The 56955-nt window shown below is 48.1% G+C and carries 55 protein-coding genes and 1 riboswitch (1 of these 56 running past the window's edge); of the genes, 44 read left to right on the top strand and 11 right to left on the bottom strand.

Features of this window, described 5'->3' with window-relative positions:
• The 6 genes from Q7Q81_RS01390 to pdxT all read left to right on the top strand — a co-directional run.
• On the top strand, positions 1–615 hold the 3' portion of the coding sequence (locus Q7Q81_RS01390; RefSeq protein ID WP_304096731.1) for a YybS family protein. 357 nt of this gene lie to the left of the window's left edge; 615 of the gene's 972 nt are visible here — the last part of the coding sequence; the start codon falls outside the window, past its left edge; its stop codon occupies positions 613–615.
• A 59-nt stretch (positions 616–674) separates the two neighbouring features.
• Positions 675–2723, top strand: coding sequence for a DHH family phosphoesterase (locus Q7Q81_RS01385; RefSeq protein WP_304273088.1), 2049 nt, complete (start codon positions 675–677; stop codon positions 2721–2723).
• Positions 2695–3141: a 50S ribosomal protein L9 gene (gene rplI / locus Q7Q81_RS01380; RefSeq protein WP_021719166.1), complete on the top strand. Its 447-nt coding sequence runs from the start codon at positions 2695–2697 to the stop codon at positions 3139–3141. Before Q7Q81_RS01385 ends, rplI begins: the two co-directional genes overlap by 29 nt.
• 327 nt (positions 3142–3468) lie before the next feature.
• On the top strand, positions 3469–4233 hold the full coding sequence (locus Q7Q81_RS01375) for a sulfite exporter TauE/SafE family protein (protein WP_304273085.1): 765 nt from the start codon (positions 3469–3471) through the stop codon (positions 4231–4233).
• Between the two features lie 393 nt (positions 4234–4626).
• Positions 4627–5499 carry a pyridoxal 5'-phosphate synthase lyase subunit PdxS gene (pdxS, locus tag Q7Q81_RS01370; protein ID WP_304273082.1) on the top strand — a complete coding sequence of 291 codons (873 nt, stop codon included), beginning with the start codon at positions 4627–4629 and terminating at the stop codon, positions 5497–5499.
• Positions 5499–6074, top strand: a complete 576-nt coding sequence (pdxT, locus tag Q7Q81_RS01365) for a pyridoxal 5'-phosphate synthase glutaminase subunit PdxT (protein WP_304273079.1) — start codon at positions 5499–5501, stop codon at positions 6072–6074. Before pdxS ends, pdxT begins: the two co-directional genes overlap by 1 nt.
• Here pdxT and Q7Q81_RS01360 read toward each other — a convergent pair whose 3' ends face one another.
• Positions 6075–7490, bottom strand: coding sequence for a PLP-dependent aminotransferase family protein (locus Q7Q81_RS01360; protein ID WP_304273077.1), 1416 nt, complete (start codon positions 7488–7490; stop codon positions 6075–6077).
• Positions 7491–7756: 266 nt separating this feature from the next.
• Between Q7Q81_RS01360 and Q7Q81_RS01355 the strand changes: the two genes are divergently transcribed.
• Positions 7757–9223 (top strand): bifunctional metallophosphatase/5'-nucleotidase, encoded by a 1467-nt coding sequence (locus tag Q7Q81_RS01355; RefSeq protein WP_304273075.1) that lies wholly within the window; start codon positions 7757–7759, stop codon positions 9221–9223.
• Positions 9224–9351: 128 nt separating this feature from the next.
• On the opposite strand, the gene Q7Q81_RS01350 is transcribed toward Q7Q81_RS01355, so the two are convergent.
• From Q7Q81_RS01350 to Q7Q81_RS01340, 3 genes are all read right to left on the bottom strand, one after another.
• Positions 9352–10515, bottom strand: coding sequence for a M20 family metallopeptidase (locus Q7Q81_RS01350; RefSeq protein ID WP_304273073.1), 1164 nt, complete (start codon positions 10513–10515; stop codon positions 9352–9354).
• Between the two features lie 167 nt (positions 10516–10682).
• On the bottom strand, positions 10683–11978 hold the full coding sequence (locus Q7Q81_RS01345) for a hypothetical protein (protein WP_304273070.1): 1296 nt from the start codon (positions 11976–11978) through the stop codon (positions 10683–10685).
• Positions 11979–12066: 88 nt separating this feature from the next.
• A complete protein-coding gene (locus Q7Q81_RS01340) occupies positions 12067–12921 on the bottom strand; it encodes a patatin-like phospholipase family protein (RefSeq protein ID WP_304273067.1) in 855 nt (284 codons plus the stop codon).
• Between the two features lie 434 nt (positions 12922–13355).
• Positions 13356–13501, top strand: a riboswitch (cobalamin riboswitch).
• A gap of 180 nt (positions 13502–13681) precedes the next feature.
• Here Q7Q81_RS01340 and Q7Q81_RS01335 point away from each other — a divergent pair.
• The 17 genes from Q7Q81_RS01335 to Q7Q81_RS01255 all read left to right on the top strand — a co-directional run bounded on the left by Q7Q81_RS01335 (position 13682) and on the right by Q7Q81_RS01255 (position 26514).
• Positions 13682–13810, top strand: a complete 129-nt coding sequence (locus Q7Q81_RS01335; protein ID WP_256437809.1) for a hypothetical protein — start codon at positions 13682–13684, stop codon at positions 13808–13810.
• 2 nt (positions 13811–13812) lie between these two features.
• Positions 13813–15024, top strand: coding sequence for a Na+-transporting malonate decarboxylase, carboxybiotin decarboxylase subunit (gene madB, locus Q7Q81_RS01330; RefSeq protein ID WP_304273064.1), 1212 nt, complete (start codon positions 13813–13815; stop codon positions 15022–15024).
• Between the two features lie 18 nt (positions 15025–15042).
• Complete coding sequence (locus Q7Q81_RS01325; RefSeq protein WP_304273063.1) at positions 15043–15786, top strand: biotin--[acetyl-CoA-carboxylase] ligase; 744 nt, start codon at positions 15043–15045, stop codon at positions 15784–15786.
• Positions 15787–15829: 43 nt separating this feature from the next.
• The gene (locus tag Q7Q81_RS01320; RefSeq protein WP_304242599.1) at positions 15830–16279 is read left to right on the top strand and encodes a HutP family protein; all 450 of its coding nucleotides are present in this window, start codon (positions 15830–15832) and stop codon (positions 16277–16279) included.
• A gap of 157 nt (positions 16280–16436) precedes the next feature.
• The gene (gene mdcA / locus Q7Q81_RS01315; RefSeq protein ID WP_293693739.1) at positions 16437–18110 is read left to right on the top strand and encodes a malonate decarboxylase subunit alpha; all 1674 of its coding nucleotides are present in this window, start codon (positions 16437–16439) and stop codon (positions 18108–18110) included.
• 15 nt (positions 18111–18125) lie between these two features.
• Positions 18126–18452: a malonate decarboxylase acyl carrier protein gene (gene mdcC / locus Q7Q81_RS01310; RefSeq protein WP_276635227.1), complete on the top strand. Its 327-nt coding sequence runs from the start codon at positions 18126–18128 to the stop codon at positions 18450–18452.
• Between the two features lies 1 nt (position 18453).
• The gene (locus Q7Q81_RS01305) at positions 18454–19413 is read left to right on the top strand and encodes a biotin-independent malonate decarboxylase subunit beta (RefSeq protein WP_304273060.1); all 960 of its coding nucleotides are present in this window, start codon (positions 18454–18456) and stop codon (positions 19411–19413) included.
• A gap of 28 nt (positions 19414–19441) precedes the next feature.
• On the top strand, positions 19442–20323 hold the full coding sequence (gene mdcE / locus Q7Q81_RS01300) for a biotin-independent malonate decarboxylase subunit gamma (protein ID WP_368500312.1): 882 nt from the start codon (positions 19442–19444) through the stop codon (positions 20321–20323).
• A gap of 24 nt (positions 20324–20347) precedes the next feature.
• Complete coding sequence (locus tag Q7Q81_RS01295; protein WP_304273057.1) at positions 20348–21451, top strand: acyl carrier protein; 1104 nt, start codon at positions 20348–20350, stop codon at positions 21449–21451.
• Complete coding sequence (gene mdcG, locus Q7Q81_RS01290; RefSeq protein WP_304273054.1) at positions 21433–22140, top strand: malonate decarboxylase holo-[acyl-carrier-protein] synthase; 708 nt, start codon at positions 21433–21435, stop codon at positions 22138–22140. Before Q7Q81_RS01295 ends, mdcG begins: the two co-directional genes overlap by 19 nt.
• 81 nt (positions 22141–22221) lie before the next feature.
• Positions 22222–22431 carry an acetyl-CoA carboxylase biotin carboxyl carrier protein subunit gene (locus Q7Q81_RS01285; protein ID WP_210685164.1) on the top strand — a complete coding sequence of 70 codons (210 nt, stop codon included), beginning with the start codon at positions 22222–22224 and terminating at the stop codon, positions 22429–22431.
• 92 nt (positions 22432–22523) lie between these two features.
• Positions 22524–22733 (top strand): acetyl-CoA carboxylase biotin carboxyl carrier protein subunit, encoded by a 210-nt coding sequence (locus Q7Q81_RS01280; RefSeq protein WP_210685164.1) that lies wholly within the window; start codon positions 22524–22526, stop codon positions 22731–22733.
• 89 nt (positions 22734–22822) lie between these two features.
• A complete protein-coding gene (gene madL / locus Q7Q81_RS01275; protein WP_276635244.1) occupies positions 22823–23191 on the top strand; it encodes a malonate transporter subunit MadL in 369 nt (122 codons plus the stop codon).
• A 1-nt stretch (position 23192) separates the two neighbouring features.
• The gene (gene madM / locus Q7Q81_RS01270; RefSeq protein ID WP_304273051.1) at positions 23193–23960 is read left to right on the top strand and encodes a malonate transporter subunit MadM; all 768 of its coding nucleotides are present in this window, start codon (positions 23193–23195) and stop codon (positions 23958–23960) included.
• A gap of 106 nt (positions 23961–24066) precedes the next feature.
• Positions 24067–24966, top strand: a complete 900-nt coding sequence (locus Q7Q81_RS01265) for a triphosphoribosyl-dephospho-CoA synthase (protein ID WP_304273049.1) — start codon at positions 24067–24069, stop codon at positions 24964–24966.
• Between the two features lie 132 nt (positions 24967–25098).
• Complete coding sequence (locus Q7Q81_RS01260; protein ID WP_304092909.1) at positions 25099–26055, top strand: AEC family transporter; 957 nt, start codon at positions 25099–25101, stop codon at positions 26053–26055.
• 33 nt (positions 26056–26088) lie between these two features.
• Positions 26089–26514, top strand: coding sequence for a PaaI family thioesterase (locus Q7Q81_RS01255; protein ID WP_210685160.1), 426 nt, complete (start codon positions 26089–26091; stop codon positions 26512–26514).
• Positions 26515–26593: 79 nt separating this feature from the next.
• On the opposite strand, the gene Q7Q81_RS01250 is transcribed toward Q7Q81_RS01255, so the two are convergent.
• The gene (locus Q7Q81_RS01250; protein ID WP_040564521.1) at positions 26594–26812 is read right to left on the bottom strand and encodes a hypothetical protein; all 219 of its coding nucleotides are present in this window, start codon (positions 26810–26812) and stop codon (positions 26594–26596) included.
• A gap of 53 nt (positions 26813–26865) precedes the next feature.
• Positions 26866–27822, bottom strand: coding sequence for a tRNA glutamyl-Q(34) synthetase GluQRS (gene gluQRS, locus Q7Q81_RS01245; RefSeq protein WP_304273046.1), 957 nt, complete (start codon positions 27820–27822; stop codon positions 26866–26868).
• A 212-nt stretch (positions 27823–28034) separates the two neighbouring features.
• On the opposite strand from gluQRS, the gene Q7Q81_RS01240 reads away from it, so the two are divergent.
• The 10 genes from Q7Q81_RS01240 to Q7Q81_RS01195 all read left to right on the top strand — a co-directional run bounded on the left by Q7Q81_RS01240 (position 28035) and on the right by Q7Q81_RS01195 (position 37861).
• Entirely contained in the window at positions 28035–28595 is a 561-nt protein-coding gene (locus Q7Q81_RS01240) for a hypothetical protein (RefSeq protein ID WP_304273043.1), read from the top strand.
• A 125-nt stretch (positions 28596–28720) separates the two neighbouring features.
• Complete coding sequence (trmB, locus tag Q7Q81_RS01235; protein ID WP_009144566.1) at positions 28721–29359, top strand: tRNA (guanosine(46)-N7)-methyltransferase TrmB; 639 nt, start codon at positions 28721–28723, stop codon at positions 29357–29359.
• A gap of 13 nt (positions 29360–29372) precedes the next feature.
• On the top strand, positions 29373–30551 hold the full coding sequence (locus Q7Q81_RS01230) for an FtsW/RodA/SpoVE family cell cycle protein (protein WP_304273041.1): 1179 nt from the start codon (positions 29373–29375) through the stop codon (positions 30549–30551).
• On the top strand, positions 30548–32581 hold the full coding sequence (locus Q7Q81_RS01225) for a penicillin-binding transpeptidase domain-containing protein (protein ID WP_304273038.1): 2034 nt from the start codon (positions 30548–30550) through the stop codon (positions 32579–32581). The genes Q7Q81_RS01230 and Q7Q81_RS01225 overlap by 4 nt, the downstream gene beginning before the upstream one ends.
• 117 nt (positions 32582–32698) lie before the next feature.
• Positions 32699–34369, top strand: coding sequence for a formate--tetrahydrofolate ligase (locus Q7Q81_RS01220; protein WP_304273035.1), 1671 nt, complete (start codon positions 32699–32701; stop codon positions 34367–34369).
• Between the two features lie 115 nt (positions 34370–34484).
• Positions 34485–35315: a bifunctional 5,10-methylenetetrahydrofolate dehydrogenase/5,10-methenyltetrahydrofolate cyclohydrolase gene (locus Q7Q81_RS01215; RefSeq protein ID WP_304273033.1), complete on the top strand. Its 831-nt coding sequence runs from the start codon at positions 34485–34487 to the stop codon at positions 35313–35315.
• A 36-nt stretch (positions 35316–35351) separates the two neighbouring features.
• A complete protein-coding gene (locus tag Q7Q81_RS01210; RefSeq protein ID WP_293693766.1) occupies positions 35352–35780 on the top strand; it encodes a VanZ family protein in 429 nt (142 codons plus the stop codon).
• A gap of 254 nt (positions 35781–36034) precedes the next feature.
• Positions 36035–37054, top strand: coding sequence for a biotin synthase BioB (gene bioB / locus Q7Q81_RS01205; protein WP_293806487.1), 1020 nt, complete (start codon positions 36035–36037; stop codon positions 37052–37054).
• Between the two features lie 247 nt (positions 37055–37301).
• The gene (locus Q7Q81_RS01200) at positions 37302–37646 is read left to right on the top strand and encodes a BrnT family toxin (RefSeq protein ID WP_293823962.1); all 345 of its coding nucleotides are present in this window, start codon (positions 37302–37304) and stop codon (positions 37644–37646) included.
• An 8-nt stretch (positions 37647–37654) separates the two neighbouring features.
• The gene (locus tag Q7Q81_RS01195) at positions 37655–37861 is read left to right on the top strand and encodes a CopG family antitoxin (RefSeq protein WP_293823963.1); all 207 of its coding nucleotides are present in this window, start codon (positions 37655–37657) and stop codon (positions 37859–37861) included.
• Between the two features lie 365 nt (positions 37862–38226).
• Here the strand turns inward: Q7Q81_RS01195 and Q7Q81_RS01190 are convergent, their stop codons facing one another.
• Both Q7Q81_RS01190 and Q7Q81_RS01185 read right to left on the bottom strand, forming a co-directional pair.
• Complete coding sequence (locus Q7Q81_RS01190) at positions 38227–39000, bottom strand: DpnI domain-containing protein (protein ID WP_304273030.1); 774 nt, start codon at positions 38998–39000, stop codon at positions 38227–38229.
• 33 nt (positions 39001–39033) lie between these two features.
• Positions 39034–39408: a helix-turn-helix domain-containing protein gene (locus Q7Q81_RS01185; protein WP_303711822.1), complete on the bottom strand. Its 375-nt coding sequence runs from the start codon at positions 39406–39408 to the stop codon at positions 39034–39036.
• Between the two features lie 109 nt (positions 39409–39517).
• Between Q7Q81_RS01185 and Q7Q81_RS11025 the strand changes: the two genes are divergently transcribed.
• The 5 genes from Q7Q81_RS11025 to crcB all read left to right on the top strand — a co-directional run bounded on the left by Q7Q81_RS11025 (position 39518) and on the right by crcB (position 44098).
• Positions 39518–39715, top strand: coding sequence for a helix-turn-helix domain-containing protein (locus Q7Q81_RS11025; protein WP_367401145.1), 198 nt, complete (start codon positions 39518–39520; stop codon positions 39713–39715).
• A 47-nt stretch (positions 39716–39762) separates the two neighbouring features.
• Complete coding sequence (locus tag Q7Q81_RS01180; protein WP_293391215.1) at positions 39763–40572, top strand: DNA-methyltransferase; 810 nt, start codon at positions 39763–39765, stop codon at positions 40570–40572.
• A 265-nt stretch (positions 40573–40837) separates the two neighbouring features.
• Positions 40838–43339: a hybrid sensor histidine kinase/response regulator gene (locus Q7Q81_RS01175; RefSeq protein ID WP_304273027.1), complete on the top strand. Its 2502-nt coding sequence runs from the start codon at positions 40838–40840 to the stop codon at positions 43337–43339.
• 22 nt (positions 43340–43361) lie between these two features.
• Positions 43362–43727, top strand: coding sequence for an Hpt domain-containing protein (locus tag Q7Q81_RS01170; RefSeq protein WP_293806498.1), 366 nt, complete (start codon positions 43362–43364; stop codon positions 43725–43727).
• Entirely contained in the window at positions 43724–44098 is a 375-nt protein-coding gene (gene crcB, locus Q7Q81_RS01165; protein ID WP_304273022.1) for a fluoride efflux transporter CrcB, read from the top strand. Before Q7Q81_RS01170 ends, crcB begins: the two co-directional genes overlap by 4 nt.
• A gap of 99 nt (positions 44099–44197) precedes the next feature.
• Here the strand turns inward: crcB and Q7Q81_RS01160 are convergent, their stop codons facing one another.
• The gene (locus tag Q7Q81_RS01160; protein ID WP_304273019.1) at positions 44198–45067 is read right to left on the bottom strand and encodes a DMT family transporter; all 870 of its coding nucleotides are present in this window, start codon (positions 45065–45067) and stop codon (positions 44198–44200) included.
• Positions 45064–45867 carry a tRNA lysidine(34) synthetase gene (locus tag Q7Q81_RS01155; protein WP_304273017.1) on the bottom strand — a complete coding sequence of 268 codons (804 nt, stop codon included), beginning with the start codon at positions 45865–45867 and terminating at the stop codon, positions 45064–45066. The genes Q7Q81_RS01160 and Q7Q81_RS01155 overlap by 4 nt, the downstream gene beginning before the upstream one ends.
• Positions 45868–46065: 198 nt before the next feature.
• Between Q7Q81_RS01155 and pcrA the strand changes: the two genes are divergently transcribed.
• Together pcrA and ligA are read left to right on the top strand one after the other, a co-directional pair.
• The gene (pcrA, locus tag Q7Q81_RS01150; protein ID WP_304273014.1) at positions 46066–48291 is read left to right on the top strand and encodes a DNA helicase PcrA; all 2226 of its coding nucleotides are present in this window, start codon (positions 46066–46068) and stop codon (positions 48289–48291) included.
• 39 nt (positions 48292–48330) lie between these two features.
• Positions 48331–50370, top strand: a complete 2040-nt coding sequence (gene ligA / locus Q7Q81_RS01145; RefSeq protein WP_304273012.1) for an NAD-dependent DNA ligase LigA — start codon at positions 48331–48333, stop codon at positions 50368–50370.
• A gap of 45 nt (positions 50371–50415) precedes the next feature.
• Here the strand turns inward: ligA and Q7Q81_RS01140 are convergent, their stop codons facing one another.
• On the bottom strand, positions 50416–51975 hold the full coding sequence (locus Q7Q81_RS01140) for an alanine/glycine:cation symporter family protein (protein ID WP_304273009.1): 1560 nt from the start codon (positions 51973–51975) through the stop codon (positions 50416–50418).
• A 292-nt stretch (positions 51976–52267) separates the two neighbouring features.
• On the opposite strand from Q7Q81_RS01140, the gene Q7Q81_RS01135 reads away from it, so the two are divergent.
• The 3 genes from Q7Q81_RS01135 to Q7Q81_RS01125 all read left to right on the top strand — a co-directional run bounded on the left by Q7Q81_RS01135 (position 52268) and on the right by Q7Q81_RS01125 (position 56742).
• On the top strand, positions 52268–53674 hold the full coding sequence (locus tag Q7Q81_RS01135; protein WP_368502097.1) for an FAD-binding oxidoreductase: 1407 nt from the start codon (positions 52268–52270) through the stop codon (positions 53672–53674).
• Between the two features lie 196 nt (positions 53675–53870).
• The gene (locus Q7Q81_RS01130; RefSeq protein ID WP_304273004.1) at positions 53871–55271 is read left to right on the top strand and encodes an FAD-binding oxidoreductase; all 1401 of its coding nucleotides are present in this window, start codon (positions 53871–53873) and stop codon (positions 55269–55271) included.
• A gap of 73 nt (positions 55272–55344) precedes the next feature.
• On the top strand, positions 55345–56742 hold the full coding sequence (locus Q7Q81_RS01125; protein WP_210685135.1) for an FAD-binding oxidoreductase: 1398 nt from the start codon (positions 55345–55347) through the stop codon (positions 56740–56742).
• Positions 56743–56955 lie beyond the last annotated feature (213 nt).

Raw genomic sequence — 56955 nt, 5'->3', positions numbered from 1 at the left:
CTGAGCTTCTGGGTACTGGGTATTGACCCGATTGAGATGATGTTCAGCTCCTTCCACCAAAGCTTGGAGCAGCTGACGGTTTATTACCGCGAGCATGGCATGAGTGAGGCCGATATCAAAAAGACTGTCGACGGTTATGCCGAAATGCTGCGCATGATGCGCATTATTATGCCGGGTGCTTTTCTGATGTGTGCGCCGCTGATGGCCTTTGTGAACTATATGGCTGCCAAAAAGATTCTGACGAAGCTGGGTGAAAGCTTTGAAGCCTTTCCTCCGTTTACGATGCTGCAGGTTCCCGGCTGGATTTTGTGGCCTTATGCTGCGTCTTTGTTTGCGGTAACCTATTATTATCAGCATGATCAGGCAAGCTGGATGTATACACTGTCTGTCAATGTGCAGACGGTCTGCAGCTTTGTGCTGGTGTTGCAGGGCATCGTGCTGCTGTACTGGTTTGTAGAAACAAAGCACAAGCCGCGTTGGTGGGCCAATATCGGTATAGCGCTGCTCTTTATAGTGCCTATCTTTACCCAGATTATGGTTTATGTAGGTGCCTTTGATATTGTTATGGACTTCAGGAAAATCCGTCCTGCAAGCAGATTCAGAAAACAAAGGTAAAGTTCGGCAGCTGTGCCGGATTTGAGGTGAAAATGATGTTCAGTAGGTTTAACCGGAATATGAATTCCAAAGCGGATACTAATATTTATTTGCTGATAATTGTGCTGCTGGCAATATTAGTCTGCTATCTGCAGCCCAAGCTGATTTTTCCTGCACTGATTCTTTTTGGTGTTATATACTATTTCAGCCGCCAAAATCTTATTAACAGGGAAATCTTCTTCAGCAGTTATCTGGATAATATTATCCGCAATATTGAACGTACCAACCATTTTGCGGTGCGCAAGCTGGATGTAGGCATTGCAGTTTTTTCCAAAGATGGCAAGCTGCAATGGAAAAATGAATTATTTGCCGCCTGGACAGGCAAAAGTAATCTGGAGGGCAAAAAGCCTGAGGAAATTCTACCGTTGGCGCAGAATGCTTTTGAGCTGATGAGTGTGCGTGACGGAGAGCAGGTTATTCAGATTGAGGACCACTATTATCGTATGCGCTATTACAGCGTAGAAACGCAGGAGCGTCACAGCAAAAAGGAAAATACCTCCAGCGGCCTGATGCTGTATCTGACGGATATCACGGATTATGAGCTTTTGCGCCAGAAATACAGCAATGATAAGCTGTGCCTGGCCTATGTGCGCTTTGATAACTACGAAGAGGTTATGCGCGGTCTGAGCGAAACCAATATGGCCAATTTGAATGGCGAAATCAACGAGCTGCTGACCAAGTGGGCTGCCTCCAAGCAGGGCTTTATCTGCCGTATGAACAAGGAAAGCAGTCTGATGGGTTTTTCAATGTCTGCCGTAATGGATATGATGGAAGATAAGTTCATGATTCTGGATAAGGTGCGCGAAATCCGCAGCGGCAATAAAATACCGCCGACTGTAAGTATAGGTGTAGCCTGTGACGGCGTTACGCTGGAGGAGCTTATCGGCAATGCCAATAAGAGCCTGTATCTGGCATTAGGACGCGGCGGTGACCAGGCTGTTGTTATGAAGGATAAGAATACACAATTTTTTGGCGGCACGAGCAGTGTCGGTGCCAAAAGTACGCGTGTGCGTGCCCGCATCGTAGCGCAGACGATTCATGAGCAGATGCTGCAGGCCGACCGTATCTTTGTTATGGGACACGTCAATGAGGATTACGATGCCATCGGCGCTACCATTGGTATGGCTAAGCTGAGCCTGTCGCTGGGCAAGGAAACCTATATTGTCAGCAGCGAGCATAATGCCTATTATAAGCGTATTACAGAGGTGCTGGATAATGAGAACATCATTCTTTCGGATAATGAAACAAAGTATATAGATATAATGCGGAGCGGTGCCGATGCTTTACCGCTGGTTACCAATAAGAGTCTTTTGGTTATCGTCGATCATCACCGCGAGGTGCTTTCTGCCAGTAAGGCTGTACTGCAGGCTTGCCGAAACCGCATTATCATCGACCATCACCGTCGTGCCGAGGATATTATCGGTGATACAACACTGCTGTATCTGGAGCCTTCCAGCTCGTCTACCAGTGAGCTGGTAACGGAGCTGATTGGTTATTTTGATGACAGACTGGATATTACTCCGGCGGAGGCAACTGCCTTGTATGCAGGCATTGTCCTGGATACGAAAAACTTTAATGTGCAGACAGGCGAGCGAACTTTTGAGGCTGCCGCTCTGCTGCGCCGTTGCGGTGCTAACCCGAATCTGATACGCCAACTGTTTAAGGATGATCTGAGCTTTGTACAGCAGAAGGCTAAGCTGATAGCCGGAGCTAAAATGCCGATACCGGGCTTATCTGTTGCAGTTATGCGTAATGCCGACAATGATACTATGTCTTCCGTGCTTGCCGCGCAGACAGCGGATACTCTGATTACTATTGAGAGTGTAGCTGTAGGCATGGCAATTGTTGAATATAAAGATGGCTCCCTGAGCATAAGTGCCCGCAGTGACGGCAGCGTCAATGTGCAGGTAATTATGGAAGAGCTGGGCGGCGGCGGTCATCAGACGGTGGCCGGTGTGCAGCTGGCAAATAAACGTGCCAGGGATGTAGAAGCGCAGATTATCGCGCTGACTAAAAAACAGTTAGAGGAGTGTCAAACAGATGAAAGTAATTCTTTTACAAGATGTTAAAAGCTTAGGCAAAAAAGGTGAAATCGTAGAAACAGCCGAAGGCTATGGCCGCAACTACCTGCTGCCGCGTAAATTGGCTAAGGAAGCTACCGCTGCTAACCTCAACCAGGCTAAACAGGACCAGGCAACCGCTAAGCATCGTGCAGCTCAGGCTAAGGATGAGGCTGTTGTTTTGGGGGCACAGGTAGAAAAGGTTGTAGTAACCATGAAGGTACGCGTGGGTGAAAACGGTAAAATGTTTGGCTCCGTAACCTCCAAGGATGTTGCCGAAGCTTTGATTAAGCAAACCGGTCTGAACATTGACCGTCGTAAAATCGAGCTGAAATCCGCAGTTAAGGGCTTAGGCGAATACACCGCCGTTGCTAAGCTGCATACCGACGTAACCGCTACCTTCAAGGTTATGGTAGTTGCCGAATAATTTCAGAACGAAGCTGATGCATGTGGCAGTCGCCGGTGGCGGCTGCCGCTTTTTCTTGTGAGCTCTGTTACCTTCCACTCTTGACGGCTGCAAGGGTATGATGCTGCCATGTCTGGCGGTAGCTGGGAAAAATTAACTTTTCCTAAGTAATTTATATCACAGGTACTTCCTTTTTTGATTATTTAGGTGTAAAATATTTGCTGTTACGCAATTGTTTTTGAATACTTGCGGAATATATGAGAATACAGGTCAAAAGATGATTTTGACCGACGAGAGATAAAAAAAACTAAGCTAATCTGCAATGAGAATTATGAGAGAATGAGAGGGATGCAGATGGAAGTAGCAGGCTTTTTGGCCTTAGGTATTTTAGTTGGCTTATTGGGGGCGCTTTTAGGCATTGGCGGCGGTATGGTGATTGTACCGCTTCTGGTGTTTGCTTGGGATTATGAGCCGCAGCTGGCCATCGGTACTTCGGTGCTGGTGGTACTGATGAATGCTGTTTCGGGGACCTGGGTGTATGTCAGGCAGAAGAAGGCTTGCGTAGATGCAGCCTTGAAATTTGCCGTGGCTACCGTTCCCGGTGCATTTTTAGGCAGCTATGCCGCAGAATATCTGCAGGGCAGGCTTTTTTATCTGGTGTTCGGCGCTTTTTTTGTGCTGGCAGCGGTGAATATGTATCGCAAGGCTAATAAGGAGGCGGCGGGTAAGACGGCCGGCGAGGTGCCGGAAGTCTATAACTGGAAGCTGGGCGTTCTTTGCAGCGTCGGTGTGGGCTTTTTAGCCAGCATTTTGGGCATAGGCGGCGGTATTGTTCACGTTCCCTTTATGGTTTATGTACTGAATTTCCCGGTGCACGTGGCCATTGCTACTTCTACCTGCATTTTGGCAGTTTCCTCGCTTGCAGGCTTAGTGTCGCATGCTATGCTGGGGCATATTGTGTGGACCAGCGGCTTGGCGATTGGTGCGGGTGCCTTTGTCGGTGCTCAGGGCGGTGTAGCCTTGGCGCAAAGGCTGCAGTCCGGCATTTTGATGAAGCTGGCGAGCGTACTGGTGCTGATTACCGGCATTAAATTTTTGATGAATGCTCTATAAAGAGCAGGATTTTTATAGTTAAATATATTGCAGTAATAAGAGTTCAGTTTTGCATAAAAATGTGAGACCAGATGCAAAAGTAATGACATCCGGAAGTTGAAAAATGCTATTGCCGTTGTTATGAAGAAGGCAGATATGTAAATGCAGTATTGAGCTTGCTGAAGATACGCAAAAGCAGTCGCCATCATCGTTGATGATAGAGCGACTGCTTTTTTTGCTGTCTGTTGTAACGCTTCAGGCGTTGCTTAGCATTATGTTTGTGTAAGCTGTGAAAAAACCTATATTAAAACTGAACATAGCAAATTGACGAGAAATGAATATACTAATAAGCTCAGATGCAGGTATAATACTACACATAACCTATTATTTGCATATATATTGGAGGTATTTACAATGAACGAACGTTATAAATTAAATGCACAGCTGGCACAGATGTTAAAGGGCGGCGTAATTATGGATGTTACGACACCGGAGCAGGCGCGTATTGCGGAGGCAGCAGGTGCCTGTGCTGTTATGGCGCTGGAAAAGATTCCTGCTGATATCCGTGCAGCAGGCGGCGTAGCACGCATGAGCGACCCGAAGCTGATTAAGGAAATTCAAAACGCTGTTTCTATTCCTGTTATGGCAAAGGTTCGCATCGGTCATTTTGTAGAAGCGCAGATTCTGGAGGCTCTGGAGATTGACTATATCGACGAGAGCGAAGTGCTTTCTCCGGCTGATGATGTTTACCATATCGATAAAACTAAGTTTAACGTACCGTTTGTCTGCGGTGCCAAGGATTTGGGCGAAGCATTGCGCCGTATCAACGAGGGTGCATCCATGATCCGTACCAAGGGTGAGCCCGGTACCGGTGACGTTGTACAGGCAGTACGTCATATGCGCAAAATGAATCAGCAAATTGCGCAAATCGCTGCGATGGAAGAAAACGAACTGTTCAACGCTGCCAAAGAGCTGCAGGTACCGTATGATCTGGTAGTTTATGTACACGAGCATAAACGTTTGCCGGTAGTAAATTTTGCAGCAGGCGGTGTAGCAACTCCGGCTGATGCAGCTTTGATGATGCAGCTGGGTGCCGAGGGCGTATTCGTAGGCTCCGGTATTTTCAAATCCGGCGACCCGGCAAAACGTGCACAGGCTATTGTTAAAGCAGTAACCAACTTCAACGATGCTAAGATGCTGGCAGAGCTGTCCGAGGATTTGGGCGAAGCTATGGTAGGCATTAACGAGCATGAAATTCAGCTGCTGATGGCGGAGCGTGGTAAATAATGAGAATCGGCGTTTTAGCACTGCAGGGTGCATTTATTGAGCACGTGCAGGCCTTGTGTCAGCTGGGCGCGGAAGCTGTAGAGCTGCGTCAGCTGCCGGATTTGGAGCAGCCCCTGGACGGCATCGTCCTGCCGGGCGGCGAAAGTACGGTGCAGGGCAAGCTGCTGCATGAGCTTGGTATGTTTGCACCGCTGCAGAAAAAAATAGCGCAGGGCTTGCCGGTACTGGCAACCTGCGCAGGTATGATTCTGTTGGCGAAAAAGCTGACGAACGACAGCAAGGTACATTTGGCAACCATGCCGATTACTGTTAAGCGTAATGCCTACGGCAGGCAGCTGGGCAGCTTTTTTACCGAGGCTGAATTCGGCAAGCTGGGTAAAGTGCCGATGACCTTCATCCGTGCGCCGTATATTGACAGCGTGGGTGAAGGAGTAGAGGTGCTTGCTACCATAGATGAGCACATTGTAGCGGCACAATACGGCAAACAGCTGGCTTTGGCCTTTCATCCGGAGCTTGACGTTGCTAAAAGCACAGCAATCCACGAATATTTTGTCAGCCTGTGCGCTGAAAAATAATTACAGCTTCAGGTAAGGCTTCAGCACGGTAAACAGTGTGTCTAAGGCCGGATACAGTTTATCATCCGCTAGGCCGGTGTAATTCATCAGCAGGGTGTGCGAGCTGTCACCGACCTTTTCATGATAATAGTCCGAAAGAAATTTAATCTGAATGCCATTGGCGGCTGCAGCTTGCACAAGTCGGGAATCCTTGGCATCGGTAGCAAGATGCAGCAGAAAATGCAGACCGCTGTCCTCGCCTTCTACCGTAAGAGCGGGAGCAACGTCGGACTGCGTGAGATACTGCAGCAGGCGGTCGCGCTTGCTGCGGTAGTAGGTGCGCATTCTGTTGATGTGGCGTTCAAAATAACCGTCCTCGATAAATTTAGCGAGCGTAAACTGCTCAAAATTAGATACAGTACAGGAATAAAAGCCAAGCTTGTCATAAAACAGCGATGCCAGGTGCGGTGGCAGCAGCATGTAGCTGATACGGAAGGTTGGTGCCAGTGTTTTGGAAAAGGTGTTGATATAGATAACCTTTTCCTCGGTATCAATGCTCTGCAATGGCGGAATAGGCTTGCCGAACAGGCGGAATTCGCAGTCGTAATCATCTTCGATGATATAACGGCTGCTTTTTTTTGCTGCCCAGCGCAGCAATTCGTAGCGACGGCTGACGGGCATAACAATGCCGGTAGGGAACTGGTGCGAGGGGCTGATGTGCAGAATATCGGCACCGCTGTTTTCCAGAACGTCGGCGCGGATGCCCTGGGCATCCATGGGCAGATAACGGCAGAAAACATCGTTGGCCTGATAAGCTGCTGCCAGCTGTGGATAACCGGGGTTTTCCAACGCATAAACGTGGCTACGTCCCAAAAGCTGCACGATGAGGTTATACAGTGTCTGTGTGCCTGCGCCGATGATAATCTGCTCGGGGGCAATGTTCAGGCCGCGGAACTGGTAGAGATGACGGGCGAGCGCCTGACGCAGCGGCAAAACGCCGCCGGCGCTGGTATCGCTGATGAGAGCGTGCTCGTCTGCTGTGGTGAGCGTATTGCGCAAAAGGCGCGCCCAGATATTATAGGGAAAGGTGTCCGGCGGGACGCTGCTTTTGGCGAAGCTGACGCTTTGCTCCGTTGCTTGTGTTTTGAGTGACGGAGCTGCTTTGCGTTCTGCTTTTACCGGCAGAGGCTGCTGCTCAATGCGCGCTACGTAGTAACCGCGCTTGGGCTGCGAATAGATATAGCCTTCGACAACGAGCTGGGCGTAGGCATTTTCCACGGTGATGAGGCTGATGCCTAAATTTTTGGCCAGCATGCGCTTGGAGGGCAGCTTTTCCTCGGCGTGAAGTACGCCGACGGTGATATCATTTTTGATGCATTTGTAGAGGTGAGCATACATGCTCTCACCCTGTAAATTGGCAAAGCTGTAGGTTAGCATAGCTTGTAATCCTTTCTTAAGTAGCAAGCTCAGGTATAAGTTTTGACTATATCGAAAATCTGCATAAGAGAATAATTGATAAGTTCAGATGAAAATATGATACTATGTATCGGCCAAAAAGTAAAGCAGGCGAAAAAATAGCCGAAAATAATAAAAAACAGCCTCTTCCTACCCGAAAACCGCTTTTTGGGTAGGGGAAAATTGCCGGGTTTACCTTATAATAAAATTACCCAAAATACAGTAACTGCAGGAAATGAGGTGCTACTATGAAAAATTTAAAAAAGCTGACACTGTTACATTCCAATGACCTGCATGGTGATTTCTTGGCTGAAAGAATTGATAATAAGCTTGTCGGCGGCGTATCCATGCTTTCCGGCTACATCAATAAGGTAAGGGAAGAAGAAGAGAATGTTATCTACTGCATCGCCGGGGATATGTTCCGTGGCTCCGTAATTGATGCGGAATACAAGGGCGTATCGACCATTGAGATTATGAATCTGCTGGGACCGGACGTTGTGACCATTGGTAACCATGAGGTAGATTACGGTCTGTCGCATCTGCTGTTTATCGAAAAATGCGCTAACTTCCCGATTATCAATGCGAACTTTCACATCTGCACGAATAATAAGCGTCTTTTCCAGCCGTTTTATATCGCGCATATCGATGGAATGAAGATTCTTTTCATCGGCATAATTACCGAGGACGTACTGGCGCAGACGAAGATGGATAAGGTAATCGGTTCCTTTGTAGATATCTGCGAGGCGGCAGAGGAAATCGGCCGTATTTGTAATACCTACAATCCAATCGATATCGATTTTACGATTATTCTTACGCATATCGGCTTCGAAGAGGATAAAAAGCTGGCGGCAATGCTTGATCCAGCTTGGGGCGTTGATGTTATTATCGGCGGTCATTCGCATACCTTTTTGGAGCATCCGGTAAAGGTTAATGATATTCTTATTGTACAGGCCGGAACAGGCACGGACCAGATCGGTCGTTTTGATATCATGGTAGATACCGACCTGAATGCGGTGGATACCTATACCTGGTCGACTGTGCCTATTGATGAAACCCATTGCCCGCGTGATGAGAGCCTGGAAAACTTCATTATGCATTACAAGGATTTGACAGATAAAAAGTACGGCAGACTGGTTACCCGCTTTGCCCGCAAGCTGGAGCATCCTTCCAGAATTCAGGAAACTCCTCTTGGCAGTTTGGTAGCGGATGCGCTGCAGGAGAGCTTGGGCATTGATGTTATGCTGATGGGCTCCGGTGCTATCCGCAGCTATAATCTGGGACCGGTAGTGTTATACAGCGATTTTACCGAATGCTTCCCCTATGATGAAGCTGTATATATGCTGCCGGTTACCGGCGAGCAGCTGACGCGCATGATTAAGCGCTTCCTGCGCGAGGAGGCCTTTACTGGCGAGCATACGGAATTTTATCAGCTGTCGCAGGGAATGCATGTAGTATGGAGCCGCAGCGGCCAATGCTTCAAGGAGCTGACATTTGAGGGCAAGCCCTTGGGAGCGCAGCAGATTTACAAGATTGGTGTTTGCAAATATCATTACAGCAGCCTGAAGCCGTTTTTGGATATTACGCCGGAGGAGGCTGAAGCCAACGGCAGAGTACGCGTGCTGGCGACCTCGTATCGCGATGTGATTGAGGAATACTTTATGACGCATCAGCATCTCAAACGTGAAATTGAGGGACGTCTGGTTATTGAGGATTAAAGGTAATATAATAAGCATAAAAAAGTATCGTCCCGGCAAAAATGCCGGGACGATACTTTTTAGGGGTATGTAGGAAGAATATGATATGTAAGATGCTAATAAGGCATCTGCAAGCTTAATTATTTACCTCAGATATTAAGCATGATAGTGGCAAACAGTTTACATCTGCTGAAGAGAGTATCTACAACAGCAAATTCTTCTGCCGTATGGTTGCGTGCGCCCTGTACGCCGAGAGCGCAGATTGTAGGAACGCCTGCAGCCGTAGCATAGGCACTGTCGCTGCCGCCGCCGACTGCTTTGGCTGTAGGTTTCGGTAAATTGCATTCTGCTGCTGCTTCCTGTACTAATTTAAGCAAAGCAGCGGTACCTGGAACCTCATCCATGGATTGGAATTCCGTAGCAGTCTTGAGAACAGTTTTGGTATCGGGAACGTATTGCTTAGCCGCAATAGCCTGTAATTTGGGTAAAAATTCTTCCAGTAAAGCATAGTCGGTATAGCGTGTATCGCAGGTTAATTTTGCGTAGTCCGGAACGGCGTTGCTGACTGTACCGCCTTCAAATAAACCTACGTTGAAGTTAATACCCTTGTCGAAATCGGTTAAGGCTTCGATATCAAGGCCCTTATGCATTAATTCAATGATGGCGCTGCGGCCGTTTTGCGGGTCATTGCCTACGTGCGCACCGCGGCCATAGGCTTCCATGGTAAATTCGTATCTGCCCTTGCGTCTGGTGACAACGCCCTGATCCAAGAAACCGGTTTCAAAGTTAAATGCAGCCAACGCACCCTTGCTTTCCGCCAAAATTGTTTCGGAAGCATTGCTTAAGTAATGAGCTACTTCTTCGTCGCCTGCGAGGATTACTTTAATACCATGCTTGGTATAATTATTTGCCAAAAGCACTTTTAAAGCTGTCAGCATAATAACAATACCGCCCTTCATATCAAGGCAGCCGGGGCCGTAGGCTTTTCCGTCAACAATTTTAAACGGACGCTCTGCTACGGTGCCGTCCTTGAATACGGTGTCCATGTGACCTAATAAAACGATAAAATCTTTACCGGTATCGCCAATTTTGCCGACAAGTGTGTTGCCTGCTTTTTCGAATTCAATCTGAGTTGTAGTAAAGCCAAGAGATTTTAAAACAGCTTCGATTTTTTGTGCGATGAAGTCAACGCCTGCTTTGTTGCCGGAACCGCAATCAACGTTAACTAATTCCTGCCAAAGCTGTAGCATGTTTTCCTTTTCGGCGTCTATCTGCTGCCAAATTTTGTTTTTGTCTAATAATGTATCTGACATTGTTTTTGCCCCCTCAAAATAATAAAAGACTAATAAAGGCTAAGACCTTTATTAAAGAATACATCTTTTCGCCTAGTGTGTCAATAGGAGATATATGTGTATGTAATTTAAAAATAAAAAGGCTGAGGTTACAGTTTGGTGCTGAACCTCAGTCTTTGGAGGAGTATTTATAATTTTATTTTGTATATTTTGCGTGGGCGTCCTTTTGTTTCAGACATTTCCGAGCGGATTTCTTCGGCATAACCATGCTCCGTAAGGCAGGTGAGAATGCGACGGGCGCTGCGTGGCAGGATTTGCAGTATTGTGGCAAGCTCCTGCGCATTAAGCTCATCGCGTCCGTAAATTTTTAATGCATGGCAAATTTTGCTTAAGGTGGCTTGGCTGAGAGATGTCTTTTTGCTTACTGCTTCCAGCTGTGCGGAGGCATACTGATAATCTATCTGTTGTGTGCTTCCTAAAGGACCGCTGATTGTTTTGTCGTCAAGTACGACATACCAGCTGCCTTTCTGGTCGGCGCAAGCATGCTTTAAAGCAATAACGGCATTATATTCTGCTTCGCGGGCACTGTTGCCTATGCCGATGCCGCAGGCACGCAGGCTTTTGTTTAAATCGCGCAGAATCGGCAGTTCGGGCAGGCTGGTGAAGCTGTTGGTGAGCTGCTCTAAGCTGCCGCGCGTGGTGAAAATATAAAAATTACCTTCGTTGGCGGGCTTCAATGAGCCGCTGATGTTTTTGGTGTAGCTGATGAGCTTTTGCGAGATAGCGATTTCCCGGCTGTATAAGTCATCTACGGAATAAAAATTATCTTTATCTCCCAGCAGATTAAAGCTGAATACTTGCACGGCAATTTGGCCTTCCCGGAGTTTTTTTATACGGAATTGCGTTAAAATTACGTTTAAAATATTGCGTACAGTGACACGCACCGGCATAATACAGAAGGCCGGAATGCCTTCTGACTCCAATAGGCTTTTCACATAGCAGCTTTTGGTGACAGCAGCTTTAGTGATGCCTTTTTTAAAGAGCTCACGATGAAAAGCAGCATATCCGTTGAGCGATAAGGCACCATGTTCATCGGATAAATGATTAATAACGTTATAGTTTATCTGCATATCATCCAGAGCGCGGGTAATGTCATAATAGGGGATTGTATCTATACTTAATTCATCTATTTTAAAGCCTTGGTAAATAGCAGTGCAGAGTGTTTTATAAAAGCTGGCACCACGGTAAGGAATGTAGTAGACGGGCTTTTGTGCTTTGCCCCAGTTTTTTATATGCAAATAATTTATCTGGTCAAAGACGAGCCAGGAGTCAACTTCCTGCTGGTGGTTATCGATAATATTCAGTGTATGTGTTCCGTCGGCATCAATGAACGTAGCAATTTCGTAGTCATTATATTCTTCTATAACTTCCCGAAAGATATCTATGTTCTCTGCTTCGCCGATAACGCCTAACCTTATTTTCATGTGAACCTCCAAGGAATAAGGAGTGGATTGTTTGTTATTCCTTATTATAGAATATATTATACACTGAAAATAGTTTTGATAAAAGGATTTATTGCTGCTCTAATTCTTTTATCCTATCGATTGCAGCAAGTCCGCAGCCGATGCCGTGGTCATGCAGTGCCAGCAGCTTGTGCGGCTTGATATCGAATTTATCAATCGTAAGCGGAATCTGCGGGCGGATGATGACAGCCTTGCCATCACGTTCCATTTTTTCGACAGCCTCCAGCTGCTCGTTGTAGAGCTTAGGACGCTGCTCCATAATTTCCCACAGCTTGGGATATTTTTTGTATACTGATTTAAGCAGGAATTTGGGCACGCCCTTTTTCTTGCGGTAGCCTTCGTTGCGTGTGAGTACTACAATCAGCTTTTCGTAGCCTGCGTCGAGTGCTTTTTGGTAGGGAATGGGTGCCAGCAGTGCACCGTCGAGCAGCGCACGGCCTTCATGCTTGACTACAGGGGCAACGAAGGGCATGGAGGAAGAAGCGCGCACAGGAATAAAGTCCTGACCCATTGCTTCCTGATCGTACCAGACGCTTTCGCCGTTAACGATATCGGTAGCTGCTACCTGCAGTACGCCGGGATAGGTACGGTAGGCTGCATAGTCAAAAGGGAGCAGCTGCTTGGGAAGCTCCTTGAAGATAAAGTCAAAGCCGAAGATGCTGCCGCTTTTAATCCAGTTGCGCACGCTGAAGTAACGCTTATCGGTGACGTAGTGTTCGATAATCTGACGTGTGCGCAGCGGCTGGGCAGACATATATGATAAAATATTGCAGGCTCCGGCAGATACGGCGGTGATGTAGGGAAAGGTGAGCTGATGCGCCAAAAAGGCTTCAAACACACCGGCGGAAAACATTCCCCGCATACCGCCGCCCTCCAGAACGAGAGCTGTTTTTTGTAAATGCATAGTAAAGTCCTCCTAATTGCTATTATACACTAGTGGTGGAGAAATACCAATATAAGGTGTAGCGGATGATAACAGAAAAACTATCCTGATATACAGAAGAATTTAGCCTTATCAGGCACTGATGAAGCTGTTAAAGACGCATGAAATAAAACCTTGTTGAATTTGAAATGAATAAAAGATAGCCTGCCAAACACGAGTAAGTGTCATTAAAGTAACTTTAGGAATAATTTTTTTGTGAAATTGTTGACAAATACGTGAAAGTGATATAAAATATAGGCATCGAGAGACTATGAGAGAAAAAACAATTTCGTGTATATGTCCATAAAAACGAATAATGGAGACTGAGTGATTATGAGAAATTTCATTCAGTCTCTTTTTGCTTTTTTAAGGGTAAACATGAAATTAGTCAAATGAGATAGTATTTTGAGAGAACAACTAAAAAAACTGATTGAGGTGCCTGCCTGGTGCAGGGTAAATTAGGGAAAGCAGTGAAAATCTGCTACGGTCACGCCACTGTGATGCTTCTTGAAGCAAGCTTTAAGGAGTTAAGTCAGATCGCAGCCTTGATTATGTTATATATTTCTGCGAGAGACGGAGTGTATACGAGAGATCTGTGCCCAGATTTATTGTATCCTTTTCCGCCGCAAGCAGAAAAGGATATTTTTATTTGCCGTGATGTCCGGAAATTACTGCAGTAAAGATATTCGCAATTATAAAAATTATTAAATTTTCTTATAGGATGAAAGGAGACTAATTAATTATGAGCGTTGAACTTTATGCGTTGTTTTCTTACGCATTTACCGCAGCAATTGCTCTGGTTATGATTGGTGCTGTAGTACTGCTCAACAAGATTATGGGCGGTAGTAATGATGAAGGAGGTATGGAATAACAATGGACGGAAATATCGTTGCACAATTATTCCCTGGCATCGCATCTTTGATGGTTCAAGATACAACCATTGCTATTGCCAGAATCGCACTTATTGCATTTGGTTTTATTTTAGCTTACTTAGGTTTTAAACGTACCCTCGAGCCGTTGATTATGGTTCCGATGGGCGTTGGTATGATTTGTATTAACTGCGGCGTGCTGTTCTTGGATGGCGGCAAGCTGGGTACCCTGTTCCTGGATCCGTTGATTTCCGATCCTGCACAATTGGTTGATATCATGCAGATTAACTTCCTGCAGCCGATTTACAACCTGACCTTCAGCAACAGCTTGGTTGCTTGCGTAGTATTCATGGGCGTTGGCGCAATGTGCGAAATCGGCTTTATCCTGGGCAATCCCTGGACTTCCATTATTATCGCAATCTTCGCTGAATGCGGTACCTTCGTAACTTTGGTTTTGGGCGTACATCTTGGCCTGACACCTCCGGAAGCTGCAGCAGTTGCTTCTATCGGCGGTGCTGACGGACCGATGGTTCTGTTCACATCCCTGATGCTTGCTCCGCACCTGTTCGTTCCGATTTCCGTAATCGCTTACCTGTATCTGTCTCTGACTTATGCCGGCTATCCTTGGCTGCTGAAAATGCTGGTTCCGAAAGCTCTGCGCGGCAAAGACATTATGTTCTATGCTCCGGAAGTTCCGAAATCCAAAAAATTCATCTTCATTCTGGTATGCTGCGCACTGCTCTGCCTGCTGCTGCCGATGGCTGCTCCGCTGATTATGTCCTTCTTCCTGGGCATGGCTATTAAAGAAGCAGAAATCGTACCTTACCAGGATTTGATTGAAAACACACTGCTGTACACCGGTACTCTCATGCTCGGCCTGCTGCTTGGCACCCTGTGTGAAGCTTCCACTCTGCTGAATCCGAAAGTTGCTCCGTTGATTGTTCTGGGCATTCTTGCTCTGGCAGTTTCCGGTGCAGTTGGTATCCTGGGCGGTTACGTTGTTTACTGGTTCAAGAAAGGCGACTTCAACCCGGTTGTTGGTATTGCCGGCGTATCCTGCGTACCGACCACTGCTAAAATTGCTCAGCATGCTGCTGAGGATGAAGATCCGTTTGCAATCGTTCTGCCTGTTGCTATGGGCGCTAACATCGGCGGCGTTATCGTATCCGCTATCGCTTGCGGCGTATTCATCGCAACCATTGGCATGGTTAAATAATTAACCTGATAAATTATTATGAAAATACAGCTTCGAGAATTTGATGTATTGAAATCAACAAATGAAACTGCTGTAGCTATGGCCCGAGAGGGCGCTCCCGAAGGAACCGTTATTGTTGCTGCCAGGCAGGATGGCGGACACGGCCGTATGCAACGTGTCTGGAGTTCGCCGCTTGGCGGCCTATGGTTTACCGTTATCCTTCGACCGCAAATCGATCCCCAATTTGCTGCTCAAATTACCTTGCTTGCAGGCGTAGCTGTGGCTAAGGCCGTACGCAGACTGTATGATACGGAAAGCGTGAAAATAAAGTGGCCTAATGACCTGCTGTTAGACGGTAAAAAAATCTGCGGCATTCTTTCTGAGCTACAGCTTGATGAAAACGGCGTAGTAGATTATGCTATAGTTGGTATTGGTGTAAACGTGGCGCTGTCAGCTGCAGACTTCCCTGCGGAAGTTGCTGCAACTGCAGCTTCCCTCAATGCCAGCCTGCATAAGGACTTTACCTGCGATCAGGTGCTGGCTGCTATTATGGAAGATTTTGGTATCTTGTATGACAAGTGGCTGCGGCAGGGCGCAGATGTCGTGATGAGAGAATGGCAAAAGCTTAATTGCACAGTCGGCAGACACGTGCTGGTGAAAGATAACGATCAGGTTATTTTTGCCGGTACTGTAATAGCCGTAGATGAAGAAGGTGCAATTATAGTGCGCAATGAGCAAGGGATAGTTCAAAGCTTTAACTTTGGTGAAATAAGTATCCGCTAAATGCTTCATAGATTTTTATTTGAGAAGAGAAGGAGTGATTGGGATGATGGCTAGTACTGCTCCAGGTTTCCTGGAAAATAGTATTGCGAGCCCCGGAATTGCAGCAATGATGTTGGCTTTGACTCAGACTATTTATGATGAGGACCTGGCCAAGCAGCTGGTGGCGAAGAAAGGGCTAAAAGCTGTAGTCACCGAGGTGGGAGGCAAAACAAATTTTTATGATTTCAATGAGAGAATTAACCGGGCTGTTATTGGGGCTTGTTTAAATTCAGGACTTATTGAAAAAAAGAGCAATGATATTCATGCAGTTATTCATGCTACAGAAGAGGCTAAAAGAGGGTTGTTAGTGAGTGTTAGCACAAGTGCAAGCCTGGCAATGAAAATTGCTGTAGTAAGAAACGAGCATTGGATAGCAGTTGCCCTGTTTGGAAAATCTGCACTGCATTACATGACTAATCATGAACGTGCAGGGTTAGGTGTAATGCATATATAGGTGCATATATTATCGGACTGAATCACAATTAAAATTTCATATTGGTGATAGAGAGAGCGAGAGCAGACAGCCGGTTTAAGCGGCTGTTACCCCTACTCTCTTTTTTTGTCCGATTTTTTATATGAAGCTTTTCTTAATTCAGAAAGGAGAGACCGTAATGGAGTTCAAAAAAGTTACCCGTGAGTGGGACACTCTGAAAAAGGACGCAATGGAGCGCGCAAAAAATGCTGCTCCGCTGGTCAAGGAAGGGAAAATCGTTGATGCTAAAGATACAGTTGCTTTGCTGGAAGCTGTAATCAAACCTTACGACAAAGTTAACATCGAAGGCAACAACCAAAAGCAAGCTGACTTCCTGGCTAAATGCCTGTGCCAAGTTGATCCCGCTAAGATTCATGATCTGCACATGGTTCAATCCGTGTTGACTCTTCCTGAACATCTGGATGTATTCGAAAAAGGTATTGCTAAAAAGCTGGATATGTCTTTCTCCGGTCCGCAGGCTGGCCGTATTGCCCAATTCCTGCAGGAAGGCAAACTGGAGTTAGGTGCTATTCACACTTATCTGGAATTATATGGCCGTTATTTCCTGGACCTGACCCCGCGTGTTGCTCTCGTTGCAGCTACTATGGCTGACAGAGAAGGCAATCTGTTCACCGGCTTCAGCACCGAGGATACTCCGGCTATCGTTGAAGCAACTAAATTCCGTCAAGGCATTGTTATCGCTCAGGTAAACCAAATCGTTGACAAGCTGCCTCGCGTTGATATTCCGGCTGACTGGGTTGACTATGTAATCCAATCTCCGAAACCGTTCTACATTGAGCCTCTGTTCACCCGTGACCCGGCACTGATTACCGATGCACAGGTACTCAAAGGCATGATGGCAATTAAAGGTATTTATGGTGAATATCAGGTTGAATCCATGAACCATGGCATCGGTTTTGATACCGCTGCTATCGAACTCTTGCTGCCGACCTACGGCGAAGAGCTTGGCCTGAAAGGCAAGATCTGCAAGAACTTCATCCTGAATCCGCATCCGACTCTGATTCCTGCAATAGAAACCGGTTGGGTAGAATCCGTTCACTGCTTCGGCGGAGAGCTGGGTATGGAAGATTATGTAGCTGCTCGCAGCGATATCTTCTTCGTTGGCCCGGATGGTTCCATGCGTTCCAACCGTGCATTCTCTCAAACTGCAGGCCACTATGCAATTGATATGTTCATCGGCGGTACTCTGCAGATTGACCCGTACGGCAATAGCTCCACTGCAACTGCTAACCGTGTTGCAGGCTTCGGCGGCGCACCGAACATGGGCTGCGACCCGAAAGGCCGTCGTCATTCCTCCGGCGCATGGCTCAAATGCGGCGAAGAATACGCACTCAACAAAGAGCTGTGGGGACCTGTACGTCGCGGTAAACGCCTTGTTGTACAATTGGCAGAAACCTTCCGTGAAAAACTGGCTCCTGGCTTCGTAGAAGAGCTGGATGCTTTCAAGCTGGCTAAAAACGCTAACCTGTCTATTGAACCTGTTATGATTTACGGCGATGACCTGACTCATATCATTACTGAAGAAGGTATCGCATATCTGCCGAAGTGCCGCAACATGGAAGAGCGTACTGCTGCTATCCGTGGTATTGCAGGCTTTACCGAAGTTGGCATGAAAGCAGACCCGAAAGAAACCAAACGTCTGCGTGAGCTGGGTATCATCAAAACTCCGCAAGACCTGGGTATCGATATGAGCAGAGCTAACCGCTCCATGCTGGCAGCTAAGAACGTACATGACCTGGTTGAATGGTCCGGTGGCCTGTACAATCCGCCTGCTAAATTCAGAAACTGGTAATAGGAGGAGCTTAAAATGGCATTACAAAATCTGGAATTTGAGTTTGAATCTGAAAATACCCAAACCATTAACCCGGAATGGTCCCATATGGGCGTAACCGGCTCTGGTGACCTGGAAGTTATGTTTACCAAAAAAGACCTCGGTGGCAAAGTTCAGGCTAAAGTTTGCACTCCTGTAGTTGGCTTTGATGCTGTTTGGGAAAAAATGCTGGGTAAATTCGTTAACGATACCGGCGTAGGCAACATCGTTATTGAAATCAACGACGATAATGCTACTCCTATCGTAGTATACATGAGATTGCGCCAGGCTCTGGCAGAAGCAACCGCAAAGGAGGCTGAATAAGATGAAAAACTGGAATGAATTGGAAAAAAGCAGCTTCTTTGATGCTAATGCCCGTGAACGTGCTGTAGGTCTGTGCGACAAAGGCACCTTTACCGAACTGCTCGGACCTCATGATCGCTTTGAAAGTCCGCATCTGCCGGTACTCGGTACTGCAGTAGAGTTTGATGACGGCACCGTAACCGGTGTTGGCCTGATTGGCAAGCACCCTGTATTCGTAGTTTCTATGGAAGGCAAATTCATCGGCGGTGCTATCGGCGAAGTTAACGGTGCGAAAATGGTTAACACCCTGCGCCTGGCTCTGAAAGCAGCTAAAGACATCAAAGCTGCTCATGCTGATGACTATGACGCTCGTCGTCCTCTGGTTGCTATCTCCTTTGAAACTGGCGGTGTTCGTCTGCACGAAGCAAATGCCGGCCTGCTGGCTCATGCTGAGGTTATGGACGCAATTCAGGATTGCCGCCGCATTCTGCCGATTGTTGCAGTTGTAGGCTCCAAGGTTGGCTGCTTCGGCGGTATGGGCTTCGTAGCTGCTGCTACCGACGTTATCGTTATGAACGAAGAAGGCCGTATCGGTCTGACCGGTCCTGAAGTAATTGAGCAGGAAATGGGCAAGGACGAATTCGACGCTTCCAACAAAGCTCTGGTATATCGTACTACCGGTGCTAAACATAAATACATCATCGGTGACTGCAACTATCTGGTTGAAGACACCGTCGGCGATTTCAAAGCTGCTCTGGCTGAGGTTGCTGACCTCTCTATGGAGGCTATCGAAAAAATGCGCCGCATCGGCTCTCTGGAGCTGGTTCAGGAACAACAAGGTCTGGTTAAGCTGGTAGCTGAAATGCAGCCTAAGGATTCCATGGACCTGTGGAAATACTATGGTAACGAAAACCCTGCTGAACTTCCGGAAATGACTACCGAAGAATTCCTGAAAGTTGCTAAACGCAGACCGCGTGCATAAGAGAAGGAGGTAAAGAAACATGGATGAAATGGAAAACACTATGATTGGCCGTGGCCGTGACGCAATTGAAATGATTGTTGACGCAGGCTCCTTCGATGAAAACAAAATCGGCACTGCTGAGTTCGACCCTGATTATGGCCCGGGCGCTGTAGTTGGTACCGCTAAGCTGAAAGATGAAACTGTAACTGTAATCGCAAACGATGCATATGCGTTCAATGACCGCTTCCCGGTTGTATTCGGCGGCGTAATCGGTCTGGAAGAAGGCTATAAGATGGCTACCGCAGTATACCGTACTATGGAAGCTGATAAAGATAAACCGGAAGCTGAAAAACGCCCGATTGTTCTGATCGTAGACACCCCGGGCAACGGCCCCGGCAAAATGGAAGAAATTGCCGGCATGAACAAATCTACCGGCGGTTACCAGCTGGCATTGGCTGAAGCACGCAAATCCGGTCATCCTATCGTAGCAATGGTAATCGGCCGTGCAATCTCCGGCGCATTCCTGTGCCATGGCCTGCAGGCTGACGAAATCCTGGCTCTTTCTCCGGAATTCGGCACTATGATTCACGTAATGCCTCTGACCTCTATCTCCCGTATCACTAAGATGGATATTGAGCGTCTGGAAGAGCTGGCAAAGGTTAACCCGGTATTCGCACCTGGCGTTAACTTCTTCTACAACCTGGGCGGCGTAAAAGAAATCGTCCACAAGGTTGAAGACATGCGCGACGTTGTTGCAAAGCATGTTAAAGAAGTACAGGAGCTTAAAGCTGCCGGCAAATATGAGCAGCTCGGTCCTTGGGGCCGTGGTCTGGACGGCAACGAACGCGGTGGCCGTGTAAATCGTCTGAAAGCTATGGCTAAAATGAACGAAGAGTTCGCTGCTGTTGCTGATAAATATATCAACGCATAATTATAGGTAGAAAGAAGGGGTAGTATGAAAGGAATTCTGGCTGAAATAGCATCGATGGTTAAGGACTTTGGTTCTGCACCTACATTTGCAGAGATGCCGCGCAAGACATTAGCTGACAAAGGCATTGCGGGACCGACCGCCGCTCATACGATAGAAGAGGTTCATACTCCCCTTAATCTTGCTTATCTTACTTTTACTACAGGTTCATCTGCTTTTCAAAATATTGTCGGCATTACTTTTGCTGAACTGCCTGCACGCGTGAAGGCTTCCTTTACGGTTCTGGAGCGGGCAGGTCTTAAAGCAGGGGATAAGGTTCTGGTTACTTATCCTCCTCTGGTAAATGTTTTCAGTGGTGAAGCCTTTAAAAAATATGGCCTGCAATGGGAATTTTTAGTGCGGTCCAGCAGAGATGCTTTTTTGGCAGCGCTTTATGAATTCCAGCCGAAGGCTGTTGTAGGTGAATCTTCTTTTATCAGAGCTTCCTTGGAAGATGCTAAGCATATGGGTGTTGCAGATGAGCTGCCAAAAGATATTGTTTTGCTTACTGCTGGTACGCCTTTGGATTTGGAACTGCTGCCGATAGCGCAGGAGGTTCTGAATGCGGAGGTCCATGACTTGTATGGCTGCCAGGAATTTGGCTGGCTGTGCATGGACGGAGTGCCGGTGCGTGATGATATAGAGCTTGTAAAGCTGCCTGATAACGGCGGGCAGGATATGTATGAACTGGTCGTAGGCGGTTTACCTATGGGTGACAGCTTCCCAGTTTCCGAAAGCGGTCACGTATGTAACCGTAATGGTAAGGTAATTACCTACCGACGTGAACGGACTTATCCTGAATATGAAGTGATTGTAAAGGCTACAACACTTACTTCTACTGTTACCTTAGGCCGTGTAGCAAGGTCGATATTGCGCATTAAGGGCCGTGTAGTCAAGATTAGTCCGGATGTAGTTACAGGTGCCGAGCACACTGTACTGGAACTGATACCTGATTACATTACAGCCGGCAAGCAGCAAGGCATTATAATCGAGGGATCGGCAAAGACCAGATTCTTTGATGATTTGGTACAGGCACAGCTCGATTATCAACAGAAAGCGAAGGCGGACCCGACATGGACAAAACGCAATTAAAAAGACATAATCTGGTATTTATATCGAAGCAGGGAAAAGACAAAATCTGGAGCGATATTTCCCCGCGCTATGATGGCGAAAGTAAGAACCTTGCAGAAGAGGTTTTACAGGGAAGCGTGGATATACCCGGTTTTGTGCGTCGTAATGATGCGGACAATACAGAGGGAATTGCCATTGGCTTTGTCCATCATAAACGTATAGGCGGAAACCGTATCCGCATAGGTGCTTTTACTGCTGCTGATGATATAGTTACGATTATGACACCTTATGAGGTTCTGACACGCAGGGCGTTTGCCTTTACAACGCGCAACCGTTGCATGCAGATAGTGCGCCAGCTATATGAATTGGCTGACGTATTCGACCTGCAGATTGGCGTACTTGGTTCTGCTGCCCTGGAGCTGATAACAGGACTGCCGTATACAGATGAAAACTCAGATATCGATTTAATAGTCAAACCGGCGGGTTATAACCGTCTGCTGCAGTTTTACCGCGCAGCACAGGCCTGCTGTAATGACATTAATATGGATTTTGAGCTTGATTTGCCCAATGGCTACGGTGTCAAGCTTGCTGAAATGTTTATGGAAACTCAGACTGTACTTGGTAAAAGTTTAGAAGATGTCTCCTTGCTTAATCGTAAGGATGTCATGCAATATTTGAAATCTGAAAGTCTTTGCAGCTGTCAGGCTTAAAAAGACTAAAATAAGCTTTTTAATAAAGTTACAATGGGGAAACAATCCCCTAATTTTAAAGATTAAAGGAGTAAGAAAATCATGGAAATTAAATCTCGCGTACCTGGTAAAATCGTTCGTTTTGAAAAACAAGTTGGTGACACTGTTGCAGTTCGTGACGTACTGATCGTTATGGAAGCAATGAAAATGAAACAACTGGTACCTTCTCCGGTAGCAGGCGTAGTAAAAGAGTACAAAGTACAACCCGGCGACCGTGTAAGCGCTGGTCAAGTTGTTGCTATCGTTGAATAATTCTGCTATACAGATAATCGTGTGCAAGGCCGCTTTTACGCCTTTCACCGTGATTTGGCATAAAACAATTTAAATTTAAGGAGAAATGAATCATGGAAATTAAATCTCGCGTACCCGGTAAAATCGTTCGTTTTGAAAAACAAGTTGGTGACACTGTTGCAGTTCGTGACGTACTGATCGTTATGGAAGCAATGAAAATGAAACAACTGGTACCTTCTCCGGTAGCAGGCGTAGTAAAAGAGTACAAAGTACAACCCGGTGACCGCGTAAGTGCCGGTCAAGTTGTTGCTATCGTTGAATAATTTTTAACGGTTTAACCCTTAGTTGTTTCGTCGCCCTCGGCTGTTTGAGGGCGGCGATAATAAAAAATTGTACTATGAGGTGAAAAATAATGGCAATTTATGGTGTAGCTTTATTGGCTGCCTGCTATATTGTAGGCATTTTCCTCGGTGACGTATTCGGTGGCCTGGTTGGTGTAAAAGCTAACGTTGGCGGTGTAGGCTTCGCAATGCTGTTTTTGATTTTGTTATCCAACAAGGGCATTGACGAAGGCTGGCTTGATTCTAAAGCTCAGAGCGGTATTGCTTTCTGGTCTGCAATGTACATCCCTATCGTTGTTGCTATGAGCTCTATTCAGAACGTTGTAGCAGCTCTGAAGGGTGGTCCTTTGGCTATTGGCGGCGGTGTTGTTGGTGTTGCCGTAGCTTTTGCTTTGATTCCTATCATTGGCAAGCTTTTTGGCAAGAAAGAGGTGAAGTAAGATGGATTTTACTGCAATGTTTATGAAGGTATGTACCAAAAATGGTTTGGTATTCTCCTTTATGCTGATCGGTATCATTACTTTAATTACTTATAAGCTTTCCGGACTGACCAAAGGTAAGGTTCATGGCAGTGCTATCGCAATCTTCGCAGGTCTGGTATTGGCTTATATCGGCGGTATTACTACCGGCGGTTCCAAAGGCCTGGCTTCCATTCCCATGTTTGCCGGTGTCGGCATGATGGGCGGCGGCATGTTCCGTGACTTCGCTATCGTTTCTACTGCTTTCGGCGCTGACCTGCGCGAAATCAAAAAGTGCGGCGTTGTTGGTGTAGTTTCCTTGCTGATGGGCGTATTAAGTTCCTTTGTTGTTGGTGCTGTTATGGCATACTTCATGGGCTATCCTGATGTAGTTTCCATGGTAACCGTTGGCGCCGGCGTTTGCACCTTCGTTGTTGGCCCTGTAACCGGTGCTGCTCTTGGCGCTTCTTCCGATGTAATTGCGATTTCTATCGCAGCAGGCGTTGTAAAATCCGTACTCGTTATGGTTGTTACTCCGTTTGTTAAAAACATGGTTGGTCTGGACAACCCGCAATCTGCTATGATTTATGGTGGCCTGATGGGTACTTCCTCCGGCGTTGCTGCCGGTCTGGCTGCTGTTGATGCTAAGCTGGTTCCGTATGGTGCAATGACTGCAACCTTCTATACCGGTACCGGTTGTCTGCTGTGCCCGTCCATTCTGTATTTAGCTACTAAGGCTATTATGGGTTAGGCTGCAGTTTAAAAATTTTCCAAGGCATATGATACGGAGAAAGTAGGCAGGAATAATGAGTGAGCTAAAATTTTTACTTCAGAGAGTAGACAAAGACGAAATAAAAATGGACTTAAATAATTACACCTGCAAACTTTCTCCTTTCGATGCTGATTTGCAAAAGGTCGGTCAATATCTGACGCAGGCAATATTGCTGGAAGTATCTACGCATCCTAAACCGGGTCTGGTAACCAGATTATCCAATGGTGCGCATAAGGATATGAGTATTTTTACCTTTATGATGAGCTCCGCTGTTCTGAGCAAAGCGTTCAATGATTTGCAGGATATCGGACAGGCACATAGAGGAACCTTGGCAGAGCTTTTCTGCAAGCTGCGCAGCTACGGCGTTGGCGCAGAGGCAGAGCTTTTGAGAGTGACTAAGGGAGTGAATACACAGCGGGGAATTTTATTCGCCGGCGGCATAGTGAGCGCTGTAAGCGGCTATGTTATGAATATGGGGCTGAGCAGAGATGCTTTACTGCCTCTGATTAAGGAAATGGCTGCAGGCTTAGTAGCCAGGGAATTGAAGAATCTTGACCATGCTGCAATGACAGCAGGCGAAAAGCTATATTATAAATATGGTATTACAGGTATTCGCGGAGAGGTTGAAAATGGTTTCCCGAGTGTGGTAAACTATGGACTGCCCGCTTTGGAAGATGCCTTTGACAAAGGTGCGACGATTAATGATGCTTTAGTGCATGCATTGATAGCTTTGATGACTGTTGTTGAGGACAGTAACATTATCTGGCGCACTGATTATGATACTTTGTTGGAAGTGCAGAGAATTGCTAAAAACATTCTGAGCCTTGGCAGTGTCTTCGCCGAAAAAGGCAGAATGGCTATAGCTGAGACTGAGAGGTACTTTTTGCAAAGGCACATTAGTCCGGGAGGCAGTGCAGATTTGCTTTCCGTTACTATTACTTTATATTTACTCGAACATAAGGAATTTCCCCGGGATATATTTTAGGGACATGGTATATCAGGCAATTCCTTGACATACACAGATGCATAGCACATAGATGCTAATACTCCTCCATTTAGCATAGCAAGGTACGGTAGGGACAGCCGTACCTTGTTGTGCGTTGGAAAAAGGTGAATAATGATGATAAATTTTGTTTTACAAGCTCTCGATGGTATTTTTACGATTGTTTTTGTAGTCGGTATCGGTTATGTACTCAGTAAAAAAGGCTGGTTTGATGATAAAAGCAGTGCTTTGATTGCTAAGCTGGTTACAACGGTATCACTGCCGCTGTATATGATTACCAGTCTGACGAAAAACTTTACGGCAGAAAAGCTTGTCGAGCTGGCACCTGATATGCTGCTGCCGGTATGCTCTATGCTTTTGGCACTGATTGTCGGCAAAACAGCAGCTAAGCTGCTGCATGTACGTCAGGGAAGACGCGGCGTTTTTGTTACCAACTTTTTTATAGCTAATACCATGTTTATCGGCTTACCGGTAAATCTGGCGCTGTTTGGTGATGAAAGCATTCCCTCCGTTATGCTGTATTATATGGTTAACCTGACCTTCTTCTGGACGTTGGGTGTGCAGAATATAGTTGCGGATATTGAGGGCAAGGCCGGCGGTATTTTTTCTATGCAGGTGCTGAAAAAGCTGTGGTCACCGCCGCTGATGGGATTTGTGGCAGCAATTCTGCTTATAGTGCTGAATATACCGCTGCCGAGGTTTTTGGCACGTGGCTTTCAGTATGTCGGCAATCTGACAACGCCGCTGTCTTTGGTATTTATCGGCATTGAGATAAGCAAAATCAACTTGCGTGATTTCAATTTTGAAAGAGATATTTGGGGCGGTTTGTTCGGCCGTTTCATTGTCTGCCCGCTGTGCGTGTTGTGCCTGGTGCCGCTGATTAATGTAGCGCCGATTTCCGTCAAGGTTTTTGCTATGCAGGCTGCTATGCCGGCAATGACACAGATGGCTATAGTCTGCAAGCAGTATGGCGGCGACAGCCGGTATGCGGCGGCGCTTTCGTTTATCACCATTATCGGCGGACTTTTGGTAATTCCTGTTTACATGACTGTGGTTAATATGTATTTTTAAGCTTTAACATAACAATTGAAAGGTGGCGTTTTTATGAATCCGGAAGAAATTATCCGCAAAATGTGGAGCAGCAACGCATTTATGAATGTCCTGAAAATCGAAATCAAGGAGGTGCACTGCGGTGGTGCAACCTTGGTGATGCCTATTGATTTTGATATTCATACCAATCATTGGCTTGGCGTGCATGGCGGTGCCATGGCAGCGCTGGCAGATTGCGTAACCGGTATTACCTGTGCCTCTGTCGGCAAAATCTGTACAACGCTGAATATGAATATTGATTATATCAGCAATGTGCGCGGACTGGGCGCACTGAGCGTTACAAGCAGAATTGTACATAAAGGCCAGTCTACGATTAATATTGTTTCGGAAATTAAGGATGATGCAGGCAACCTGATCTGTAATGTTACTTATATTATGTTCGTTATGGATAAGCTGCAGGAAGTACCGGAAAAATGGTAATAAAATAAAAAACTGCCTTGAGGCAGCCACGATAAATATCGTAAGCTGCTTCAGGGCAGTTTTGCTTTTACGCCTTAGCTTATCTGTACTTGTTAGTGTGCTTCTTTTTGGTGTGCTGCTCGCGGTAATCGGCCTGCACCTGATATACCTGATAGATATACAGAGCGCACAGGGGAATTGCTACAATCAGACCTAACCAGCGGTTGTTGAAGAAGTAGCTGCCTGCCATGCCGCCGAGCAAGCTGATGATAAGTACAATCAGCATATTAACCTTGATTTTCATTAAATATTTTTTCATTATATATTCCTCCCAGGTTTTATAATCAGTGAAATGTGTTATTGCCTGCGCAATCAAAGCAGTTGCGGTACAACAATATTGTCTTGGGGAACTTTTTCCGGACGGAAAAGCGGCAGCAGCTCTGCTGCTGTAATAGGCTCCGGCTTGGGCAGCTGGCCTGCAAGATAGCCCAAGAGGCCGATAATGGGCTCCGGACTGCCGAAGTGCTGCCTGAGGGCTGCAATTTCCAGATCACCGTCGCGCTTGGAAAGCCTGCGTCCTGCAGCATCTGTCAGCAGCGGAATGTGGCAGAAGGACGGCGGCGTAAGGTTCAGCAGGCGGTAAAGATAAAGCTGTACCGGCGTGGAGCTGAGCAAATCACAGCCACGCACTACCTGATTTACGCCCATGAGCGCATCGTCGATGACAACAGCCAACTGGTAGGCGTAGACGCCGTCGCTACGGCGCAGGATAAAGTCACCGCATTCGTGCGCCAGATTGGCCTGCTGCCTGCCGTAGTGCATATCCGTAAAGGCGATAAGCTCGTCATCAACCTTGATGCGCCAGGCGGGACGGCGCTGCTGCATTTTGGCGCTGCGCTGCTCTGCCGTAAGTTCGCGGCAGGTGCCGGCGTAAATAATACGTCCGTCGCTGGCGTGGGGCGCTTCGGCGGCGTGCAGCTCGCTTCGGCTGCAAAAGCAGGGATAGACAAGCCCCTGCTGCTGTAAAAGGTCGAAGCAGTGAGCGTAAATATCGCTGCGGCGGCTTTGGAAAAAGCTGTCGCTGTCAGTGCTGCAATACGCACCCTCGTCCCACGTCAGCCCCAGCCATTCCAGCTCGCGGGCCAATGCGTCAGCCTTGGCGAGGGAACAGCGCTGCGGGTCCAGGTCTTCGATGCGCAAAACTATTTTGCCGCCGCTGCTTTTGGCATAGAGCCAGGCCAGCAGGCTGCAGAAAACGTTGCCTAGATGCAGAAAGCCGCTGGGCGTAGGTGCAAAGCGTCCTACGACAGGCGTATTGTCCGCTGTCACTATTTCTCACCACCTTGACCGAATATCAATATATACTCTAATATTTTACCATAAACTCTCCTGCTTTGCTCAGAAGATTAGTTAGTATGAAGGAAAAAGTTTGCGGCAGCGGCGATTTCACTATAATCTCACTGTTTCGTCCGTCTTCTTTGCTGTATAATGTAATTATAAAAAATAAAATGCTTTGAAAGCTGCATAAATGAGGTGAGAAAATGACAGAATGTTTGGATGAGCACAAAATGAAATATGCTGTTGATACGGATAAAGAGGCGGAGGATATCTGCCGCTGGGCTGCTGCCCGTGCCGGGGTAATTGTTGTTGCTCCGGTAGTAGGCACGATGACGCTGATGGCGAACGAGGTTTATATGATTACTCGCCTGGCTAAGCTACGTGGTATTAAACTTTCCGAAAGTGCCGTGCTGGGACTTTTAGGTTCTTTGGGCGGTGCCTTTGTAGGACAGACCTTGGCAACGCTGATTCCATTTGCACCGGTGCAGATTCCCGTGGGCATGTCGGTGACCTACGCTGTGGGCAAGGTGGCGAATGCTTGGCTGGAAGCAGGCTGCCCGGAGGATTTGTCTGCCTTTAAAACAACCTATGAGGAGGCACGCATCGAAGGCATTAAAATGCTGGGCGAGCTGAAGAATATGGCCTGCAAGGATAAGCCGCTGGGCGATGAAAGCCGTCGCTTTGAGGTGGATGACGATTCGCCGGCAAATAAAAAGGTCGACGATTTGCTGCGTAAGGTAAAGGGCGTGTTGAAGAAGGACTGAGACACCTGCTTATGCCGGTAGTGTAGTTATTATGCTGCCGGCTTTTTTTATAATTCTTTTCCCAAGGTAAGGGGATTTGTTGTATAATATATACTTGAGAAAATATTTTTATGTGAGGTCTGAATATGCGCTTAAGAAAAAAACCATGGATTGAAGAAGCTATGAAGGAAGTGCAGGGAGAATACGTTTTCCTGCATGATATTGATAAGTTTAAGGGACATTGGCAGGAAATGTTTCCGGGCAAACGTCTGTGTCTGGAAATCGGCTGCGGCAAGGGACGCTTTACCATCGGCATGGCAGAGCTGTATCCGGATAAGGCCTTTATCGGCATTGAAACACAGCATGATATTGCTTATTTTCCCGCTAAGGCAGCGAAGGACAAGGAGCTGACGAATGTTAAAATCATTTGCGCTAATGCCGAAAACCTGCTGGACTGGTTCGAGCCCGGCGAAATCAAGGAGCTGTATCTGAATTTCAGCGACCCCTGGCCGAAGGCACGTCATGCCAAACGCCGTCTGACGCACCGCAACTTCCTGGCATTGTACAAGCAGCTGTTGGGCGAGGGCGGTCACCTGCGCTTTAAAACGGATAACCGCGCTCTGTTTGATTTTTCCGTAGAGGAATTCAAGGAGTTCGGCCTGCAGATTATTGCTTTGAGCTATGACCTGCATCATTCCGAATATGAGAACCCTGTACAAACAGAATATGAGCAGAAATTCAGTGCGCTGGGTACGCCGATTAATTTCTGCGAGGTAGTTTTTTAAATAGGGCTTTGCCATGAATAAGAGATTTTTGTTATGGGATAATCCCCGTCAGGCTATTTTTACTCTTATGGCCGTGCTGCTGCTGCTTGGCGGCATCAATGTGTTCAGTGCCAGCTTGTATGATAACGGACTGTCTTATCTGCTTCGCTATTACCTTTGTGCTGTGCTGGGCTTTGTGGGAATTTATTTTATCCGTAAAATAGGCTACAAAAGGCTGCTGAATAAAAGATTTCTGTGGATATGCTATTGCATAGTGCTGGTTATGCTGGTAGTAGTACATTTTTGGGGAGCAGCCAATAAGGGTGCTACACGTTGGATTTATATCGGTTCTTTTTCTATCCAGCCGTCAGAGATAGCTAAGCTGGTGCTGATTATGCTGTCAGCCAGATTTTTGGGCAATGCGATGAAGCTGGGAGAGAAGATAAGCCTGTATAAGGGCGAATGCCTTCTGGTAACCATGGCAACGGGTATAGCTGCCTTTGGCGTTCTCGTGCAGCCTGATCTGGGAACCGCGGCGATTATTGCTACGCTGGTAATGGGTATGTTTATTATTGCCGGGCTGCCTGCACGTTGGATAACAACTATTGTTGGCTTTGGTGCTGTTGGCGCTGTGCTTTTGTCAATAAGTTCGGAATATCGTCTGCAACGTCTGCATGTGTGGTTTGACCCATGGCTCGACCCGCAGGGCAAGGGCTATCAGATGGTGCAGTCGCTGCTGGCAATTGGCAGCGGCGGCCTTACAGGCACCAACTGGGGACACGGCGCAGCAAAGTTCGCTTATTTGCCGGAGGCTCATACTGACTTTGCTTTTGCTGTTTTTTGTCAGGAAAACGGCTTTTTCGGAGCGCTTATTCTGCTGCTTGTTTTTTGTCTGCTGGGAGTTGCTTTTTATAAGATTACAATCAGTACGCGGGATCAGAAGGGCTTTTTGCTGGCAGCCGGAGTTACCTTTTTAATCATCGGTCAGGCTTTTGCCAATATGGCGATGGTTTGCGGTATTTTCCCCGTTATCGGTGTACCGCTTATTTTTATCAGCTACGGCGGCAGTTCAATGATAATTTCGATGGCGGCAATCGGTTTGCTGCTGTCGGTTTATGATGAGGAAGAAAAGCAGCAGCTTCTGGATGCCGAGCCGCCGGAAAAACGCCGCAGTGATTTGCGTGTTGTGGGCAGCAGGAGGTGGCAGCAATGAAGCCTTTTGCTTTTTTAGACAGTAAAAGACGTTTTACAGCCTTATGTATATGTATGGTTGTAATTGTAGCCGGTGTGTTTTTGCGTTTAATCTGGCTGCAGGTAGTGCAGGCAGACAAGCTCAAGCAGCTGACGAAATCACAGCTGACGGCAGAGTATATACGCGGCACTCCGCGCGGACGCATTGTTGACCGTGACGGCGAGGAGATGGCTGTGAGCATTATGACGGGTTCGCTTTACGCAGACCCGGAAATGATGCAGGACGAGCAGGATGAAAAGAACAAAAAAACCGTGCAGCGTGATGTACGACGCTTAAGTGCGGATTTGCTGGCACCGGTGCTGAAAACGGATGCCCAAAAGCTTTATGGTATTTTTACCGGCGGCGGACGCTTTGTCTGGCTGAAGCGCACGATGGAGCCGAAGGAAGCAGCACAGGTACAGAAAATTATTAAGGATAATGATTTGAAGGGCCTGCATTTTCTGGAGGAAAGCAAGCGCTATTATACTAAAAAGCGTGCTGCGGCGCAGATTCTTGGCTTTATCGGTACCGATGACAAGGGCCTGAGCGGCCTGGAATATCAGCTTGATGATGTGCTGAAGGGCAGCGAAACAACATATTCCAAACTGCATGATGCGGTGGGCAAGCAGCTTTTAGGCTTGATGGTGAATGATCCGGGGCATGAGCTGCAGCCGAAGCAGGAAAAGCTGCCTACGGTCTATCTGACGTTGGACAGCAAAATCCAGTACGTGCTGGAGGATGCCATGGACGATGCTATGGCACGCACTAAGGCTAAGGGTGCGGCAGCCATCATCATGGACCCGTACACCGGTGAAATTTTGGGTATGGCCAGCCGTCCTACCTTTGACCCGAATAATTTCGGCAAGTACAGCCCCGACAGCTGGACAAACCGTGCCGTTTCCATGATTTACGAGCCCGGTTCGGTATTTAAGCCGATTGTCGGCTGCATGGGATTGACGGAGGGCATTATTACACCTGATACACCTATTCAGGACAACGGCCGTATCAAGATTGCCGACCGCGTAATCTATAACTGGGATGGCGAAGGCATGGGTACGGTGCCGTTTTCTACGGTTATCAAGTTTTCTATCAACACCGGTATGGTACAGCTGGGCATGAAGCTGGGAGCGGACAGGCTTATCAGCTATGCGAAAAAGTTTGGCTTCGGTACGCCTACTGGCATTGAGCTTCCCGGTGAAGAGGGAGGCATTCTGTATAATCCCAAGGATATGTATGAGCCTGACGTAGCGACGATGGCTATCGGTCAGGGCGTTGCGGTGACGCCTTTGCAGGAGCTGCGCGCTATCTGTGCGATTGCCAACGGCGGTGAGCTGCTGCAGCCGTATATCATCAAAAAAATTGTGGCTGCCGACGGAACCGTTATCAAGGAAGGCAAAAAGATGGTAGTACGCAATGTTATTACCGAGCAGGTTGCACGCCAGATGCGCGAGATGATGGAAAAGGTAGTCAGCGAGGGCGGCGGCAAGACTGCAGCAATCAAGGGCTACCGCATTGCCGGCAAAACAGGTACGGCGGAGAAGCTGGCAGCAGGCGGCGGTTATGCTGCCGGTCAGTACATTGCTTCCTTCGTGGGCTTTGTGCCTGCGGATAAACCGCGTTATGCTATGCTGGTTATGCTGGATACGCCTCAGGGAGCCTTCTACGGCTCGCAGGTCAGCGCCCCTATCTTCCGCGATACGCTGCAGCAGATACTTGTTGCCAAGGGTATTCAGCCCGCAGCGAGCGAAGGCCTGCCTTCTTTCGAGGAGATGAATGCCATCGGACAGAAGGATGAAAAGAAGCCGAAGCAGCTGCCGGTGCTGCAAAGAATGCCGGACGGCAAAATCAAGCTGCCGGATTTCAAAGGACTGGACATGCGCAATACTGTCGATTTGCTGGAGCCGTATAAGCTGAAGCTGAAGCCTTACGGCAGCGGTCATGCATGGCAGCAGAAGCCGCCTCCGGGCAGTGAGGTGCTTGAAAACACTACGGTAGAAGTGTGGTTTAACTAAAAATTTTTGTATTATTTTACTTCCCCGGGCAGGAAAAAAGCTGCTCGGGGAAGAACTATATAAGATACTTTGCCACCATGCGCAGTTTTTTACGCAATGAAATAGGAGGAGATAAACATGTTATCCGATATTGAAATTGCCCAACAGGCAAAAATGCAGAAAATTACTGATGTTGCTGCAAAATTAGGCATTAGCGAGGACGATATTGAATTATATGGCAAATATAAAGCAAAACTGTCCTACGATTTAATCCGCCGTGTTAAAGATAAAAAAGACGGCAAGCTGATTCTGGTTACCGCTATCACCCCGACTCCGGCAGGCGAAGGCAAGTCCACTACTACCGTAGGTTTGGCACAGGGCCTGGCTAAGCTCGGCAAAAAGGTTATCGTAGCTCTGCGCGAGCCTTCCCTCGGCCCCTGCATGGGTATTAAGGGCGGCGCTGCAGGCGGCGGCTATTCTCAGGTTGTGCCGATGGAGGACATCAACCTGCACTTTACCGGTGATTTCCATGCTATCACCTCCGCACATATGCTGCTGGCAGCAATGCTGGACAACCATATCCAACAGGGCAACGCTCTGAACATTGACCCGCGCCGTATTGCGTGGAAGCGTGTTGTAGATATGAATGACCGCGAGCTGCGCAACATCGTAGTAGGCCTGGGCGGCAAGGCTCACGGCGTACCGCGTCAGGACGGCTTTGACATCACCGTTGCTTCCGAGGTTATGGCTATTCTTTGCCTGGCAAGCAGCCTGCATGACCTCAAGGAGCGTCTGGCAAAAATTATCGTTGCTTACGATTACAACGGCAATCCTGTTACCGCAGGCCAGATTAAGGCTCAGGGCGCAATGGCAGCTCTGCTGAAGGATGCCGTTAAGCCTAACCTGGTACAGACTCTGGAAAACGTACCGGCAATCATCCATGGCGGTCCGTTCGCTAATATTGCCCATGGCTGCAACAGCGTTATGGCAACTCAGACCGGCCTGAAGCTTGCTGATTATACTATCACCGAGGCAGGCTTCGGCGCTGACCTGGGTGCAGAAAAATTCTTTGACATCAAATGCCGTTATGCCGGCCTGAAACCGGACGCAGCCGTTATCGTTGCTACCGTACGTGCACTGAAGATGCACGGCGGCGTACCGAAAACTGACCTGAAGACTCCGAACGTAGAGACAGTTAAAAAAGGTCTGGTAAATCTGGAGAAGCATATCGAAAACGTTAAAAAATTCGGCGTTCCCTGCGTAGTTGCTATCAACATCTTCGCTCAGGATACCGCAGAGGAGCTGGAGGCAGTTCGCGAGCACTGTGCTAAGCTTGGTGTTAACGTTGCACTGTCCGACGTATTCGCTAAAGGCGGCGAAGGCGGTATCGACCTTGCTAAGGAAGTAATTGCTTTGGCAGACAGCGGCGAGAGCAAATTTGCGCCGATTTATCCGTTGAAAATGAGCCTGAAGGGCAAGATTGAAACCATCGCTAAGGAAATTTATGGTGCTGACGGCGTTAACTATACTAAGGAAGCAGACAAAGCTCTCAAGGAATTTGAAGAGCTTGGCTACGGCAACCTGCCTATCTGCATGGCTAAAACCCAATATTCCTTCTCCGATGACCCGGCACTTTTGGGCCGTCCGAGCGGCTTCAAGATTACTATCCGCAACTGCCGCATTGCAGCAGGCGCCGGCTTTATCGTAGTTCTGACCGGTGATGTTATGACTATGCCCGGTCTGCCTAAGGTTCCGGCAGCAGAGAAAATTGATGTTACTGATGATGGTGTTATCAGTGGTCTCTTCTAAAAAAGGCTGACGGATAAAGCGCCATCCTTTAAGGAAATCGGAGGATAAAGCGCCATCTGCGTTCCTGTTTTGCTATCTATAATAAATCAACTATGCTTTTTGAGGTGAATTTACTATGGAAACTGTTTTAATGAGGGGTAAGCCTGTTGCTGATGTTTACCGTGAGGCTATTGCCAAAAAGATTGCTGTTGCCAAGCAGCACGACTTGGTAGTAACCCTGGCTATTTTGGTTGTGGGTGATGATCCCGCATCTCACGTATATAAGGACAGGCTGGTCAAATTAATTGAAAGTCTGGGCGGTGCCGCTAAGGTTATCACCTGCCCTGCCGATACTCCGGAGGAGGAGGTTATCAGCATCATCAAAAAGCTGAACCGTAACCGCTACGTTACCGGTATTATGCCGATGATGCCGATGCCGAAGCATATCAACAGCGATAACGTGGGCGCGGCAGTTTCGCCGAACAAGGACGTGGACTGCCTGAATCCGCAGAATATCGGTGATGTGTTCATGGGCCGCAGCCGCTTTGCTGCCTGCACTCCGCGTGCCTGCATGGCAACGCTGGCGCACTATGGCATTGAGCTGGAGGGCAAGAACGTTGTCGCTATCGGCCGCAGCAATGTTGTAGGCAAGCCGGTAAGCGTACTGCTGCTGCAGCAAAACGCTACTGTTACCATCTGCCATTCGCGTACACGCAACCTGCCGGAGATTTTAAAGCAGGCTGATGTTATTGTCGCTGCAGTGGGCAAGGCCTGCTTTGTGAAGCCGGAAATGGTTAAGGAAGGCGTTGTGATTGTGGACGTAGGCATCAACGCTGTTGACGGCAAGCTGGTGGGCGACGTTGACCCCGCAGTTGCCGAAAAGGCGAGTGCCTTTACGCCTGTGCCCGGTGGTATCGGTGTTGTCAGCAATATGATGGTAATGGAGTGCCTGACACGTCATATCTGATTTTGCTGCAGGTACAATAATTAAGTGGGGAGCTTTATGAAATATTTATGGGTTTTTCTCACTGCCTGCCTTGTGGGCATTATCTATTATAATTCGTCGCTGCCCTTGAAGCAGTCTTCCGAGATTAGCGGCTGGTTTGCTGCGCTGACGCAGCTTTTGGCGCAGCATCTGGATATTCATCTGGCGGGCGATGTTGAGCATCACATCCGCAAAATGGCGCATTTCTGCGAATTTGCGCTGCTGGGACTGCTGCTGTGCCGCAGCTTCAGTGCCTGGGGCGTGCCTAAGCTTACGGCAACCGGTTATATTCTCTTTTTAGCGCTTTTGGTAGCTGTAATAGATGAATATATCCAAGCCTTTTCGCCAGGACGTGCCAGCAGGGTGAAGGATGTGCTGCTGGATTTCAGCGGTGTCTTCTGTGCCTGGCTGGAATATCGCATCTGGGAGTGGAGCGCACGAAAATAATTAAAAATTGCAGGCTGCAGCTTGGCGCCGACAGGCGTCCGGCTGCAGCTTTTTGCTGTTTCAGAGTATTGGTGCAGAGAAAATAAATGCTTTTGCAGACATTTTGCCGCTTCTCCTGCTTGCACTCATCGTTATCCTGTGCTATAATTTTGGTTAACAGATGGTGCACGTTAAAAACGTCAAGGTTAACGTACCACTTATTTTTTTACAGCATAAGCCTACCGATTAAATAGGTTACAAAAGGAGAAGAGAATATGAACCCGCAAGCATTAGCACAAGAAATTATTGATGGCAGAAGATTGACACGTCAGGACGATTTAAAGGCATTTCTGACCTGCGATTTGCAGGCCTTATGTGAAGGTGCAGATAAAATCCGCAAGCATTTTGTCGGTGAGCGCGTGGATTTGTGCTCCATTATCAACGGACGCAGCGGCCGCTGTCCGGAAAACTGCAAATTCTGTGCGCAGTCCGCACATAACCACACCGATTGCGAGGTTTACAGCTTCCTGCCGGAGGAGGATATCGTGAAGCTGGCACGTCTGAACCAGGAGGAGGGCGTGCACCGCTTTTCCATTGTAACCGCAGGCAAGGCGCTGACCGGTGAAGAATTCGATAAGGCTATTCATGCGTATGAAACCATGCACCGTGATTTGAAGATTGATTTGTGCGCTTCCATGGGCTTCCTTTCCCGTGAGCAGCTGCATCGCTTGCATGAGGCAGGTGTCACCAGCTATCATCATAATATCGAAACTTCTAAGCGCAACTTTCCCAACATCTGCACTACGCATACCTATGATATGAAAATCAATACGCTGAAAATGGTCAAGGAGGAGGGCATGTGCGCCTGCTCCGGCGGTATTATCGGTATGGGCGAAACCTGGGAGGACCGTCTTGATATGGCTATCAGCCTTGCAGAGCTTGGCATTGATTCTATTCCGCTGAATGCGCTGATGCCGATTCCGGGTACGCCGCTGGAACATCTGCCGCGTCTGAGCGAGGCTGATATCCTGCGTACCGTGGCCTTCTTCCGTTATATTAATCCTTTGGCTAATATCCGCTTGGGTGCAGGCCGTGCACTGCTTACCAATGACGGTGAAACGGCATTTAAGGCAGGTGCATCCGCAACTATTACCGGCAATATGCTGACTACTGTGGCCTGCGCTACGATTCGCAGCGACAGAAAGATGTTGAACCATATGGGACGCGACATTAAGCCGGAATATATGACGGATGAAGAAGCTGCTGCTATTGATGCCAGAGCGGAACAGGCATAATTATAGCTTAAAATGAATTTTGCTGCCTGCGGAGGGACGAGGTCCTTTTGCAGGCAGCTTTTAGTTTTCTTGATTGGGTGGTGCCGCGGGAAGTGAATTTTCATTTTACGTAAAGATTCTTGTATGTTATACTTATAGCAGTTGCATGGGTAGCTCCGCGATAAGGAGAGGTCATGCCTGACTGTGAGAGTCAGTGGCATCTGTCGAGCTTGACAGGTGCTTTTTTGTTTATGTGGAGGTGTAGGTAATGACTGGTTTTATTGACAAAGATGGCATCTATAATTATAATATAATTATAGAGATACCTAGATTTGAGTGGGATGAAAATAAGAATACTATTAATAAAATTAAGCATCACGTAACATTTGAAGAAGCTAAAACAGTATTTGATGATGTTGAAGCTTTGGTTATAGATGATCCTGACCATTCGCAGAATGAAGAAAGATTCATTATTTTAGGTTTTAGTACTTTAGCTAATTTGTTGGTTGTTTGTCATTGTTATCGTGAAAATGATACAGTGATACGTATTATATCTGCTAGAAAAGCTACAAAGCGAGAAGTTAAGCAGTATCATGATTTCTTTAGAAGGTAGGTGTAATTATGAGAGAAGAATATGATTTTACTAATGCCAGAAAAAATCCTTTTGCGAAAAAGAAAAAGCAAATAACAATTAATATTGATGCGTCTACAATAGAGTATTTTAAAGCGTTGGCGGTTCAGAAGGGCATTCCTTATCAGGTTTTGATAAATCTTTACTTAACTGATTGCGCTGAGAATCGTAAGGATTTGGAGCTTTCGTGGAATTAAAAAATATCACAAGCATCTTTATACATCAATATCTCAACAGCTGCCTGCGGAGGGACGAGGTCCTTTTGCAGGCAGCTTTTTGTATACTGCTTTAACGGTGCGTTTTGCACCAGTTGCACCGGTTGAACCACTTTTTTCAGCCTTTTTGCTGAAAAATCAGTGGCTCGTAATTTTTAATATAATATAAATAAAGAGCCTTATTTTAGCTGTAAATAGCATAAAATAAAGCTTTAAAACCCTTACGAAGACTTTACTTACAGGGATATATATTAGGGGTTGTGGCGCAGTTTTTATGTTTGTACCAAAAGTAGTGGTGCAAGTGGTTCAAGTGGTGCAGCGGGAGCTGACAAGAAAATAACTCAAAACTATTTTACTATTTTCTTATAGATACCTCTATCCAGAAAATCAATAAAGCCTTTATCTCTGAGAAGCTGTAATTGCTGACGAATTTTAGCTTTGATATTGTGATTATTAGGATGCTTGATTGTCAGCAACGTTTCGAACTGGTACATGTCGGATAACGAAAACGTTTCTGTTTTGATGCTGTTCACGCAATTTAATATGTCTAAAAACCAGCCTCTGGAGCTTAGGTTGGCCGTATATAATAAGGATGCCTGTTGTACTTGCGCCTGAACCAGCTCTTGGGGGACAGGTACACTGTTATGAATGATATCGATTTTGGCCTGACTGGGAATTTTATCGATAAGAATATTGCAGCCAATCCAACCCTTGCGCTGAGCATTATCGGATAAAGGTTTTCTTTGTTCGATGATGTCAGGCACAAAGAAATGCTTAGGAATAATCCAAAGATTGTTTACTGTTAAAAGCTGCTTGCTGTAATTCAAAATAAAAAAATCAGGATTGTTGTTGCTGGTTATTCTGTCAATAAATGTATGATAAGCGCCATCGGCAATTTTGTGACCGATGCTTCCTGCTTTGCTTTTAAGCTCGTATTCATTATTGCAGTTAGGACAGTAGAAATCAGCGACAGCTTTGTTGTTGGGAAAGTGATTAAGTGAAGCATTCCCGCAGTGGGGACAATACATATATTCGCTTACCCAGCTTTCGGTCAGAATACGGATGATTTGCGATTGGCTGTGATAGCTTTGCGTTAAGGCAGTGTTAAAGTTGCAGTTCATTTGCTCACCTTGTATTAATAAAACACTAAATGTTTATTTTGTTTGCATATTGAGCTTCATATCAAGATATGCCAGCAACTCTTTTTGATTGGCTGTTGTTAAATTTCGATAACCTATAATCAGTTGTTCTTCTTGAGGATTAGAAATAATTAAATCCTGAGCCGGAGAATCTAGGGAAACTTCAATGTCATCTATGATTTTCAGTAAATGGTCCAGGTCGGTTCCTGTTGCTATGGCAATATTGTTCAAAGCGCTGATAGAGGGTATAATTTTTTTCCCTGTTTGGGGATTATAGCCTTTTTCTAGCATTGATATATATCCTTTGGAAAGTGAAGCTGATTTAGCAAATTGCTCCATAGTTAAATTATGTTCTGCCCGATATGAATTAATGAATGTTTTCAGTTCCATGATGTAAAGCTCCTTTTCGCTTAGTATATTATACATTTATAATTAATTCAAGATTTTAAAGACATTCTATTGACAGAAGAAGTTTAATATATTAAACTAAAACGTAGAGGTGATTATAGTGCTTTTGCAAATACGAAAGCAAAGATTACTGAAGGGGTTAACACAAGAAGAGCTTTCCAGAAGAAGTAAAATATCTAAAAGTATTATTATAGGACTGGAAAATGGCAAAATCACCGTAACTACAACGAAAACCTTGGTGAGAATTGCTGAAGCGCTAGAGTGTTCAATAAGCAAATTTTTTTTATAATCAAAGTTTAATATATTAAACAAGACGAGCGAAGCAGGAGTGTTGTTATGAGGCAGTTGTGCGAAAATGGAATATATGTATTCTACCAAACTGAAAATGCACAACTGCTCCTAGGTGACACATTTGAGCTGCTGCAAAAGCTTCGCCCTGAATCCGTTGACGTAATCTTTGCAGACCCGCCCTACTTTTTAAGTAATAACGGCATTACTTGCCGTAGTGGCAAAATGGTTTCTGTAAATAAGGCTGCGTGGGATATGGTTGATGATAAAGAGCACATGTTAGCCAACAAGCATCAATTTAACCGACGCTGGATAAACCTCTGCAAAAAAGTGCTTAAACCCAACGGCACTATCTGGATATCGGGAACTTTCCATAATATATTTTCGATTGGCATGGCTTTGGAAGAGGAAGGCTTTAGAATAATCAATAACATCACGTGGCAAAAAACTAATCCGCCGCCAAATCTTGCCTGCCGTTGCTTTACGCATTCTACGGAAACAATCATCTGGGCTTGCAAGGATGATAAAAAAGCAAAATACTTTTTTAACTATGCCTTGATGAAAGAAATCAATGGCGGAAAGCAGATGAAGGATGTCTGGACGGGAAGTCTTACCAAGCCTTCGGAAAAGAAGTTTGGCAAGCATCCTACACAGAAGCCGGAATATTTATTGGAAAGAATATTACGTGCTTCTACACAGGCCGGCTATATAGTGCTGGACCCGTTTTGCGGTTCGGGAACAACAGGTGTCGAAGCATTACGCAACGGCTGTAATTTTATAGGGATTGATAATGTAGAGGAATATTTGGAGCTTACGCAAAAACGCTTAGATAAAGAACAGGAGTCTTTGTTTATTTAACTCTTTCTTTACTAACAAAATCAGAACCCTAATCCCTTCTCCCTTTGTCCTCATCGTTACCTGATGCAATATTTTAGTCAACAATAGTAACGCAACAAGCATATATATACATAAATACCTAATCGGCTGCCTGCGGACGTAGCAACTTCTTCCGCAGGCAGCTTTTTGACGTATGCACTTGTAGAGATGTGCCTGGTGTTATATAATAAAATGTGTATGTATGAAATATGCACATGTTTATTGACAGTGGCTCAATGGAGGGCTTATGGACTTTAAATTTTTTAGGAACAGAATAAAGGTATCTCTATACAGCATAGGCATCTTCGCCTTCTTCCTGCTTGTTTCCCTGGTGAGCCTGTATATTGTGCGCGAAAAAATATTGGATAATTCGCATATTATGGGACAGCAGCTGGCAGCCCGCTTTGCCACAAGGGAAACAGGACGCATAAAAGCTCAGGAAATGCTGCTGCGCAGTGCCGCGCAGAACCTTGCACATATGCTGGAAATGAAGCCCGATATGACGGATGCAGAGCTGGAGGAGGCGCTGACGCATTTTACCGATTATATGGAAAAAAATGCTGATGTGGGCCGCTTTGATATGTGCGCTGTAGTACACGGGCATCTTATTGGCAAGCGATTGGAGGGACAGCCGACAGATGTTGCTTCGCTGAAATGGTATCAGGCAGCGCTGAGCAATAAAAGCGGCGTAGCCTATACTAATTTATATCAATACGGCAAGAATAATGAGCGCCTGCTGACGATGGCCGTGCGCTTTAGTGATAACAATGTACTGGCGATGAATCTTTATCCGGAGCGTCTGAATGGCCTGCTGAGTGACAATAAGCTACCGAAGGACAGCTATTACTACCTTTGCGATCCGTCCGGTAATATTATGTTTACCATCAATGACCGCAATCTGTCGATAGAAGAAGAGCAACCTTATGTAGATAAAATCTTTAAGGAAATCCGTGATTCTGACAGTGATGTATCTTATATTACCGACTATGAAGGCAATAAGCGCGGTGTTTACTACACGGTTTCGGAAAAGGGCTGGATATCTATTGTAACGATTCCATATGATTTCCTGATGGGTGATTATAAGGATTTGATGCAGTGGTTCAGCCTGACGCTGGCTATTTTCCTGCTGCTGGCTGCCGGCTTGGCGCTGCGCGAGCATATGCTGAATAAACAGCTGCAAAGCATCAATGAGGTTATCCGCGTTATGAGCAAGTCCTTCCTGGCTGTGTTCAGAGTGAATTATGTTACCGGACGCTATTATATGCTGAAAAGCACCAGCCCGGGGCCGCAGGAGCCGGAGGGCGATTATGATGAGCTGCTGCAGGAGCTGATAAAGAATGTGGAGCCGGAGGCTACCGAAGAATTTGCGACCAGCTTTGCGCGTGAGCATATCAAGGATCTGGTGGAGCGTCATATCAATGACTTCGGCGGTGAGTTCCGCTATCGCTTCGGCAAGGAATACAGATGGCTGAATGTCCGCCTGATGCGCGATGATTTGCTGAATAAGGACGAAGCGGTTTTCTTCTTCCGTGAGGTAGACGCCGAAAAGCAGAAGGAGCTGGAGCATATTCAGGTGACGGAGCAGGCGCTGCAGGTAGCACGCGAAAATGCCAAGTCCAGAAACATGTTCTTCTCTGCACTGTCGCACGATATGCGTGCGCCTCTCAACGGCATTATCGGCATGGCGGAGCTGGCAGAGCTGCACAAGGATGACTGCGGACAGGTGAAGGAATATATCCGCAAAATAAGCGCCGCAGGGCAGCAGCTGCTGACCTTGATTAACGATATTCTGGAAATGGCACGCCTGGACAACGGCAAGGTGGAGCATGTGCAGGAAACCTTTATGATTGCCAAGGTAGCGCAGGATACCAGCGATATTTTTGCGGCGCAGGCCGAGCTGGAGCAGAAGTTCTTTGACTCTCAGCTGATGCTGCAAGAAGATGAAATGGTGAGCGGCGATTTGCAGGGCTTGCAGCAGATTTTGAATAATATTTTGTCGAATGCGATTAAATATACCAAGGCGCATGGCAAAATCAGCTTTCTGGCACGTCGCGAGCTGAGCAATGAGCGCAACCGTGTGCATTATACCTTTGTCATTAAGGATACCGGCTGCGGTATGTCGGCCAAATTCCTGGAGAAGATTTATAAGCCGTTTGAGCGCGACAGCCGTTTTGGTGTGCCGCGCGTTACCGGCACCGGTTTGGGCATGACGATAGTCAAAAGCCTGGTGGAGCGTATGGATGGCAGCATTCACATCAGCAGTCATGTTGATGAAGGCACCTGCGTAATTATTTCGCTGCCGTTCAATATCGTGAAAAAGGTGGAAAGCAAGCCACAGGACGCGCAGCCGAAGCTGGAGGATTTTGCCGGCTGCAGAATTTTAGTAGCAGAGGATAACAGTATCAACATGGAGATTATCAGCGAGCTGCTGACGATGAATGGCCTGGAGGTTGTGCCTGCCTGCGACGGCAAGGAGGCTTTGGAGCTGTTTGAGGCTTCGGAGGAGGGCAGTATCAGTATGGTGCTGATGGATATGCAGATGCCGGAAATGGATGGCTGTGAGGCTGCCGAGGCTATCAGAGCTTTGCCGCGCGAGGATGCGCGTAAGGTGCCGATTCTGGCGCTGACAGGCAACAGCGGCAGTGATGACGTGGAACGCGCGATGGCTGCCGGCATGAATGATTTTATGGTGAAACCGGTACAGATGAAGCTGCTGGCGCAGATGATGAGTGCGTACCTGCAGCATTAAGAGCAGAAAGGGGTGCGAAGCCGTGCATTTACAGGAACTGCCGCAGTATGTGGCGATTGATATTCAGGAGGCGCTGGAAGAGCGCTTTATGGAAAGTGAAGCTATGTATGTGCGTTTTTTGCGCAAGCTGCTGACAAGCGATGATTATAAATTGATGGAGGAGGCTGCGGAGGCAGGTAACCTGCAGGAGGTGCTGCGCTATGCGCACAATCTGAAGGGTGTGTGTGCAACGCTGGGGCTGACCGGTCTGCAGGCGCAGTTTGCCGATATTGTGAGCCTGCTGCGCAGCGAGGACTATACCGTGCCTCATCTGCAGGCGAAGCTGGTTGCGGTGAAGAATGACTGGCAGCGCACGCTGCAATATATTGAGCAGCTGGAGAGTGCATGATGGAGATACTAAGTGTAGCAGTCGGCGGTGCTTTGGGCGCAGTGTGCCGTTATTTGCTGGGTAATTTTATCAGCAGGATGAGCGGCAGCGCCCTTCCATGGGGAACCTTCGCTATAAATATCATAGGCTGCTTTTGCATGGGCCTTTTGATGACGCTGATTGTGGAGCGCGGTCTGCTGCCTGCGGCCTGGCGCCTGTTCTTGTGCGTGGGCCTGTTGGGTGGCTTCACCACCTTTTCTTCGTTCGGCTACGAAAGCCTGATGCTGCTGACGGAGGGTAATATCGCTGCGGGGGCAGCGTATAGCGGCGGCAGCCTGCTTTTGGGACTTGTGGCTGCGGGAGCAGGCGTGCTGGCGGGTAAAGGGGTATAGAATTTTTGATTCCTCTGCACTATAATTAAAAAAAGACGTATTGACGGAAGGCCTCGTTACATTTTGAAGCCTTAAGCAATACGTCTTTTTATATTATTTTTATACTTTCCTGATATTCAGCACGGCAATCGCCGCAAATATCAGTCCCATACCGATTATTTTCAGCGGCGTCAGTGCTTCCGCAAAGAAGATGACACCGACGGCGGCAGCCACAAAGGGCTCAATCGTCGCGAGGATGGAAGCCTGTCCTGCTTCAATCTGCTCCAGTCCCTTGGTGTAGAGCAGATAAGGAAGCACGGCGCAGAGCAGGCCCAACCCTAAAACGCTGACGATGGACGGCAGGTCAATGGCTGCAAGACGCTGATAATCAAAATCTGCGAGCGGCCATGAAGCTGCGAGTGCGAGATAAAAGGTGTAGGCGGTGATGGTGAGTGATGAATATTTGCGCACTGCGTACTTGCCGAAGATGCTGTACAGCGCGTAGCCAAAGCCGCTGCCCAGACCGTAGAGCAGGCCGCTGAGCGTAAGCGTCACACTGCTGCCGAAAACGCCGGTGACGCAGGCACAGCCGCTGAAGGTGAGCAGCAGAGCGAGCGCCTTAGTGCGCGTGAAGGCTTCGCCGAAGCACAGCAGTGACATAAGCATAACAAAGACAGGGGCGGTGTAGAGCAGCAGCGCTGCTACCGCCAGACTTGTCTGCTGCATAGCGTTGAAGTAGCAGTAGTTGAAGAACACCAGGCTGCAGATGCCGGTGCCTACGAAGAGCCAGAGGTCACGCAGTCTGATGCGCAGGGCGGCACGCCCTGAGCGCAGCAGCGGCAGCGTGACGCAGATTGCCGCTGCCAGCGAACGCAGGGCAACTATTTGCATGGAACTTAAGCCTTGTGCTGCCAATGCTCTGACGAAGAGCCCGATTAAGCCCCAGCAGATAGCAGCAGTGATGATGTAAAGATAGGCTTTTGTTTTCATTGCTCAGCCTGCTTTTTGCCACGTCCCCAGAAGGTGTGGAATTTTTGCAGCAGCTCCTTGCCGGGCTTGGGCGGCCACAGCTCCTGTCTGTCGCTGTCACGCATGGCTGCCGCCAGATGCTCGTAGATTTCCGGATACTGAGCATTTAGCGCTGCGATATGCTCTTTGATGTCTTGTCGCATGGTGTGGCCGTCATAAGGACAAGGATTTTTGATAGGCCTCAGGCCCAGTTTTGCCACCAGCTCGCGGATTTCCTGCTCGCGGTAGTAGAGCAGCGGGCGCAGTACAGTGATGCCGGAGCGCGACAGCGGCGTTACGGGCAAGAAGGTACGCAACTGGCCGCTGGTCACAAGATTCATGAAGAAGGTTTCTACGGCATCGTCATTGTGGTGCGCCAATGCCACCTTGTTGAAGCCGAGCTCCTGCGCGCGGCGGTTGGTGGCTGCACGGCGGAAATAGGCGCAGGTGAAGCAGGGGCTGCCGCCTTTTTTTGCGTGTGCCGCCATCACGTCAACGTCGTCGCTGTAGTGTGTAAGGCCGAACTGCGCGCAGAAGGCCTCCAGCTCCGCCTTGGGAAAGTTGGGTGCAAACATGCCGTTGACGGTGTAGCAGGCAAGGTCGAAGGGAATCGGCGAATATTTTTTGATTTCCGCCAGCATGGCTGTCAGAAGCATGCTGTCCTTGCCGCCGCTGAGGCCGACGAGAATGCGGTCGCCCGGCTGCAGCATATCGAATTCTATAATAGCCCGCCACAGCTTGCTCAAATCCTTGGCGGGAACGAAGGTGCTTTTATTAGTCATCTGTATAATCTCCTTTTGCATTACATAGCATTATTTTAACACAATGCAGCTGCTTTTCCTAGCATAGTTCTAGGCTAAAGCGGCTGCTTTTCTTCGCCTAAGCGACGCGTTTTGTGATATAATATTTAAGTCAAAAATATTTTTACCCAAGAAGAGGATGCAGGTGCATCCGTGAAATATTATGGAGGCTAACGACTGATGACCGATACAATGCAAGGACTCAATAAAGAGCAGCTTGATGCAGTACAGACTATTAACGGACCGATGCTGATTCTGGCAGGCGCAGGCAGCGGCAAGACGAAGGTGCTTACCTGCCGTATTGCGCATTTGCTGCAGCAGGGCGTGCGTCCCTATCGCATTTTGGCGATAACATTTACCAATAAAGCCGCCGCGGAAATGCGCGAGCGCGTAGACCGTATGGCCGGTGCTGCGGCCAGAGATGTGTGGCTGTTTACCTTCCATGCCTTCTGCGCCCGTCTTTTACGCTATGAGCTGGAAAATCTCAACGGTTATGCCAATAATTTTGCAATTTACGATACAAGCGACAGCAAAAACCTGATTAAACAGGTGCTGAAGGAAATGAATCTGGATGAAAAGCGTTTCCCGTTGCCGGCGATTATCAGCCATATCAGCAACGCGAAAAATGCTTTGCTGCTGCCCGATGCCTACGCTCGTGAGGCCTCCGGCTACTATGAGCAGCAGGTGGCAAAAATTTATGATGCTTATCAGAAAAAGCTGCAGGCCAACAATGCCGTAGACTTTGACGATTTGCTGCTGCTGGCGCTGCGTCTGCTGCAGGAAAATCCGGCGGTTAGAGAAAAGTACCAGCGCAAGTTTGATTATCTGATGGTTGACGAATATCAGGACACCAACCATGCACAGTACCTGCTGACAAAGCTATTGGCTGCAGGCCACAGAAACATCTGCGTAGTAGGCGATGCCGACCAGAGCATTTACGGCTGGCGCGGTGCCGATATCCAGAATATCCTCGATTTTGAAAAGGATTACCCCGATGCCAAGCTGGTGAAGCTGGAGCAGAACTACCGCAGTACGCAGGTTATTTTGGATGCTGCCAATGCCGTTATCGACAACAACAGCGGACGCAAGCCGAAAAATTTGTGGACTGCCAACGGCAACGGTTCGGAAATTGTTTACTATCAGGCGAATGATGAAAGAGATGAAGCACGCTATGTGATTGAAAATATGCAGAAGCTGCAGCTGAATGAAGGCGCCAAGCTGGGTGATATGGCAGTGCTGTACCGCACCAACGCGCAGTCGCGTGTTTTCGAGGAACTGCTGATTAAAAGCGGTATCGCCTATACGATGGTCGGCGGTACGAAGTTCTACGAGCGCAAGGAAATCAAGGATGCGCTGGCTTATCTGCGTCTGATTTTCAACCCCAGTGACAGCCTGAGCCTGCTGCGTATTATCAACGTGCCGCGCCGCGGTATCGGTGATGCGACATTGGCACGCTTGCAGGAGTATGCCAATGCCAGCGGACAGACCTTGTTCGAGGTAGTGACCAATGCAGCGGATGTCCCCGGTCTTGCGAGCCGTTTTGCCAATAAGCTGGACGAGCTGAGCGAGCTGCTCTTTGAGCTGATGGGCGAGGCTGCCGATGTACCGGTAAAACAGCTTCTGGATGATGTGCTGCTGAAAACAGGCTATCTGGAGGAGCTGCAAAGCAGCAAGGACCCGCAGGACGAAAGCCGTGTGGAGAACCTGAAGGAAATGCTGAGCGTAACCGAGGAGTTCGCAGTTAAATGCGAGCGTAACGGCGAAGAGCCGACGCTGGAAAACTTCCTGGCTGACGTAGCGCTGGTTGCCGATATTGATGATGCGGAGCTGGGCGAGGAGGCCGTTACATTGATGACGCTGCACTCCGCCAAGGGCCTGGAATTCCCCGATGTCTTTTTGGTAGGTATGGAGGAGGGTATCTTCCCGCATTCCCGCACATTGATGAATGAAAATGAGATTGAAGAGGAGCGCCGCCTGTGCTACGTAGGCATTACGCGTGCGGAAAAGCATTTGTTCCTGAGCAATGCCAGAACACGAACTATCTACGGCCGCACGCAGTATTACACTCCATCCCGCTTCCTGCAGGAGGTGCCGCGTAATCTGGTGCATGTAATCAAACGTCCGGTAGTGCAGCGCCCGGCGATGACTTCGCAGGTACACAAGCCTACTGCCAAGGAAAACGCCAACTGGTTCGAGCAGCATAAGGCCAGCTTCTTTCTGAGGGAAAGCAGTGCGGCGGCAGGCTGCAGCTTCCATGTCGGCGATAAGGTTATGCATAAAAAGTGGGGCGCAGGCACGATTGTTACCGCTAAGGCTGCGGATGACGGCCAAGAGGTTACGGTTGCTTTTGCAGGCGGCGGTATCCGTAGCCTGCTGACGAAGTATGCTAAGCTGGAAAAGCTGTAAGCAGCGGCTTTCCTGATAAAAATGTTGGAGGATAAAGCGATGGCAGAAATGGATTTATTTGCTGATGAGCGCGCGGCAGATTTGGCTGAGGCCGAAAAGCTGCGCCGCGAAATCCGTCATAACGAATATTTATATTATGTATTGGATGCGCCGGAGATTACGGACGCCGAATATGACCGCATGATGGTGCGCCTGCGTGAGCTGGAGGCGCGTTATCCCGACAGCATTCCGGCCGATTCGCCTACGCAGCGTGTCGGCGGCCGTGCATCCTCGCAGTTTACCGAGGTGCGCCATCTGGAGCCGCTGCTGAGCCTGGGCAATGTGTTTTCCGCCGAGGAGCTGCGTGCCTTTGATGAACGTGTTCGCAGCGGTCTGCCTGCAGGCAGCAAGGTGGAATACGTTATGGAGCCGAAGATTGACGGCCTGGCCTGCAGTCTGATTTACGAAAACGGTAAGCTGGTTCGCGCCGCTACCCGCGGTGACGGCGTAGTAGGCGAAAATGTTACGGCTAACGTGCGCACCATCCGCAGCATTCCGCTGACGCTGAAGGTGCCTGAGGGTGAAGCAGTGCCGGAGCTTTTGGATGTGCGCGGTGAGGTTTATATGCCAAGGCAGGCGTTTATGCGTTTAAACGAGCAGCGCGCGGAGCGCGGCGAGAGCGAGTTTGCCAATCCGCGTAATGCGGCGGCAGGCAGCCTGCGCCAGCTGGACCCGCAGGTAACGGCAAGCCGCAGCCTGAGCTTTTTTGCCTATTATCTGGTAGGCGAGGGCGCGCAGCCCAAGCACAGCGAATCGCTGGCCTTGCTGGCACGCTACGGCTTTAAGGTGAGCGAAAATTATAAGGTTGTCGAAAATATCGACGAGGCGATTAAATATATCGGCGATTTCAACGAGCTGCGTCAAGGCCTGTCCTACGATACTGACGGCGCTGTTATTAAGGTCAACGATGTTTACCAACAGCGTATTCTGGGCGCTACAGGCAAGGATCCGCGTTGGGCTACGGCCTATAAATATCCGCCGGAGCAGGCGGAAACTACGCTGGAGGATATTGACTGGCGTGTAGGGCGCACAGGAGTACTGACGCCGACGGCAGTGCTGGCACCGGTAAAATTAAGCGGCAGCGTTATCAGACGTGCTACCCTGCATAACGAGGACTTTATCCGCGCCAAGGATATCCGCATCGGTGACAGGGTTATCATCAACAAGGCCGGTGAAATTATTCCCGAGGTATTGCGTGTAGTTGCTGAAAAGCGTACCGGTGACGAAAAAGAGGTAGAAATTCCCAGCGTCTGCCCGGAATGTGGCTGGCGTGTAGAGCGTCAGGGCGAGGAAGCAGCTATCCGCTGCACCAATCCGCACTGTCCGGCGCTCGGACGCGAGGGCCTCATTCACTTTGTCAGCCGTGATGCGATGAATATCGACGGCTGCGGTCCTTCTGTTATCAATGCACTGCTTGATGCGGGCTTAGTGCGCGATGCTGCGGATTTGTACAGCCTGCGCAAGGAGGATTTGCTGAAGCTGGAGCGTATGGGCGAAAAGTCTGCGGATAATCTGCTGGCGGCGTTGGACGAAAGCAAGAAGAACGAGCTGGACAAGCTGCTCTTTGCTTTGGGTATCCGTCATGTGGGTACCAAGGTAGCGCGTATTCTGGCAACGGAATTCGGCAGCATGGAAAAGCTGCAGCAGGCACAGCCGGAAGAGCTGGCGCAGATTCGTGATATCGGTGATAAGATTGCGGAAAGCGTCGTTACCTGGCTGAATGTACCGGCGAACATCGACCTGGTGGAGCGTTTGGCGGCAGCAGGACTGACGATGACGTTTACACCGCCTGCCAGTCAGGAGGATAACCCCTTCTTCGGCAAAACGCTTGTCTTTACGGGCACGATGCCTACGCTGGGACGCGCCGAGGCCAAGACGATGGCGCAGGATGTGGGTGCGAAGGTCAGCGGCAGCGTCAGCAAAAAGACGGATTACGTCATTGCGGGTGCGGAGGCCGGCAATAAGCTGGAAAAGGCACAGCAATTAGGCGTAACGGTTATTGATGAAGCAGAATTTTTACGTCTGCTTAAAGGTGAATAAGGCATAAAAATAGCGTGGCTGCGAGTAGCGGCCACGCTTAATTTTTTAGTGATGATATTTGTTTTTGTGTTCCTTGGCTAAAGCATCCCAAACCGGCAGCTGCAGCCCGGCGATTTCGGAGGTGAACGGAGTACTGTCGTTTTTTTCGAAATGCTTCCAGGCACGCAATACATATTTAAAGCCGATATATTGCAGCGGTAAGTTGCAGTATACCATGAGGATGTTGGCGAAGTCGCTCAATTCCCACAGTGCGCCTAAATCCATACCGGCGATGTTGGTGATAACGCCGAAGGAAATAACGATGAGGCACAGCACGCGGATGGTGTTGATGAAGGAAGCCTTGCTGGAAATGCGGTTAGCACACATTTCGGTGAAGGACATGAAGCCTAAGAGGCAGGTGAAGGCAAACAGGCCGAAGCAAACGCTTACAAGCAGCGTAACAACGCTGTAAAGAGTGTCGTTGCCGCCGGTAAGAGCACCGCAGGAGGCGAGAAATTTATCAAGCTTGCCCAGCTCAAACCAGGCACTGGCATCTGCCGTGAGCCACATGCTGCCCATGATAACGACAAAGCCGGTCAGAGTGCAGATAACGATGGTATCAAGAAATACGCCCAAAGCCTGCACACAGCCCTGCTCACAGGGGTGTGCAACCTCTGCTGCCGCAGCCGGCATGGTAATAGTACCCTGGCCTGCTTCGTTGGACATCAGGCCGCGCTTAATACCCTGGCTGAGCGCCAGACCGAAGGCACCGCCGAAAACAGCATCAGGCGCAAAGGCCTGCGTGAAAACGGAGCTGAAGAACAGCGGAATGCGGTCGATGTTGCCGACGGTCAAAGCGATGACGGTGAGTACATAAATAACTGCCATAACGGGAACGATGCGGTCGGTAACCTTCGTTACCTTTTTAATACCGCCGAAGCTGATAACAGCGGTGATAACGATAAGCACCGCAAAGGAAATCCAGTAGAGCGAGGAATTGGTAGGAATGCTTACACCGGAGATTTTGCTGGCGATGGCACCTACTGCGGAAATAGTGTTGAAGCCTTGTGCTGGGAAGCACAGCAGCGCATAAACAATGTACAGCATGCTGAGCGCAACGCCGGCAGCGGCGGAATCGTTCAATAATTTGCGTGCGTAAAATGGCAGGCCACCGACATATTCGTTATCACGCTTTTCCTTGAAAATCTGCGAAAGCGTGGATTCTGCAAAGGAGGTTGCCATGCCGAAGAAGGCGGAAACCCACATCCAGAACAGCGCGCCCGGGCCGCCGATGGAAATTGCGCCGGTTACGCCCAAAATATTGCCGGGGCCGACACGCATAGCGGTGGAAAGCAAAAAGGCTGTGAGTGAGGAAATACCGTTGCGCGTATGGTTGCGCTGCATCAGCACCTTTATAGCGAAGAGAAAGTTGTGTACCTGGACAAAGTGCAGGCGGAAGGTAAAGTAAATACCTGTACCGACTAATAAAATAATTGCCAGACTAAAATTTCCCAGAATGGGGATAGAACCGTACCAGTCGAGATTGCAGGGGAAATCCCAGAACAGATTGGAAACAATCTGGATTTTGGCGCAGATAGCGTTAACTGCATCAAATAAAGCTTGCATAAGACCTCTCTCCTATAGCTGTAAATTTATTTTGCCCTTGCGTTAAGGCGCAGCAAAGGCAGCTTCATTATCTATATCTTAACCTTTTTTATATTGCTTGGCAATGGGTGCGGGGAAGTATACAATATATAGCGAAACCTATTTTCTCTGCAAGAAAAACTTTTTGTGTTGATTTCTCATACATAATTTACAGACAAACAGCGCGATTTGTAATATAATATAAAGTTAGATAAGTAACATCTGCTGTCTTTCGCACAGATGTCTATATGTAATTTAGAAATGAGGGAATATGATGAAAGAGTATAATTCCGTATCAGAACCGTTTTTAGCGGATGTGCGCGCCGTAGTAGGTGACGCCAATGTTTTTACCGAGCCTGAAAAGCTGGAGCAATATAAAACCGACGAGGAATATGATCCGCGCCGTTTCCGTGTGCCTGAGGCTGTTGTGCGTCCTGCCAATGCCAAAGAGATTGCCGCAGTTGTGAAGCTGTGCAATAAGTACAATGTGCCGCTGACTGTCCGCAGCGGCGGTACCAGCCTTGCCGATGGCGCGATTGCTGTCTGCGGCGGTATTGTACTGCTCATGGAGCGCTTGAATAAAATTATCGAGATGAATACCGAAGCGATGTATGTTGTCGCCGAAGCCGGCGTGCGTACAGTTGATATTCAGAAGATGGCCAATGAAGCAGGCTATCTTTACGCAGGTGACCCCTGCAGCGCCGAAAGCTGCTTGATCGGCGGCAATCTGGCAACAAATGCCGGCGGCAGCAAGGCTGTCCGCTATGGCGTTACCCGTAATCAGGTTTACAGCCTGGAGATGGTTACACCGACCGGCGAAATCGTGGAGGTTGGCAGCCGTCTGAAAAAATGCAGCACAGGCTATTGCATGGAGCAGCTGGTAATGGGCAGCGAAGGTACTTTGGGTATTATCACCAAGGTTACTTTGAAGCTGCAGCCGATGCCTCCGTACCGCTTTGACCTGCTGGCAGTATTTGACGACCCGTTCAAGGCTCTTGATGTAGTGCCGAAGATTATGCAGGCCGGTCTGAACCCGACGAGCATGGAATATATGGATAATTCCTATGTGCGTGCCTGCGCCGATTATATTGAATTTAAGGGCGCACCGCATTATGAGGATGGTATTTACGTTATCATTACGGTAGAAACCTTCAGTGAGGATGAGCTGGACATGAAGATGGAGCAGCTTGACGAGCTGTGTGAAGCAGCAGGTGCCGTTGAAGTTCTGGAAGCGGATGACCGTATCTGGGCAATGCGCCGCAACTGCCAGGAATCTATTAGCCTTGTAAGTAAGGTTTCCCTGACCGACGATGTTGTTGTGCCTGTAGACCGCATTGCGCCGACCATTAAAGAAATTATGCATATCGGCAGCAAGTATCCCTTCCCGATTCCGGTAAAAATCAATGCGCATATCGGTGACGGCAATCTGCATATCGTTCTCTGCAAATGCGATTTGGATGATGTAACCTGGGAAAAAATCGTGCATGACTTCCATGAAGAAGTTTATGCCTATGCTTACGCTCAGGGCGGCCGCTTAGCCGGTGAGCACGGCATCGGTGCCAAGAAGCTGGCTTATATGGAAGAGTTTACGCCTGCCGGTGAGCTGGAGCTGATGCGCAGAATTAAGCTGGCTTGGGATCCGAATTTGATTCTGAATCCGGGTAAGGTGTTTAACGCATGAAGTCTGACGAATAAGGCATCATAGACGCAAAGACCCGGTTTGTCGCAAGCTTTGCGTAGCGAAAAACCGATGGTCGTGCTAATGTCGCTTGCGACGAGCTTCATCACAGTCACCTTGACGTACGTTTAGTACGCCGGCGGTGCCTGTTCTTCGCCTCTGATACCTTCTCGTCAGCCTTTAGAAAAGGTAGTGTATTATGAGCAATTACAATTCTGTAACTCCTGAATTTATTGATGAATTAAAAACGCTGTTGGGCGAAAAATATGTCAAAACCGATGCTGATACGCTCGACCGCTACAAGACGGACGAGGAGGCGGACGAGCGCTGCTTCCATCTGCCGGATGTAGTGGTAATTCCTGCCGATGCCGAAGAAATTGCCGGCGTAGTAAAGCTGTGCAATAAGTATCTCATTCCGCTGACCGTGCGCGGTGGCGGTACAGGCATCGTTGACGGCGCTATTGCCGACAAGGGCGGCGTAGTGCTTTTAATGGAACGCCTCAACAAAATTATCGAGCTGAATAAGGAAGGCTTGTACATGGTAGCACAGGCCGGTGTGCGCACTCTGGATATTCAGGCAGCGGCGAAGGCGGAGAATCTGCTTTATGCAGGTGACCCGTCGAGCAGCGACAGCTGCCAGATTGGCGGTAATCTGGCGACAAATGCCGGCGGCATCAAGGCTGTGCGCTACGGTGTAACGCGTAATCAGGTCTACGCTGTGCAGATTGTTACACCCTACGGCGACATTGTTGACCTTGGCTCGCCGCTGAAAAAGTGCAGCACAGGCTACTGCATGGAGCAGCTTGTTATCGGCAGCGAGGGCACACTGGGTATTATTACGCAGGTAACGCTGAAGCTGCAGCCCTTGCCTCCGTATAAAATCGATATGCTGGCGATTTTCCACGACCCGATGGCAGCAATTGGCGTCGTGCCGCAGCTTGTGAAAGCAGGTATCGACCCGACAAGCATCGAATATATGGATAATCCTAATGTGCGGACAACCTCGGAATATCTGGAGTTCCCCGGTGCGCCGCATATTGAAGACGGTATTTACGTTATTATTACGATAGAAACCTTCAATGAAGATGAGCTGGACATGAAAATGGAGCAGGCCGGCGATATCTGCGAGGCCGCAGGCGCTGTGGATGTTCTGGAGGCTGATGAGCGTATCTGGTCGATGCGCCGCAACTGTCTGGAATCTGTGAGCCTTATCAGCAAGGTGTGCACGACGGATGACGTTGTTGTGCCGGTTGATGAAATGAGCGATATGATTCAATACATCATTAAAACTGTGGCAAAATATCCCTTCCCGTTGCGCATCAACGCGCATATCGGTGACGGCAACCTGCATATCGTGCTGTGTAAGCTGGATTTGTCCGATGAGGAGTGGGAATCCGAACTGAGCCGTTTTACGGAAGAGGTTTATACATATGCTTATGCGCATGGCGGACGTCTTTCCGGTGAGCATGGCATTGGCAGCAAGAAGGCACACTTCTTGGAGCGCTTTACTCCGAGCGGTGAGCTGGAGCTGATGAGAAAAATTAAAAAAGCCTGGGATCCCAATAATATCCTGAATCCAGGCAAGGTTTTTAATTTATAAGACTATCTCAATGGTCTGCTGTAAAACTAAAATATGTAGCATTGTAGCTAAGTAGCAAAGGAGAGATTTTAGTATGACAAATTACAATCCCGTAACCGAAGAAGTCCTAGAGGAGCTGCGTAAAGCAGTCGGTGCAGAGCATGTAAAAAATGATGCCGAAACTCTGGAGCGTTACAAAACCGACGAAGAGCCGGATGCTCATTACCATCATCTGCCGGAGGTAGTTGTAGCACCGGGCAGCACCGAAGAGGTGGCTGCTGTTATGAAAATCGCCAATAAATATCTTGTGCCTGTAACTCCGCGCAGTGCCGGTACCAGTGTATCCTGCGGTGCGATTCCTGTTTTCGGCGGCATTGTGCTGCTGATGGAACGCATGAACAAGATTATTAAGCTTGATGCCGATGCTATGTATATGGAGGTTGAGGCTGGTGCGCTGACCTCTGATATTCAGGCTAAGGCTAACGAAGCAGGCCTGCTGTATGCCGGTGACCCCTGCAGTGCTGACAGCTGTATGATCGGCGGCAATATTGCAACCAACGCCGGCGGCAATAAGGCTGTACGCTACGGCACTACCCGTCATCAGGTTTATTCTATTGAGGTTGTTACTCCGACCGGCGAAATCGCCGAGCTGGGCAACCGCCTGAAGAAATGCAGCACCGGCTACTGCCTCGACCAATTGGTAATGGGCAGTGAGGGTACCCTTGGTATCATCACCAAAGCAACTCTGAAGCTGCTGCCGCTGGCTCCGTATCGTCTGGATATCCTTGCAGTTTTCACCGAGGTACAGAAGGCTGTCGACCTGGTGCCTGCGCTGGTTAAGGCCGGCCTGAATCCGACAAGTGTTGAATTTATGGACAACGGCTTTGTACGTGCTGCCAGCGATTATGCAGAACAGCGTCTGCCGCATTACGAGGATGGCAGCTACGTTATCGTTACCGTGGAAACCTTTAACGAGGACGAGCTGGATATGAAGATGGAGCAGCTTGACGAAATCTGTACTGCCTGCGGTGCAACCGACGTTGTTGAAGCAGACGAGCGCGTATGGAAGGTACGCCGCAGCTGTCTGGAAGGCTCCAAGGCTTTGAGCAAGGTATCTACCTCTGATGACCTTGTTGTACCTATCGACAAAATCGCTGTCTGCCTGAACCACCTGATGGAGGTTTCCAAGCAATTTGATTTCGAATGCATGTGCCTGGCTCACGCAGGTGACGGTAACCTGCATTTCAACTGCCTGAAGATGGATATGACCGACGAAGAATGGGAAAAACAGCTCGCAGAGTTCCACAAAATCTGCTACGCATATGTTTACAGCCTGGGCGGCCGTCTTTCCGGCGAGCATGGCATCGGTGCGAAAAAGATTGACGCACTGGCAGCTTATTGCGACCCGGTAGAAATGTCTATCATGAAGACTATTAAACGCGCTATGGACCCGAACAATATCCTGAATCCTGGCAAGCTTATCCGTGCCTGATTCTTTTTGAGCACTGCTGAATAATTTTAATATAGCGTCCGACGTACTCTTATATGCAAGAGTACGTCGCTTTTTTTATTTACAATATTCCTCGCCTACATTATAAATGTTGCCAACTTGATAGAGGCAGAGTTAAATAAATTGCGGAAAATTAAAAAACTATTGCTTGTAAAATACGCATATGTTATAATGCTGTCTATATAAATTTAATTA

It is taken from the genome of Phascolarctobacterium succinatutens (assembly GCF_958453765.1).
GTDB classification, from domain to species: domain Bacteria; phylum Bacillota; class Negativicutes; order Acidaminococcales; family Acidaminococcaceae; genus Phascolarctobacterium_A; species Phascolarctobacterium_A succinatutens_B.
The sequence above is the reverse complement of the archived record's forward strand: the minus strand, read 5'-3'. Positions and strand labels throughout refer to the sequence as shown.

What these genes read in the sequence shown, in the direction of transcription:
- Q7Q81_RS01355 (WP_304273075.1), top strand. Translation starts at nt 7,757, where the DNA reads ATGAAAAATTTAAAAAAGCTGACACTGTTACATTCCAATGACCTGCAT.
- pdxT (WP_304273079.1), top strand. Translation starts at nt 5,499, where the DNA reads ATGAGAATCGGCGTTTTAGCACTGCAGGGTGCATTTATTGAGCACGTG.
- Q7Q81_RS01340 (WP_304273067.1), bottom strand. Translation starts at nt 12,921, where the DNA reads ATGCATTTACAAAAAACAGCTCTCGTTCTGGAGGGCGGCGGTATGCGG.
- Q7Q81_RS01230 (WP_304273041.1), top strand. Translation starts at nt 29,373, where the DNA reads ATGAATAAGAGATTTTTGTTATGGGATAATCCCCGTCAGGCTATTTTT.
- Q7Q81_RS01125 (WP_210685135.1), top strand. Translation starts at nt 55,345, where the DNA reads ATGACAAATTACAATCCCGTAACCGAAGAAGTCCTAGAGGAGCTGCGT.
- Q7Q81_RS01180 (WP_293391215.1), top strand. Translation starts at nt 39,763, where the DNA reads ATGAGGCAGTTGTGCGAAAATGGAATATATGTATTCTACCAAACTGAA.
- pdxS (WP_304273082.1), top strand. Translation starts at nt 4,627, where the DNA reads ATGAACGAACGTTATAAATTAAATGCACAGCTGGCACAGATGTTAAAG.
- madB (WP_304273064.1), top strand. Translation starts at nt 13,813, where the DNA reads ATGGACGGAAATATCGTTGCACAATTATTCCCTGGCATCGCATCTTTG.
- Q7Q81_RS01295 (WP_304273057.1), top strand. Translation starts at nt 20,348, where the DNA reads ATGAAAGGAATTCTGGCTGAAATAGCATCGATGGTTAAGGACTTTGGT.
- Q7Q81_RS01175 (WP_304273027.1), top strand. Translation starts at nt 40,838, where the DNA reads ATGGACTTTAAATTTTTTAGGAACAGAATAAAGGTATCTCTATACAGC.
- Q7Q81_RS01195 (WP_293823963.1), top strand. Translation starts at nt 37,655, where the DNA reads ATGAGAGAAGAATATGATTTTACTAATGCCAGAAAAAATCCTTTTGCG.
- mdcE (WP_368500312.1), top strand. Translation starts at nt 19,442, where the DNA reads ATGGAAAACACTATGATTGGCCGTGGCCGTGACGCAATTGAAATGATT.
- rplI (WP_021719166.1), top strand. Translation starts at nt 2,695, where the DNA reads ATGAAAGTAATTCTTTTACAAGATGTTAAAAGCTTAGGCAAAAAAGGT.
- pcrA (WP_304273014.1), top strand. Translation starts at nt 46,066, where the DNA reads ATGACCGATACAATGCAAGGACTCAATAAAGAGCAGCTTGATGCAGTA.
- ligA (WP_304273012.1), top strand. Translation starts at nt 48,331, where the DNA reads ATGGCAGAAATGGATTTATTTGCTGATGAGCGCGCGGCAGATTTGGCT.
- Q7Q81_RS01220 (WP_304273035.1), top strand. Translation starts at nt 32,699, where the DNA reads ATGTTATCCGATATTGAAATTGCCCAACAGGCAAAAATGCAGAAAATT.
- Q7Q81_RS01320 (WP_304242599.1), top strand. Translation starts at nt 15,830, where the DNA reads ATGATGGCTAGTACTGCTCCAGGTTTCCTGGAAAATAGTATTGCGAGC.
- bioB (WP_293806487.1), top strand. Translation starts at nt 36,035, where the DNA reads ATGAACCCGCAAGCATTAGCACAAGAAATTATTGATGGCAGAAGATTG.
- Q7Q81_RS01240 (WP_304273043.1), top strand. Translation starts at nt 28,035, where the DNA reads ATGACAGAATGTTTGGATGAGCACAAAATGAAATATGCTGTTGATACG.
- Q7Q81_RS01350 (WP_304273073.1), bottom strand. Translation starts at nt 10,515, where the DNA reads ATGTCAGATACATTATTAGACAAAAACAAAATTTGGCAGCAGATAGAC.
- Q7Q81_RS01280 (WP_210685164.1), top strand. Translation starts at nt 22,524, where the DNA reads ATGGAAATTAAATCTCGCGTACCCGGTAAAATCGTTCGTTTTGAAAAA.
- Q7Q81_RS01345 (WP_304273070.1), bottom strand. Translation starts at nt 11,978, where the DNA reads ATGAAAATAAGGTTAGGCGTTATCGGCGAAGCAGAGAACATAGATATC.
- Q7Q81_RS01160 (WP_304273019.1), bottom strand. Translation starts at nt 45,067, where the DNA reads ATGAAAACAAAAGCCTATCTTTACATCATCACTGCTGCTATCTGCTGG.
- Q7Q81_RS01265 (WP_304273049.1), top strand. Translation starts at nt 24,067, where the DNA reads ATGGACTTAAATAATTACACCTGCAAACTTTCTCCTTTCGATGCTGAT.
- Q7Q81_RS01250 (WP_040564521.1), bottom strand. Translation starts at nt 26,812, where the DNA reads ATGAAAAAATATTTAATGAAAATCAAGGTTAATATGCTGATTGTACTT.
- Q7Q81_RS01385 (WP_304273088.1), top strand. Translation starts at nt 675, where the DNA reads ATGAATTCCAAAGCGGATACTAATATTTATTTGCTGATAATTGTGCTG.
- Q7Q81_RS01255 (WP_210685160.1), top strand. Translation starts at nt 26,089, where the DNA reads ATGAATCCGGAAGAAATTATCCGCAAAATGTGGAGCAGCAACGCATTT.
- Q7Q81_RS01135 (WP_368502097.1), top strand. Translation starts at nt 52,268, where the DNA reads ATGAAAGAGTATAATTCCGTATCAGAACCGTTTTTAGCGGATGTGCGC.
- Q7Q81_RS01190 (WP_304273030.1), bottom strand. Translation starts at nt 39,000, where the DNA reads ATGAACTGCAACTTTAACACTGCCTTAACGCAAAGCTATCACAGCCAA.
- Q7Q81_RS01140 (WP_304273009.1), bottom strand. Translation starts at nt 51,975, where the DNA reads ATGCAAGCTTTATTTGATGCAGTTAACGCTATCTGCGCCAAAATCCAG.
- mdcC (WP_276635227.1), top strand. Translation starts at nt 18,126, where the DNA reads ATGGCATTACAAAATCTGGAATTTGAGTTTGAATCTGAAAATACCCAA.
- Q7Q81_RS01260 (WP_304092909.1), top strand. Translation starts at nt 25,099, where the DNA reads ATGATGATAAATTTTGTTTTACAAGCTCTCGATGGTATTTTTACGATT.
- Q7Q81_RS01305 (WP_304273060.1), top strand. Translation starts at nt 18,454, where the DNA reads ATGAAAAACTGGAATGAATTGGAAAAAAGCAGCTTCTTTGATGCTAAT.
- Q7Q81_RS01185 (WP_303711822.1), bottom strand. Translation starts at nt 39,408, where the DNA reads ATGGAACTGAAAACATTCATTAATTCATATCGGGCAGAACATAATTTA.
- Q7Q81_RS01360 (WP_304273077.1), bottom strand. Translation starts at nt 7,490, where the DNA reads ATGCTAACCTACAGCTTTGCCAATTTACAGGGTGAGAGCATGTATGCT.
- Q7Q81_RS01335 (WP_256437809.1), top strand. Translation starts at nt 13,682, where the DNA reads ATGAGCGTTGAACTTTATGCGTTGTTTTCTTACGCATTTACCGCAGCA.
- mdcA (WP_293693739.1), top strand. Translation starts at nt 16,437, where the DNA reads ATGGAGTTCAAAAAAGTTACCCGTGAGTGGGACACTCTGAAAAAGGAC.
- Q7Q81_RS01325 (WP_304273063.1), top strand. Translation starts at nt 15,043, where the DNA reads ATGAAAATACAGCTTCGAGAATTTGATGTATTGAAATCAACAAATGAA.
- crcB (WP_304273022.1), top strand. Translation starts at nt 43,724, where the DNA reads ATGATGGAGATACTAAGTGTAGCAGTCGGCGGTGCTTTGGGCGCAGTG.
- Q7Q81_RS01155 (WP_304273017.1), bottom strand. Translation starts at nt 45,867, where the DNA reads ATGACTAATAAAAGCACCTTCGTTCCCGCCAAGGATTTGAGCAAGCTG.
- Q7Q81_RS01210 (WP_293693766.1), top strand. Translation starts at nt 35,352, where the DNA reads ATGAAATATTTATGGGTTTTTCTCACTGCCTGCCTTGTGGGCATTATC.
- madL (WP_276635244.1), top strand. Translation starts at nt 22,823, where the DNA reads ATGGCAATTTATGGTGTAGCTTTATTGGCTGCCTGCTATATTGTAGGC.
- madM (WP_304273051.1), top strand. Translation starts at nt 23,193, where the DNA reads ATGGATTTTACTGCAATGTTTATGAAGGTATGTACCAAAAATGGTTTG.
- Q7Q81_RS01375 (WP_304273085.1), top strand. Translation starts at nt 3,469, where the DNA reads ATGCAGATGGAAGTAGCAGGCTTTTTGGCCTTAGGTATTTTAGTTGGC.
- Q7Q81_RS01200 (WP_293823962.1), top strand. Translation starts at nt 37,302, where the DNA reads ATGACTGGTTTTATTGACAAAGATGGCATCTATAATTATAATATAATT.
- Q7Q81_RS01130 (WP_304273004.1), top strand. Translation starts at nt 53,871, where the DNA reads ATGAGCAATTACAATTCTGTAACTCCTGAATTTATTGATGAATTAAAA.
- trmB (WP_009144566.1), top strand. Translation starts at nt 28,721, where the DNA reads ATGCGCTTAAGAAAAAAACCATGGATTGAAGAAGCTATGAAGGAAGTG.
- Q7Q81_RS01285 (WP_210685164.1), top strand. Translation starts at nt 22,222, where the DNA reads ATGGAAATTAAATCTCGCGTACCTGGTAAAATCGTTCGTTTTGAAAAA.
- Q7Q81_RS01225 (WP_304273038.1), top strand. Translation starts at nt 30,548, where the DNA reads ATGAAGCCTTTTGCTTTTTTAGACAGTAAAAGACGTTTTACAGCCTTA.
- Q7Q81_RS01215 (WP_304273033.1), top strand. Translation starts at nt 34,485, where the DNA reads ATGGAAACTGTTTTAATGAGGGGTAAGCCTGTTGCTGATGTTTACCGT.
- mdcG (WP_304273054.1), top strand. Translation starts at nt 21,433, where the DNA reads ATGGACAAAACGCAATTAAAAAGACATAATCTGGTATTTATATCGAAG.